Source organism: Pseudomonas sp. HMSC066A08 (assembly GCF_001813025.1).
Taxonomy (GTDB): Bacteria; Pseudomonadota; Gammaproteobacteria; order Pseudomonadales; family Pseudomonadaceae; genus Pseudomonas; species Pseudomonas aeruginosa.
This window is the reverse complement of the sequence record NZ_KV811295.1, coordinates 144,884-185,520: the sequence shown is the minus strand read 5'-3', so window position 1 is coordinate 185,520 and position 40,637 is coordinate 144,884. Positions and strand designations below refer to the sequence as shown.

43 protein-coding genes and 1 pseudogene are annotated in these 40,637 nt (G+C 67.7%); 27 read left to right on the top strand and 17 right to left on the bottom strand.

Features of this window, described 5'->3' with window-relative positions:
* Window positions 1–60 precede the first annotated feature (60 nt).
* Complete coding sequence (locus HMPREF2886_RS12925; protein ID WP_003099939.1) at window positions 61–948, bottom strand: acyltransferase; 888 nt, start codon at window positions 946–948, stop codon at window positions 61–63.
* Between the two features lie 142 nt (window positions 949–1,090).
* Here HMPREF2886_RS12925 and HMPREF2886_RS12920 point away from each other — a divergent pair, with 142 nt between their 5' ends.
* From HMPREF2886_RS12920 to HMPREF2886_RS12895, 6 genes are all read left to right on the top strand, one after another.
* Window positions 1,091–1,600 carry a retropepsin-like aspartic peptidase RloA2 gene (locus tag HMPREF2886_RS12920; protein ID WP_024915677.1) on the top strand — a complete coding sequence of 170 codons (510 nt, stop codon included), beginning with the start codon at window positions 1,091–1,093 and terminating at the stop codon, window positions 1,598–1,600.
* An 84-nt stretch (window positions 1,601–1,684) separates the two neighbouring features.
* Entirely contained in the window at window positions 1,685–2,374 is a 690-nt protein-coding gene (creB, locus tag HMPREF2886_RS12915; RefSeq protein ID WP_033971394.1) for a two-component system response regulator CreB, read from the top strand.
* Window positions 2,374–3,798, top strand: a complete 1,425-nt coding sequence (gene creC / locus HMPREF2886_RS12910; protein WP_070747510.1) for a two-component system sensor histidine kinase CreC — start codon at window positions 2,374–2,376, stop codon at window positions 3,796–3,798. Before creB ends, creC begins: the two co-directional genes overlap by 1 nt.
* Before the next feature lie 102 nt (window positions 3,799–3,900).
* On the top strand, window positions 3,901–5,259 hold the full coding sequence (gene creD, locus HMPREF2886_RS12905) for a cell envelope integrity protein CreD (protein WP_070747507.1): 1,359 nt from the start codon (window positions 3,901–3,903) through the stop codon (window positions 5,257–5,259).
* Between the two features lie 49 nt (window positions 5,260–5,308).
* The gene (locus HMPREF2886_RS12900) at window positions 5,309–5,611 is read left to right on the top strand and encodes a hypothetical protein (RefSeq protein ID WP_070747504.1); all 303 of its coding nucleotides are present in this window, start codon (window positions 5,309–5,311) and stop codon (window positions 5,609–5,611) included.
* Window positions 5,608–5,793, top strand: coding sequence for a hypothetical protein (locus HMPREF2886_RS12895; protein WP_003084739.1), 186 nt, complete (start codon window positions 5,608–5,610; stop codon window positions 5,791–5,793). The genes HMPREF2886_RS12900 and HMPREF2886_RS12895 overlap by 4 nt, the downstream gene beginning before the upstream one ends.
* Here the strand turns inward: HMPREF2886_RS12895 and HMPREF2886_RS12890 are convergent.
* Window positions 5,756–6,376 carry a glutathione S-transferase gene (locus tag HMPREF2886_RS12890; protein WP_033978053.1) on the bottom strand — a complete coding sequence of 207 codons (621 nt, stop codon included), beginning with the start codon at window positions 6,374–6,376 and terminating at the stop codon, window positions 5,756–5,758. The two genes, HMPREF2886_RS12895 and HMPREF2886_RS12890, sit on opposite strands and share 38 nt — an antisense overlap.
* Before the next feature lie 18 nt (window positions 6,377–6,394).
* Window positions 6,395–7,345: a Vgb family protein gene (locus HMPREF2886_RS12885; RefSeq protein WP_033978050.1), complete on the bottom strand. Its 951-nt coding sequence runs from the start codon at window positions 7,343–7,345 to the stop codon at window positions 6,395–6,397.
* A gap of 85 nt (window positions 7,346–7,430) precedes the next feature.
* Here HMPREF2886_RS12885 and HMPREF2886_RS12880 point away from each other — a divergent pair, with 85 nt between their 5' ends.
* Window positions 7,431–8,288 carry a PP2C family serine/threonine-protein phosphatase gene (locus HMPREF2886_RS12880; RefSeq protein ID WP_003099950.1) on the top strand — a complete coding sequence of 286 codons (858 nt, stop codon included), beginning with the start codon at window positions 7,431–7,433 and terminating at the stop codon, window positions 8,286–8,288.
* A 172-nt stretch (window positions 8,289–8,460) separates the two neighbouring features.
* Here the strand turns inward: HMPREF2886_RS12880 and fiuA are convergent, their stop codons facing one another.
* The 3 genes from fiuA to HMPREF2886_RS12865 all read right to left on the bottom strand — a co-directional run bounded on the left by fiuA (window position 8,461) and on the right by HMPREF2886_RS12865 (window position 12,458).
* The gene (gene fiuA, locus HMPREF2886_RS12875) at window positions 8,461–10,869 is read right to left on the bottom strand and encodes a TonB-dependent ferrichrome receptor FiuA (protein ID WP_070747501.1); all 2,409 of its coding nucleotides are present in this window, start codon (window positions 10,867–10,869) and stop codon (window positions 8,461–8,463) included.
* Window positions 10,870–10,971: 102 nt separating this feature from the next.
* Complete coding sequence (locus HMPREF2886_RS12870) at window positions 10,972–11,943, bottom strand: FecR domain-containing protein (protein WP_070747498.1); 972 nt, start codon at window positions 11,941–11,943, stop codon at window positions 10,972–10,974.
* Window positions 11,940–12,458 carry an RNA polymerase sigma factor gene (locus HMPREF2886_RS12865; protein ID WP_003084762.1) on the bottom strand — a complete coding sequence of 173 codons (519 nt, stop codon included), beginning with the start codon at window positions 12,456–12,458 and terminating at the stop codon, window positions 11,940–11,942. The genes HMPREF2886_RS12870 and HMPREF2886_RS12865 overlap by 4 nt, the downstream gene beginning before the upstream one ends.
* A gap of 168 nt (window positions 12,459–12,626) precedes the next feature.
* Here HMPREF2886_RS12865 and HMPREF2886_RS12860 point away from each other — a divergent pair, with 168 nt between their 5' ends.
* The 3 genes from HMPREF2886_RS12860 to HMPREF2886_RS12850 all read left to right on the top strand — a co-directional run bounded on the left by HMPREF2886_RS12860 (window position 12,627) and on the right by HMPREF2886_RS12850 (window position 14,538).
* Window positions 12,627–13,376: a glutathione S-transferase family protein gene (locus HMPREF2886_RS12860; RefSeq protein ID WP_070747496.1), complete on the top strand. Its 750-nt coding sequence runs from the start codon at window positions 12,627–12,629 to the stop codon at window positions 13,374–13,376.
* 138 nt (window positions 13,377–13,514) lie between these two features.
* Window positions 13,515–13,919, top strand: coding sequence for a PaaI family thioesterase (locus HMPREF2886_RS12855; RefSeq protein WP_073649021.1), 405 nt, complete (start codon window positions 13,515–13,517; stop codon window positions 13,917–13,919).
* A gap of 49 nt (window positions 13,920–13,968) precedes the next feature.
* Window positions 13,969–14,538, top strand: a complete 570-nt coding sequence (locus HMPREF2886_RS12850; protein ID WP_033978042.1) for a TetR/AcrR family transcriptional regulator — start codon at window positions 13,969–13,971, stop codon at window positions 14,536–14,538.
* Between the two features lie 33 nt (window positions 14,539–14,571).
* Here the strand turns inward: HMPREF2886_RS12850 and HMPREF2886_RS12845 are convergent, their stop codons facing one another.
* Together HMPREF2886_RS12845 and HMPREF2886_RS12840 are read right to left on the bottom strand one after the other, a co-directional pair.
* Window positions 14,572–16,299: an NCS1 family nucleobase:cation symporter-1 gene (locus HMPREF2886_RS12845; protein ID WP_073649020.1), complete on the bottom strand. Its 1,728-nt coding sequence runs from the start codon at window positions 16,297–16,299 to the stop codon at window positions 14,572–14,574.
* A 347-nt stretch (window positions 16,300–16,646) separates the two neighbouring features.
* Window positions 16,647–17,573 carry a LysR substrate-binding domain-containing protein gene (locus tag HMPREF2886_RS12840; RefSeq protein ID WP_070747491.1) on the bottom strand — a complete coding sequence of 309 codons (927 nt, stop codon included), beginning with the start codon at window positions 17,571–17,573 and terminating at the stop codon, window positions 16,647–16,649.
* Window positions 17,574–17,660: 87 nt separating this feature from the next.
* On the opposite strand from HMPREF2886_RS12840, the gene HMPREF2886_RS12835 reads away from it, so the two are divergent.
* The gene (locus tag HMPREF2886_RS12835) at window positions 17,661–18,137 is read left to right on the top strand and encodes a GNAT family N-acetyltransferase (protein WP_070747488.1); all 477 of its coding nucleotides are present in this window, start codon (window positions 17,661–17,663) and stop codon (window positions 18,135–18,137) included.
* Window positions 18,138–18,220: 83 nt separating this feature from the next.
* On the opposite strand, the gene HMPREF2886_RS12830 is transcribed toward HMPREF2886_RS12835, so the two are convergent.
* A complete protein-coding gene (locus HMPREF2886_RS12830; RefSeq protein ID WP_070747485.1) occupies window positions 18,221–19,171 on the bottom strand; it encodes a LysR family transcriptional regulator in 951 nt (316 codons plus the stop codon).
* A gap of 103 nt (window positions 19,172–19,274) precedes the next feature.
* On the opposite strand from HMPREF2886_RS12830, the gene pcaD reads away from it, so the two are divergent.
* Complete coding sequence (gene pcaD, locus HMPREF2886_RS12825; RefSeq protein WP_058173551.1) at window positions 19,275–20,072, top strand: 3-oxoadipate enol-lactonase; 798 nt, start codon at window positions 19,275–19,277, stop codon at window positions 20,070–20,072.
* A gap of 42 nt (window positions 20,073–20,114) precedes the next feature.
* Window positions 20,115–20,558, top strand: a complete 444-nt coding sequence (locus HMPREF2886_RS12820; protein ID WP_070747483.1) for a hypothetical protein — start codon at window positions 20,115–20,117, stop codon at window positions 20,556–20,558.
* 47 nt (window positions 20,559–20,605) lie between these two features.
* Here the strand turns inward: HMPREF2886_RS12820 and HMPREF2886_RS12815 are convergent, their stop codons facing one another.
* A complete protein-coding gene (locus HMPREF2886_RS12815) occupies window positions 20,606–22,783 on the bottom strand; it encodes a malate synthase G (protein WP_070747480.1) in 2,178 nt (725 codons plus the stop codon).
* A gap of 306 nt (window positions 22,784–23,089) precedes the next feature.
* Between HMPREF2886_RS12815 and HMPREF2886_RS12810 the strand changes: the two genes are divergently transcribed.
* Both HMPREF2886_RS12810 and HMPREF2886_RS12805 read left to right on the top strand, forming a co-directional pair.
* Window positions 23,090–23,533: a GNAT family N-acetyltransferase gene (locus HMPREF2886_RS12810; protein ID WP_003084786.1), complete on the top strand. Its 444-nt coding sequence runs from the start codon at window positions 23,090–23,092 to the stop codon at window positions 23,531–23,533.
* A gap of 31 nt (window positions 23,534–23,564) precedes the next feature.
* Entirely contained in the window at window positions 23,565–24,080 is a 516-nt protein-coding gene (locus HMPREF2886_RS12805) for a glycine cleavage system transcriptional repressor (protein ID WP_003084789.1), read from the top strand.
* Between the two features lie 689 nt (window positions 24,081–24,769).
* Here HMPREF2886_RS12805 and rarD read toward each other — a convergent pair.
* The 7 genes from rarD to HMPREF2886_RS12770 all read right to left on the bottom strand — a co-directional run bounded on the left by rarD (window position 24,770) and on the right by HMPREF2886_RS12770 (window position 30,234).
* Window positions 24,770–25,666, bottom strand: a complete 897-nt coding sequence (gene rarD / locus HMPREF2886_RS12800; RefSeq protein ID WP_033971423.1) for an EamA family transporter RarD — start codon at window positions 25,664–25,666, stop codon at window positions 24,770–24,772.
* A gap of 206 nt (window positions 25,667–25,872) precedes the next feature.
* Window positions 25,873–26,847 carry a serine/threonine protein kinase gene (locus HMPREF2886_RS12795; protein WP_070747477.1) on the bottom strand — a complete coding sequence of 325 codons (975 nt, stop codon included), beginning with the start codon at window positions 26,845–26,847 and terminating at the stop codon, window positions 25,873–25,875.
* 61 nt (window positions 26,848–26,908) lie between these two features.
* Window positions 26,909–27,667, bottom strand: coding sequence for a TOBE domain-containing protein (locus HMPREF2886_RS12790; RefSeq protein ID WP_033971425.1), 759 nt, complete (start codon window positions 27,665–27,667; stop codon window positions 26,909–26,911).
* 67 nt (window positions 27,668–27,734) lie between these two features.
* A complete protein-coding gene (locus HMPREF2886_RS12785) occupies window positions 27,735–28,055 on the bottom strand; it encodes a YfiM family lipoprotein (protein ID WP_058018282.1) in 321 nt (106 codons plus the stop codon).
* Between the two features lie 41 nt (window positions 28,056–28,096).
* Complete coding sequence (locus HMPREF2886_RS12780) at window positions 28,097–28,822, bottom strand: ComF family protein (RefSeq protein WP_070747472.1); 726 nt, start codon at window positions 28,820–28,822, stop codon at window positions 28,097–28,099.
* A 138-nt stretch (window positions 28,823–28,960) separates the two neighbouring features.
* Entirely contained in the window at window positions 28,961–29,254 is a 294-nt protein-coding gene (locus tag HMPREF2886_RS12775) for a hypothetical protein (RefSeq protein WP_033971433.1), read from the bottom strand.
* A gap of 53 nt (window positions 29,255–29,307) precedes the next feature.
* A complete protein-coding gene (locus HMPREF2886_RS12770) occupies window positions 29,308–30,234 on the bottom strand; it encodes a LysR family transcriptional regulator (RefSeq protein WP_003118849.1) in 927 nt (308 codons plus the stop codon).
* 117 nt (window positions 30,235–30,351) lie between these two features.
* On the opposite strand from HMPREF2886_RS12770, the gene HMPREF2886_RS12765 reads away from it, so the two are divergent.
* The 12 genes and pseudogenes from HMPREF2886_RS12765 to HMPREF2886_RS12710 all read left to right on the top strand — a co-directional run.
* A complete protein-coding gene (locus HMPREF2886_RS12765; protein WP_033971435.1) occupies window positions 30,352–31,110 on the top strand; it encodes a 5-oxoprolinase subunit PxpA in 759 nt (252 codons plus the stop codon).
* A 76-nt stretch (window positions 31,111–31,186) separates the two neighbouring features.
* Window positions 31,187–31,435 carry an acetyl-CoA carboxylase gene (locus tag HMPREF2886_RS12760; RefSeq protein WP_003084813.1) on the top strand — a complete coding sequence of 83 codons (249 nt, stop codon included), beginning with the start codon at window positions 31,187–31,189 and terminating at the stop codon, window positions 31,433–31,435.
* A 10-nt stretch (window positions 31,436–31,445) separates the two neighbouring features.
* Window positions 31,446–32,822: an acetyl-CoA carboxylase biotin carboxylase subunit gene (locus tag HMPREF2886_RS12755; RefSeq protein WP_033971437.1), complete on the top strand. Its 1,377-nt coding sequence runs from the start codon at window positions 31,446–31,448 to the stop codon at window positions 32,820–32,822.
* Window position 32,823: 1 nt separating this feature from the next.
* On the top strand, window positions 32,824–33,702 hold the full coding sequence (locus HMPREF2886_RS12750; protein WP_033971439.1) for a 5-oxoprolinase subunit B family protein: 879 nt from the start codon (window positions 32,824–32,826) through the stop codon (window positions 33,700–33,702).
* Entirely contained in the window at window positions 33,692–34,669 is a 978-nt protein-coding gene (locus HMPREF2886_RS12745; RefSeq protein WP_033978027.1) for a 5-oxoprolinase subunit C family protein, read from the top strand. Before HMPREF2886_RS12750 ends, HMPREF2886_RS12745 begins: the two co-directional genes overlap by 11 nt.
* 190 nt (window positions 34,670–34,859) lie before the next feature.
* Entirely contained in the window at window positions 34,860–35,918 is a 1,059-nt protein-coding gene (gene bioB, locus HMPREF2886_RS12740; protein ID WP_033971443.1) for a biotin synthase BioB, read from the top strand.
* Window positions 35,919–36,023: 105 nt separating this feature from the next.
* The gene (gene bioF, locus HMPREF2886_RS12735) at window positions 36,024–37,229 is read left to right on the top strand and encodes an 8-amino-7-oxononanoate synthase (RefSeq protein WP_033978026.1); all 1,206 of its coding nucleotides are present in this window, start codon (window positions 36,024–36,026) and stop codon (window positions 37,227–37,229) included.
* Window positions 37,222–37,944: an alpha/beta fold hydrolase gene (locus HMPREF2886_RS12730; RefSeq protein ID WP_003111239.1), complete on the top strand. Its 723-nt coding sequence runs from the start codon at window positions 37,222–37,224 to the stop codon at window positions 37,942–37,944. The genes bioF and HMPREF2886_RS12730 overlap by 8 nt, the downstream gene beginning before the upstream one ends.
* A complete protein-coding gene (gene bioC, locus HMPREF2886_RS12725; protein ID WP_033971449.1) occupies window positions 37,937–38,761 on the top strand; it encodes a malonyl-ACP O-methyltransferase BioC in 825 nt (274 codons plus the stop codon). Before HMPREF2886_RS12730 ends, bioC begins: the two co-directional genes overlap by 8 nt.
* Before the next feature lie 3 nt (window positions 38,762–38,764).
* Window positions 38,765–39,451, top strand: coding sequence for a dethiobiotin synthase (gene bioD / locus HMPREF2886_RS12720; RefSeq protein ID WP_033971451.1), 687 nt, complete (start codon window positions 38,765–38,767; stop codon window positions 39,449–39,451).
* 108 nt (window positions 39,452–39,559) lie between these two features.
* Window positions 39,560–39,790, top strand: coding sequence for a hypothetical protein (locus tag HMPREF2886_RS12715; protein WP_003103338.1), 231 nt, complete (start codon window positions 39,560–39,562; stop codon window positions 39,788–39,790).
* Between the two features lie 339 nt (window positions 39,791–40,129).
* Window positions 40,130–40,637: pseudogene (locus HMPREF2886_RS12710) on the top strand (phenylacyl-CoA dehydrogenase); the annotation flags it as partial.

Below are 40,637 nucleotides of genomic sequence, written 5' to 3'. Positions count from 1 at the left end.
CGGCGGATAACCGCGTTGCGGTTATTCGCCCTACGAGATGGGTGTGCTTCGGCCGGTGCTTCAGCGCAGTTGGCGCAAGCGGGCGATGCGTTCGTCCTTTTCCTCCCACATGCGCGAGACCCATTCCTGCACGTACTGGCGGAACACCGGGTCGTTCTCGTAGTCGCCCTGCCACAGGGCGGGATCGATCGGCCGGGTCTGGATGTCGACGATCACCTTCGGCACCCGTCCGCAGAGCAGGTCCCAGAATCCCGGCACCTTGTCGCTCGGGTAGACCACGGTGACGTCGAGCAGGGCGTCCAGTTGCTCGCCCAGCGCGGCGAGGACGAAGGCGACCCCGCCGGCCTTGGGCTTGAGCAGGTGGCGATAGGGCGACTGTTGCCGGGCCTTCTTCTGTTCGCTGAAACGCGTGCCTTCCAGGTAGTTCACCACGGTCACCGGGATGCGCTTGAACTTCTCGCAGGCGGCCTTGGTGATCTCCAGGTCCTTGCCCTTGAGTTCCGGGTGCTTCTCCAGGAAGGCCTTGGAGTAGCGCTTCATGAACGGATACTCCAGTGCCCACCAGGCCAGGCCGAGGAAGGGCACCCAGATCAGCTCCTTCTTGAGGAAGAACTTGAAGTACGGGGTGCGCCGGTTGAACACCTGGATCAACGCGGGGATGTCGACCCAGGACTGGTGGTTGCTCACCACCAGGTACGAGGTGTCCTGGCGCAGGTCGCCGGCGCCGCGCACGTCCCAGACCGTCGGCGTGCAGGTGGCGAAGATCCACTTGTCGATCTCCGCCCAGGTCTCGGCGATCCACATCACGCCCCTGGAGCAGAGGTCCTTCAGGCGCTGGCCGGGGAGCACCAGCTTGAGCAGCGCGATCAGCATCATCGGGCCGATCAGGATCAGCGTGTTGAGAAGCAGCAGAAGGCTGCTGGTCAGGCCGGTCAACAGTTCCCGCATGGTTGGTTTCCCTGTCCTGGGTGTGGGTCGACGCGGCCCATCATACGCATCCGCGCCGCGCCGCCCAAGCCGCTGGCGTGGCGAACGAAACCGCGCCGTGCTAGTCCTATGTGGACCTCGTATCACTTCAGGAGATGCCCGCGTGAAGCGTGCCCTTGCCTTGCTCTCGCTGTTCGCCCTGCCGGTCCTCGCCGCCGAGCCCAACCTCTACGGCCGCTACGAATGGGTCTCCCTGCCGGAGCTGGACCGCACCCTGCAGGCGAAGATGGATACCGGCGCCTATACCTCCTCGCTGTCGGCCAAGGACATCGAGCTGTTCCAGCGCGACGGCGAGGAGTGGGTGCGCTTCCGCCTGGCCACCAAGGAGGCCGACGGCTCGGTGTTCGAGCACAAGCTGGCGCGCATCGGCAAGATCAAGAACCGCGCCGACAACCGCAACGGCGAGGACGAGGAAGAGGACCGCCTGAGCGAACGCCCGGTGATCGACCTGCAGGTCTGCCTGGGCGGAGCGATGAAGACCATCGAGGTCAACCTCACCGACCGCAGCGCCTTCAACTATCCGTTCCTGATGGGCACCAAGGGCTTGCGCAAATTCCACGTCGCGGTCGATCCCTCCGAGCGCTTCGTCGCCGACAAGCCCACCTGCAAGTAAGCGTCCTACGCCACCGGCGGCGCGATTGACGCGCGCGCCGGCTTGCGGCACCGTTCCGGCATTCCCGTCAGCCGCCGTCACGCCATGCCGCATATCCTGATCGTCGAAGATGAAGCCGCGATTGCCGACACCCTGCTCTACGCCCTGCAGGCCGAAGGCTTCGCCACCACCTGGGTGACCCTCGCCGGCGAGGCGCTGGCGTTGCAGGAGCGCCAGCCGGCGGATCTGCTGATCCTCGACGTCGGTCTGCCGGACATCAGCGGTTTCGAGGCCTGCAAGCGCCTGCGGCGGTTCTCCGAGGTGCCGGTGATCTTCCTCACCGCGCGCGATGCCGAGATCGACCGCGTGGTCGGCCTGGAAATCGGCGCCGACGACTATGTGGTCAAGCCGTTCAGTCCGCGCGAGGTGGCGGCGCGGGTCAAGGCCATCCTCAAGCGCATGGCGCCGCGCCTGGCGGCGCTGGAAGAGGCCACGCCGAGCGGGCCGTTCCAGGTCGACGAGGAGCGCGTGCGGATCCACTACCGCGACACCCCGCTCAACCTCACCCGCCACGAGTTCCGCCTGCTGCAGACGCTGCTCGGGCAGCCCGAGCGGGTATTCAGTCGCGAGCAGTTGCTCGATGCCCTCGGCGTCGCCAGCGAGGCCGGCTACGAGCGCAACATCGACAGCCACATCAAGAGCCTGCGCGCCAAGCTGCGCCAGGTGAACGAACGCGGCGAAGCGATCCAGACCCATCGCGGCCTGGGCTACAGCTACAGCCCGGACCACGCCTGATGCCGCTCGGCGTTCGGATCTTCCTGGTCTACTTCCTGTTCGTCGGTCTCACCGGCTACTTCGTGCTGAGCACGGTGATGGACGAAGTGCGCCCCGGCGTGCGCCAGTCCACCGAGGAAACCCTGGTGGACACCGCCAACCTGCTCGCCGAGATCCTCCGCCAGGACGTGAAGAACGGCACCCTGGCACAGAGCGACCTGCCGGAGATGCTCGAGGACTACGGCAAGCGGGTGCCGCAGGCGGACATCTGGGGCTTGCGCAAGGAGGCCGTGAACCACCGCATCTACGTCACCGACGCCCGCGGCAAGGTGCTGCTGGACTCCACCGGCGTGGCCGTCGGCCAGGACTATTCGCGCTGGAACGACGTCTACCTGACTCTCCGGGGCCAGTACGGCGCGCGCTCCAGCCGCGAAGACCCGGACGACCCGGACTCCTCGGTGATGTACGTGGCGGCGCCGATCAAGGATGCCGGGAAGATCATCGGGGTGGTTTCGGTGGCCAAGCCGAACAGCAGCCTGCAACCCTACATCGATCGCTCGCAGCGGCGCCTGGCCTGGCTCGGCGCCGGGCTGATCGCCCTTGGCCTGCTGGTCGGCGGCCTGCTCTCCTGGTGGCTCAGCGGCGCGCTGCGGCGCCTTACCCAGTATGCCCAGGCGGTCAGCGAGGGGCGCCGCGCCGAGCTGCCGCGCTATCGCGGCGGCGAGATGGCGCAACTGGCCGACGCGGTGGAGCGCATGCGCACGCAACTGGAGGGCAAGGACTACGTCGAGCGCTACGTGCATACCCTGACCCACGAATTGAAGAGCCCGCTGGCGGCGATCCGTGGCGCCGCCGAGTTGCTCGACGGCGAGATGCCGGCCGAACAGCGGGCGCGCTTCGTCGGCAACATCGCCGGCGAGAGCGAGCGCCTGCAACAACTGATCGAGCGCCTGCTGAGCCTGGCCCAGGTGGAGCAGCGGCAAGGCCTGGAGGAGGTCGGCAAGGTCGACCTGCGGGAGATCGCCGCGTCCCTGCTGGAAGGCCAGGCGGCGCGTATCCAACGCCAGCGATTGCGGGTGGAGAACTGCCTGGAAGGTCCCTGCGAGGTACGCGGCGAGCAGTTCCTGCTGCGCCAGGCGCTGGCCAACCTGCTCGACAACGCCCTCGACTTCACCCCGCCCGGCGGCATCCTTCGCCTGCTCGCCGAGGCCGACAGCGAGGGTATCGCCTTGCGCCTGTTCAACCAGGGGCCGGCGATTCCCGACTATGCCCTGGCGCGCCTCACCGAACGCTTCTACTCGCTGCCGCGCCCGGCCAGCGGGCGCAAGAGCACCGGGCTGGGACTGAACTTCGTCGCCGAGGTGGCGCAACTGCATGGCGGCCGGTTGCAGGTCGGCAACCGCGACGACGGCGTCGAGGCGCTGCTCTGGCTGCCGCGCGGCTGAGGCGTCTCCACGGAAACTCCATCGACTCTCCACACGGCGACCCGAAGCCCGCCATCGCGGCACCGCAGACTTTCCGCCATCACCCCGACGGAGAGTCCCCCCATGAACCGCACGCTAGCCTACAAGCTCGGCGCCATCGCCCTACTCATCCTGCTATTGCTGATTCCCCTGTTGATGATCGACGGCCTGATCCGCGATCGCCAGGAGGTTCGTGACGGCGTGCTGCAGGATATCGCCCGCAGCTCCAGCTACAGCCAGCGCCTCACCGGCCCGCTGCTGGTGGTGCCGTACCGCAGGACGGTGCGCGAGTGGGTCACCGAGGAGAAGACCGAGAAGCGCGTGTTGCAGGAGCGCGAGCAGCGCGGCGAGCTGTACTTCCTGCCCGACCGCTTCGCCCTCGACGGGCAGATGCGCACCGAGCTGCGCTACCGCGGCATCTACCAGGCGCGCCTGTACCACGTCGACAACAAGGTTGCCGGTTACTTCCAGGTGCCTGCGCACTATGGCATCGAAGAAGACCTGGAGGACTACCAGTTCGAAACGCCGTTCCTGGCGATGGGTATCAGCGACATCCGCGGCATCGAGAATGCCCTGCGCCTGTCCCTCGACGGTGCCAGCGTCGACTTCGAGCCGGGTAGCCGGGTCGGCCTGCTCGGCAGCGGCGTGCACGCACCGCTGCAAGGCGTCGACGGGCGCCAGGCGCAGCGCCTGGAGTACGCCTTCGACCTGTCGTTGCTCGGCAGCGAGCGGCTGGACATCGTGCCGGTGGGCCGCGACAGCCAGGTCATCCTGAAGGCCGACTGGCCGCACCCGAGCTTCGGCGGCGAGTTCCTGCCCAGCGAGCGGGAGATCACCGCCGAGGGCTTCACCGCGCGCTGGCAGACCAGCTTCTTCGCCACCAACATGGAAGAGGCGCTGCGCAGTTGCGTGGAGGATCAGCGCTGCGACGGCTTCCAGGCGCGCGCCTTCGGCGTCGGCCTGGTCGATCCGGTGGACCAGTACCTGAAGGCCGACCGCGCGATCAAGTACGCGCTGCTGTTCATCACCCTGACCTTCGCCGGCTTCTTCCTCTTCGAGGTGCTCAAGCGCCTGGCGGTACACCCGATCCAGTACGCGCTGGTCGGCCTGGCGCTGGCGTTCTTCTACCTGCTGCTGCTGTCGTTGGCCGAGCACGTCGGCTTCGAGCTGGCCTACCTGGTCTCCGCCGGAGCCTGCGTCGGCCTGATCGGCTTCTACCTGTGCTTCGTCCTGCGCAGCGTGGCCCGAGGGCTGGGCTTCAGCGCCGGCCTGGCAGGGCTGTACGGCCTGCTCTACGGCTTGCTGAGCGCGGAGGACTACGCCTTGCTGATGGGCTCGCTGCTGCTGTTCGCGGTGCTTGCCGCGGTGATGGTGCTGACCCGCCGCCTGGACTGGTACGGGGTTGGCCGCAAGGACCTCCCGGCCGTACCCGCCAAGGCCTGACGACGAGGGCGGCGGCGCCGGCCGCCGCCGATTTCCAAGGAGGAAAAGCATGCGCCTGTTCTTCGAGTTCACTCTCTGTGCCGCCCTCGGCCTGCTGGTCAGCGGCGTGATCCTGATCTTCCTGCTGTTCTTCGGCAAGTTCGGCCTGATCGAGTACTGGATCGCCAGCGGCAAGCCCCTGGCCCACACCATGCTGGTGCTGATGCCGGACGGATTCTGGGAAGGCCTCAGCGGCATCGAGGGCGCCGCCGGCAATCCGCACGTGCGCTCCTTCCTGGAGCTTTGCATGGGGCTCGGACAGAGCGCGCTGTTGCTGGGCCTGCTGCTGTTCCGCCTGGTGTGCTGGAAATGAACGGCTATGTCGGCCTGCGCGACGACCGTCGCGATGGCGAGCGCCTGGCGGCGCGGATCGGCCTGCTGTTCCCCGGCCCCTCGGCGGCCTGGCTGCAACGCGCCGAGCGCCTGCGGCGGCAGCAGGCGTCGGCGGGCCTCGGGGTCAGGCGCGGGTGGCCTGCATCGACGGGCGCTGGCTGACTTCGGCGAACCAGGTGGCGAGTCGCGGGTAGCGGCCGCGCCAGTCCCACTCCGGCTGGCGCAGGTCGAGATAGCCCAGGGCGCAGGCGACGCCGATGGCGGCGATGTCGAAGCGCGCCTGCAGTTCGGCGATACAGTCGCCCTCCAGCCACGCCAGGGACCGCGCGATCTTTTCCCGCTGTGCTTCGAGCCAGGCGTCCCAGCGCTTCTCCTCGGGGCGGACGAAGGTTTCGTAGCGAGTCAGCACCGCGGCGTCGAGGACGGCGTCCGCCAGCGAGGCGATGGTCAGGCGTCGCCAGCGGGCGCTGCCTTCGCGAGGGATCAGCGGTTCGCCGACGTGCTGCTGGTCGAAGTAGTCGCAGATCACCCGGCTGTCGTGCAGCACCTGGCCGTCCGGCAGGCGCAGGGCGGGAATCTTGCCGGCCGGGTTGCTGGCGTTGAGCTGCCGGATGGGCGCGACCGGCGTCGGCGTGACTTCCTCGAGCGCCACGCGCTCGCGTTGGCCGGTTTCGTGGAGCAGGACCAGGACCTTGCGCACGAAGGGCGAGGCGGCGGCGTAGAACAGCGTATGGGTAGCGCTCATGCGGGCTCCTTGGAAGGATCAGTCGCGGACGACGCGCAGACGATCGGCGGCAGGCTCGGCGCTCCAGGTTTCTCCGGGGCGACCGCCGAGCAGGGCGTTGCCGGGCGCCGGCCGGTCGCTGGGCAGGACGCGGAATGTCGCCTGCCCACTGTCGAAACGCAAGAGCGCCCCGCTGGCGGCGTCGTGCAGCCAGACACGGTCCATGGCGTCGACCCGCAGGCTGTCCGGGCGGGCCTGGCTGTCCGGCAGCGGCCAGCTCTGCCACGAGGCATCGCTGGGATCGTAGCGGTACAGCCGGGCGCCACCGCTGTCGCTGGCCCAGAGCCTGCCGATGGAGTCGGCGCCGATCCCGCGCAAGGCCTTCGTGCCTTCAGGCGCGGGCAACCGCTCGGCGCTGCCGTCGAGCGGATCGACATGCACCAGCGCGTCGTCCTGCGCGTACCAGACCTCGCCGTCCGGGGTGACGCAGATGCCGTTCGCCGCCTTGCCCTGGGGCGAGGGCCAGACCTCCACCAGGCGCCTGGCTGGGTCGAGGCGACCGTGGAAGCCGCGGCTGCCGGTGAACCAGAGGCGCCCGTCGTCGTCGAATACCGCGGACTCGAGCCCGGCCGGCGCGGCCTTGGCCGGTAGCGGGAAACGTTCGCTGCCCAGGCGCTCGCCGCCGATGCGAAGGATGGCGTTGAGGCCGCTGTCGAGCACCCAGGCGTTGCCGCTCTCGTCGCTGACGATGGCTCGCGGCCGCGCGCCTTCGCCGAGCGGCACCTGCACGCTCTCGCCGCTGGTCGGGTCGAGACGCCCCAGCGAATGCCCGCCGTCCGCGCCGTACCAGACCGCACCCTGTGCACTGGGCGCGACCGCGTAGGGCGCGGAGCCCTTGTCCAGCGGGTAGTACTGTTCGCCGGCCAGGGCGGCGCCGGTCGACGACAGGGCCAGGAGCAGGCCCAGCAGCGGGTGGGACAGGTGACGCATACGGTTCTCCCGGAACGACGAGCGGAACGTGGAAAGGCTCTGTCTTGCTATTCTGGCAGCGCATTGAGCTTAGGAGGAACTGCGAATGGCCACAGTGGAAATACTCGGGGCGGAATGCCGCGCGGGGGGCGCGGTGAACGACGATGCGCTGGGCTGTACGGCGCAGGCCGCCTGGGTGATCGACGGTGCTACCAGCATCGGTCGCAGCGTGCTGGGCGTGGAAAGCGACGCGCGCTGGCTGGCCCAGGCGGTGGACCGGCACCTGCGGTTGCTGCTGGAAGTCGAGCCCGAGCAATCCAGCGAGACCCTGCTGCGGCGCCTGCTCAACGATATCCAGGGCGACTTCCGCGCCCAGAGCGGCCGCGACTGGCACGACCTCGAAGACATGCCGGCGGCCTGCCTGAGCCTGCTGCGGATTCGCGGCGGAGAAATCGAACTGCTCAACATCGGCGACAGCCGGATCCTCGTCGAAGGCGCCGACGGCCAGGTGCGCAGCTTCGGCGATTCGGCCCTGCACGAACTGGATCGGCAATCCCTGGCGCATTTCTGCCGGATGCGCGAGGAACATCCGCAGTGGGACCACGCCGAACTGTTCAAGGCCAGCCGCCCGCGCGTGCGGCAGAACCGCCTGCTGATGAACAAGCCCGAGGGCTACTGGGCGCTGGACATCAGCGACCGCTGGCTCGGCCAGGTGCAGCGCGAGACCTTGCCGCTCGCCGCGTTGCGTTCCTTCGTGCTGATGACCGACGGCTTCGACCGGCTGGTCGAGCCTTTCCGCCGCTATACCGACGAACAGTTGCTGCGGCGCCTCGAGGACGTCGGAGTGAGCGCCATGCTCGACGAGTTGCGCGAGATCGAACAGGGCGACGACCAGGCCCTGGCTTTCCCGCGTTTCAAGATCCACGACGACGCCAGCGCGCTGTGGGGGCGGATCGCGGGGTGAACGACGATCTCCGGCGCCCGGAATACAGGTCCTCCCCATTGCGCCGGCTGCCGATATCCCGGTCCTCTCCCTCAGGCGGGAGGAGGGCATCCGGTGCCCGGAAGGTACGTTCTGCGGTAGGGCGAATAACCGCGAAGCGGTTATCCGCCGTTGCGCACCTGTGACGCGTCGCTTACCACTTGTAGCTGACGCTGCCCACCACGCTGCGCTGGTCGCCGTAGTAGCAGTAGTAGCCGTCGCAGGACGCCAGGTAGTCCTTGTTGAACAGATTGTTGGCATTGACCGCCACGCTGACGCCTTTCAGGCTGCCGTTCAATTGGCCCAGGTCGTAGCGCACGGCGGCGTCGTACAGGGTGTACGAGCCGGCGTAGCCGTCGTAGGTGTTGGCCTGGTCGCCGTAGGTCGAGCCTACGTAGCGGGCGCCGGCACCCACGCTGAAACCGTTCAGCGTACCCTCGTGCCAGGTGTAGTCGGCCCATAGCGAGGCCTGGTTGCGCGGCGCCTGTTGCAGGCGGTTGCCTGCGTACTGGCCTTTTTTCACTTCGGTGTCGGTGTAGCTATAGGCGCCGATCATCTTCAGGTTGTCGGTGACGTTGCTGGTGGCTTCCAGTTCTATCCCGGAGACCTTCACTTCGCCCGTCTGCGAAGTGACCGGCGTGCCGCCTATGTTCTGCGACACGCTGACGTTCTCCTGACGCAGATCGTAGACCGCGGCGGTGAACAGCGAGTCGGAGCCCACCGGCTGGTACTTCACGCCGATTTCCCATTGCTTGCCTTCGGTCGGCTTCAGCGAACTGGTGCTGTTCATATCGGCGCCGGTGGTGGGCTGGAACGACTCGGCATAGGAAATGTACGGCGCCACGCCATTGTCGAAGATGTAGCTGAGCGCCGCGTTGCCGCTGAACTTCTTGTCGCGGCTGGTATTGGTGGCGTCGCCCTTGTTGTAGAAGGTGGCGCCTGTGTGTACCCAGTCCTCGCGTCCGCCGAGGGTCAGGCGCCAGTTGTCGAGGGCGACCTGGTCCTGGACGTAGAGGCCGGTCTGGTAGGTCTTCTGTTTGTAGTCGTAGAGGGCATCGGAACGCGGCGGCTTGGGAATCGGCTGGCCGTAGATCGGATTGTTGATGTTGGTCGGCGGTACGCTGAAGCCGAAGATCGAGGTGTATTCGTTGCTGGTCCGGTTGTGGTCCAGGCCCAGCAGCAGAGTGTGGCGCAGCGCCCCGGTGTCGAAGTCGGCCTGGAAGTTGTTGTCCACCACGAACTGGCTGATGTCCTCGTCCACTGACGTGCTGATGCGCTGCAGGGTGCCGTCGTCGCTGGCGGCCGCGTAATAGCCGGCTGGAGTCAGCCCCTGGAACGACAGGTCGTTGCGCAGGTAGCGCAGGTTCTGGCGGAACTGCCAGACATCGTTGATCCGCCGCTCGAAGGCGTAGCCCAGCCAGTAGTAGGTGCGGTCGTAGTATTCCCAGTCCGGATCGCCGAGGTTCTTGTGATGGGAAACCTTGCCGAACGGCGCGTCGTACTTGGTTCCGCGCAGCGGCAGGAACTGGCTGGTGATGCCGGTATCGTCGCGGTTGAACTGGCCGAGGAAGGTCAGCCGGGTATCGTCGTCGATGTTCCAGGTCAGGCTCGGGGCGATGTTGTAGCGCTTGTCGTCGATATGGTCGACCTGGGTGTTGCTGTCGCGCACCACGCCGGAAAGGCGATAGAGAAAGCGCCCCTCGTCGTCGAGCGGGCCGGTGCTGTCGAAGCTGACCTGCTTGTGGTTGTAGTTGCCGACCTCGGCCTTCACCTCGTGACTGGCGACGTTCTGCGGACGCAGGCTGACCATGTCGAGCATGCCGCCGGGCGGGGTCTGGCCGTAGACCGAGGAGGCCGGGCCACGGAGCAGGGCGACACGCTCCAGGTTCCAGGTTTCCAGCTTCGGGTTGTTGTAGACGCCGACCGCCATCGGCAGGCCGTCGAGGAACTGGGTCGGCTTGAAGCCGCGCACCTTCAACCAGTCGGAGCGGGTGTCGCTGCCGAAGCTGCTGGCGACGACGCCGGGCATGTAGCGCACCGCGTCGTCGAGGTTGTGCACGGCGCGGTCGGTCATCTGCTGGCGGGTCGCCACCGAGATCGAGCGCGGGGTCTCGAGGATCGGCGTATCGGTCTTGGTCCCGGTCATGCTGCGCTTGGCCACGTAGCCGCTGGTCGGCCCCAATGGGTCTTCCTCGGCGCCGCTGACCGTCATCGCCTGCAACGACAGGGTGTCTTCCGGCACCTTGCGCAGGCTGTAGGTGCCGCCGGCATTTTCCACCAGCTCCAGGCCGCTGCCCTTGAGCGCTTCGCGCAATGCGCCGGGCGCGTCGAAGCGACCTTGCACGGCGTGGGCGCTGCGTCCTTCGGCGAGCGCCGGTTCCAGGGTGAGGACCAGGCCGGCCTGGGCCGCGATGCGGTTCAGGGTGCCCGCCAGCGGCCCGGCGGCGATGCGGTAGTCGCGCACGCTGGCCTGTTCGGCCGGGGCGGCGTGGAGGAACGGTGCGGGAACGGCGAGGGCGATGGCTAGGGCGAGCAGGCCGGGACGGAACGTCGGGCGGGGCATGTGCGGGGCTCCTGGGTGGAAACGAGTCTCAATGCCTCCTTGCCGGACGAGTCGGAAAAAGTGATAGGGCCGGCGGAAAAATTTTTCGCCGGCCCGTTCGGTTCAGCGCGGCACCACGTCGAACCACCAGGCGTTGTGCCTCAGGCTGCGCACCGGCAGGCTCGGCTCCAAAGCCTGAAGGGCGAGGCGGGTGTCCTTCAGCGGGAAACTGCCGGTGACGCGCAGGTCGGCGATGCTCGGGTCGACCCGCAGCAGCGCCGGCGAATAGCGCCCCAGTTCCGCCACCAGGTCGGCCAGCCGGGCGTTCTCCACCACCAGCATGCCTTGTGCCCAGGCGCCGGCCAGGACCGGGGCCGCTTCGCTGGCCTGCAGGCCTTGCGGCAGGATCAGCACCTGCTGGCCTTCCTTGATCACACGCTCTTCGCTGAGCGTTTCCGCGCGCGCGGCCACCGCCGACTGCAACACGGTGAGGCGCGTGCCGGGTTCCTCGCGGCGCACCAGGAAGCGCGTGCCGAGGGCGCGCATGTCGCCATCGGCGCTGCTGACCACGAAGGGGCGCGGGTCGCCATGGGCGGTTTCCACCAGGATCTCGCCGGCCAGTAGCACGACCTGGCGGCGTTCGCCGTCGAAGCGGACGTCGATGGCGCTGCGGCTGTTCAGGCGTACATGAGTGGCATCCGGGAGGGTCAGCTCGCGCTGCTCGCCGGTGGCGCTGTAGGCATCGGCCAGCAGGTAGCGGACCGGGACGTAGCGGTTGGCCACGCCGAGCCCCACGCCCAGCGCCAGTACTAGCCCCAGGGCGCTGCCGCCGAGCCGGCGCAGGCGGCGCTTGAAGCGTGCGTTGCCGGACAGCAGGGCGTTGCGTGCCGGCCCGTTGGCGGCTCTCGCCAGGTACCGGTCGAGGCCGCCGAGCTGTTCCCAGGCGCGTTCGTGTTCGGGATGCGCCGCGTACCAGCGGTGGAAGGCGCGGTGATCGTCGGGATGGGCTTCGCCGGAGTCGAGCAGCAATTGCCAGGCGATGGCTTCGTCGAGCACCCGCGCGCGTACCGGAGAATGATGATCGGCGGTGCTCACCGGGGCTCTCCGTAGAGGGCGATGTAGCACTGGCGCAGGCCCTGGGCCAGGTATTGGCGCACGCGCGGCACCGAGACCCCGAGACGCTCGGCGATCTCCGCGTGGGGCATGCCGTCCAGGCGGCTGTAGAGAAACGCGCTGCGCGCCTTCAGCGACAGCGTGCCAAGCAGGCGATCGATCTCGCGGAGGTCCTCGAGAATCAGGTACTGCTCTTCGGCCGAAGGCTGCTCCGCTTCCGGAACCAGCGCCAGTTCGGCGAGATAGGCCTGCTCAAGGGCGGCGCGGCGGAAGTGGTCGATCATCAGGCCGCGCGCCACCTTCGCCAGGAACGCGCGCGGTTCGCGCAGGCCGGGCAGCTCCGGGCGGCCGAGGAGGCGAACGAAGGTGTCCTGGCTGAGGTCTTCGGCGCGCTGGCGGCAGCCGAGGTTGCGGTTCAGCCAGGCAAGCAGCCAGCCGCGGTGGTCCCGGTACAGGCTACCCACGAATTCGCTGTTGCTGACGTCACCCGCCGACACGGCCGCTCCCCATCCCGAAACGGGATTGAATGGAAAAACGAGAATTATTCGCAAATGATCGCAAAGTGCGACTATCCCTGCAATTGGCGTCCGTCGGGAAGCCACTTGAGTCGCCCCGGTGGTTTGCCGGAGGATCGGCGTTCCCATAACAAGAACAGGAGTCTCGCCGTGGCCGAACCTTTGCTGATCATCGGTTCCTATCTGTCCCCCTATGTGCGCAAGGTGCTGGTGCTGCTGGAGCTGAAAGGCATCGCCTACCGCATCGACCCCATCGTGCCGTTCTTCGGCGACGAGGCCTTCGAGCGCCTCAGTCCGTTGCGCCAGATTCCGGTGCTGGTGGAGGGTGACTTCGTCCTTAACGATTCCAGCGTGATTTGCCAGTACGTGGAGGAGCGCTACCCGCAGCCGAGCCTGTATCCCGCCGACATCGGCCAGCGCGCCCAGGCCCGCTGGCTGGAGGAGTACGCCGATTCGCGGCTGGGCCAGGTGATCATCTGGCAGTTGTTCCACCAGTTGGTGATCAACCGTGGCATCTGGCAGCGCGAACCCGACCAGGCGATCCTGCAACGCACCTACGACGAAGACCTGCCATCGATCTGCAACTACCTGGAAGGGCGGGTCCCGCCAAGCGGCTGGCTGTTCGGCGAGCTGTCCATCGCCGATGTCGCCATTGCCTGCCTGTTCCGCAATGCCCAGCTGGCGCGCTACCAGGTCGACGGCGAGCGCTGGCCGCGCCTGGCGCGCCTGTTGGCTGATGCTTTCGCCCTGCCGGCTTTCCAGCATCTGGCGCGTTTCGAGAAGGCCACCGCGCAGACCCCGGTCGCCGAACAGCGCCAGGTGCTGCGCGAGGCCGGCGCGCCGCTCAGCGAGACCAGCCACGCCCGCGAGCGGCCGGTGCGCGGTCCGATGAGCCGCTGAGAGGGAGAGTGGGCGGCGCCTTGGCGCCGTCCTGATGAAGCGCTATTCAGCGCCTCGATAAGACCTTCGCGGCGCTGGTGGATTCAGCGTCCGAGCATGTTCTATATAGACCAGTCTATATAAAACGGAGGCCGCACCGTGATGAACGTCCCCGAAGGGTTCCAGCCGCTGTTCCGCAGCAGTCCGTTGCTCGACCTGCTCGGTCCTTTCTTCTGCCGGCACGACGCCCAGCGCCAGTTGGTGGTGGCGCTGCGCATCGACGAAAAGCACTGCAACCACGGTGGCACCGCCCACGGCGGCCTGCTCTCGACCCTGGCCGACGTTGGCCTCGGCTACGCCATGGCGTTCTCCCGTGAACCGCCGCAGCCGATGGTCACCGTCGGCCTGCGCCTGGACTTCTGCGGGGTCGCGCGGGTCGGCGACTGGCTGGAGGTGCATACCCGGGTCGACAAGCTCGGCCAGCGCATGGCCTTCGCCTCGGCCCGGCTGCACAGCGACGAGCGCCTGGTGGCCAGCGCCAGCGGCGTGTTTCATCTGCCCTGAGGCTCGGGCATGCTTGCCCGGTCGTCTGCCGTGAGTTGGGGAGTCAGGTTTGCCGAAGAAGTCCAATGCCGCCGAACGGATCGTCCATGCCACCGCCTCGCTGCTGGCCAGCCGCGGGTATTTCGGCACCGGGCTGAGCGACATCATCGTTCGCGCCGAGGCGCCGAAAGGCTCGCTCTATCACTATTTCCCCGAGGGCAAGCCGCAGATCGCCAGCGCCGCGATCGGCTTCGTCGCCGCCGAGGTGGCGTCCTTCCTCGACCGCGCCGGGACCCAGGCCCCCCATGCGCGCAACGTCCTCCGCCAGTTCACCACGACCCTGCGTGGCTGGCTGGAACGTTCGCGTTTCGAAGAGGCCTGCCCGGTGTTTTCCACCAGCCTGAGCATCGACGCCGAACTGGCCCCGGTGCACGCCGAATGCCGCCGGGCGCTCCGCGCCTGGCACGCCAGCATCGAGCGTGCGTTGCGCGCCGACGGGCTGGCGGAAAAGCTCGCCGCCTCGCGCGCCTGGCTGATCCTCGCGGCGCTGGAGGGGGCGGTCGCGGTGGCCCGCGTCGAGCGGTCGTTCCAGGCGCTGGACGCGATCGAGGAAGAATTGCAGGCGCTGCTGCCGGCCTAGGCGGGTGTCGCGCCCAGGCCGGCCAGGTATCCGTCAGTGTTGCACGCTGTCCACCGCGATCGCTTCGCCGGAGACTTCGCGGTACGCCGCGCGGCGCTTGGCCAGGGCGTAGTGGATCAGGCCGGCCAGGCCGGCGCCGAAGAACCAGGAGAACGGCGATAGCTCGGCGAATGCCGGCAACAACGCCAGCAGGGTGGAGATGATCGCCGCCGGGACGAACGCGGCGATGGCCCGCGGGTTCACCCCTCGCGCGTAGTGATAGGCGCCGGCGCGGCTTTCGGTGTACAGCTCCGGCAGGTTCACCCGGCCTTTCCGCACCAGGTAGTAGTCGACCATGATGATCCCGTACAGCGGGCCGAGCAGCGCGCCGAGGCCGCCGAGGAAGTAGAGGATCACCCCGGGGCTGTTGTACAGGTGCCAGGGCAGGATCAGCACCGCGATGGTCGCGCTGATCAGCCCGGCGCGGCGGAAGTTCAGCAGGTTCGGCGCCAGGTTGGTGAGTACGTAGGCCGGGGCGACGAAGTTGGCCATGATGTTCACCGCCACGGTGACGATCAGCAGCGCCAGGCTGGCCAGCACCAGGAAGAGGGTGTCGGGGATCGCGGCGACGATGTCGGTGGGGCTCTGGATGAGCTGGCCGTCGATCCTGAACTGGGCGCCGGCGAGGACCACCGCGAACAGGCCGAACAGCAGGATGTTCACCGGCAGCCCCCAGAAGTTGCCGACGCTGATGGTGCGGCGGTCCGGGCAGCCGCGGGCGAAGTCGCAGAAATTCAGGATCATGGTGCCGTACAGGGTGACCCAGAACGCCGCGCCGCCGAAGATCTTCAACCCCATCTGCGAACCGCTCATGGGTTCGCCGCTGGACCAGGCGATGGAGGCGCCGGCGCGCAGGTACATCCAGGCGGCGAGGGCGGCGACGGTGAGCAGGATCACCGGTCCGGCGAAGGATTCGTAGCGACGCACCATCTCCATGCCGTAGGCGAAGATCAGCAGTTGTACGCACCAGATGGCGACGAAGGTCGCCCAGCCCAGGCTCGACAGGCCGAGGATGGCGTCCTGGTCGTAGGCTGCGAGCCCCGGCCAGATCGCCGTCAGCAGCACGCGCAGGACGATGGAGGCGAGATAGGTCTGAATGCCGAACCAGGCGATGGCGATCACCGCGCGGATCAGCGCGGGGAGTTGCGCGCCGTGAATACCGAAGGCGATGCGACACATCACCGGGTAGGGCAGCCCGGTCTTCTGGCCCATGTAGCCGGACAGGTTCATCAGCCCGTAGACCATCAGCGCGCCGAGGGCCAGCGCGGCGAGGATCTGCGCGCCGCTCATGCCGAGGGCGAAGAGGCCGATGGCGAAGGAGTAGTTGGCGATGTTGTGCACGTCGTTGGTCCACAGCGCGAACAGGCTGTAGCGTCCCCAGCGGCGCCCTTCGGCCTTGGTCGGGGCGAGATCGGCGCTGTACAGGCGCGGGCTCAGCGGCGGCAGTTCGGTGCCGGCGTGATGGCTGGCGCGGGGCAGGCAATCGAGACTGGCGGGAGTACCCAGGTCCAGGCGCGCCGCCGAGAACTCCGCTGCGCGCAGCCCGGCGCGGGGCAGGCAGTCGAGACTGGCCGGAGTGCCCAGGTCGAGCAGCGAGGCGGAGAACTCGGCGCTCCGCTGACCGGCGCGCGGCAGGCTGTCGAGGCTTTCCAGGGTGCCGAGGTCGAGCAGCGAGGGAGAAAACTCGCGGGGCGAGGCGGGCGGCTTCGGGGTGCTGGACATGGCGGTCTCCTCCGGCAGTCGGAAGAACTCGGCGCGAGGTCGGGTTCGTCTGTTGTTTTTGTATACAAGAATTTCGAAGATTTAAGCCAGTTATGTGCCAACCGATCCTCGACCGACTTTTCCGTGTTCCGCGGAAACCGGCCTTTCGGCGGCAAGCCCCTGAAACCGCTTGGGAAAAGGCTGTCGCTTCGATCAGGTAAGAATTTCGAACCGATTCATAGGCTTATGCGGACGGACGAGGGAGAGCGGAAAAAAGCGGGGCGCCCGGAGAGCGTATTGGGAAAATTGTGCACAATAATTGTGCCCAGTGTTACCGCCGTGCCCGTCGACGGTGCGCGTCGCGAAGCTCAGCCCGTCCGGGAAATATCCAGGCTCGTCAACTGCCCGATCATCCACGCATGGGCGTCACGCCCGACATGCTGGACGTGGCTGTAGAGCCGCAGCACGTAGGGCGGGATGTCGAACGGCGCGGGATACAGGGCGAGGCCGGCGGCTTCCGCCAGTGCCTGTGCGGCATGGCGCGGAGCGGTGAGCAGGAAATCGGTGGAGCCCGCCAGGAACAGCGCCGCCAGCACCGTCGGCAGTTGTACCGCCACTTCGCGACGCAGGCCGGAGCGGGCCAGCAGCCGGTCGATCACCCCGCTGTCCTCGTTCCACGGCGTCACCACCGCATGCCGTTCGGCCAGGTAGCCCTCCAGCGTCGGCGCCCCGGCGAGGCGCGGGTGGTCGCGCCGCGCCACCACCACGTAGCGGTCGGCGAACCAGTCATGGGCCTGGATGCCTTCGGGCAGGCGCTCGTGTTCCTCGTCGTAGCCGAGGGCGAAATCGATCCGCCCGCTGGCCAGGGCCTCCACCGACAGCTTGCGTTCCGCGTTGACCAGGCGCAGGCGCACTCCGGGCGCGCTGTGCTGCAGGCGGTTCATCAGCGGCGGAAGCAGGGCGAAAGCGGTGTAGTCGGTGGCGGCGAAGACGAAGGTGCGCTGGCTCTGTCCCGGTACGAACGGCCGCCACTCTTCCAGCCCCTCGCCGAGGGCGCGCAGGGCGGCGGCCACCGCAGCGGCCAGGTGCTCGGCACGCTGGGTCGGCTGCATGCGGTTGCCCTGGCGCAGGAACAGCTCGTCGTCCAGCCCCTGGCGCAGGCGCCCCAGCGCATGGCTGAAGGCCGAGGCGCTGATCGCCAGTTCGCCGGCGGCGGTGCCGACGTTGCGGTGGCGGTACAGGGCGTCGAACACCCGCAGCAGGTTGAGATCGAGACGGCGCAGCAGCGGATGCATGTTATTCAGTTGCCGATGAGAAGAATGCACTTCATGCATCTTAGCAGTCGCACTAGGATGGCCGGATCCCCCACCGGAAGATTGCCCATGACTCTCGAAATCCGTCCCGCCGTAGCGGCCGACGCCGAACAGATCCTTGCCTTCATCATCGAACTGGCCGACTACGAGCGCGCCCGCCACGAGGTGGTCACCGATGTCGAAGGTATCCGCCGCAGCCTGTTCGCCGAAGGCTCGCCGACCCGCGCGCTGATGTGCCTGAGCGAGGGCCGGCCGATCGGCTATGCGGTGTATTTCTACAGCTACTCGACCTGGCTGGGGCGCAACGGCATCTACCTCGAAGACCTCTACGTCACCCCGGAATACCGTGGCGTCGGCGCCGGTCGCCGGCTGCTCCGCGAGCTGGCCCGCGAGGCCGTGGCCAACGACTGCGGACGCCTGGAGTGGAGCGTGCTGGACTGGAACCAGCCGGCCATCGACTTCTACCGCTCCATCGGCGCGCTGCCGCAGGACGAGTGGGTCCGCTATCGCCTGGATGGCGAGGCGTTGCGCAAGATGGCGGAGTAGCTGGCCTGGCGGCAAGCTGGCGTCGATGCCGGGGGAGTGTGTGGGGGGAGGGCGAATAGCGCCTGGCGATATCCGCCAGTTTCTCACCGAGGACGCCTGGCGCCTGCCGAGTCATCGCCACCGGTATCCATGCCGCTCTCCCGTAGCGCTGTAGCGTTGTCCCGCAGGAACGCCCACAGACGTTCCGCTACCGGGCCCTGCGCGCGATCGCACCGGCGCGCCGCCACCACCTCTTCGCTGTGTCCTGGCAGATGCGGCCCGGCCAGGGCGAGCAGGCGACCGTCGGCCAGTTCCTCGTCGACCAGGAAGTCCGGCAGGTGCCCCCAGCCGAGGCCCTGGAGGATCACCTCTTTCTTCGTTCGCTGGTCCGGCACGCTGCACTGTCGCGCGCCGGCGAGCATGAAATAGTCCGTCGGCGGAGAATGGCGGGCGCTGTCGCGCATCACGCACTGGGCGAAGGGGCGCAGTTGTTCCGGGCGCACCGGTCGCGGCGGAGGATCGCCGAGCAGGCCCGGGGCGATGACCGGGACCAGCCCGACCCTGCACAGGTCGAGCCATTCCAGGCGTGGGTCGGACTTGTCCACGCGATGCAGGATCAGGTCGGCCTCGCCGTCCAGCAGGCGCTCCAGCGGGCCACTGACGGTTTCGAACAGCAGTTGCAGGCGGGTCTGCGGCTGGCTGCCGAAGAACCCTGCGAGCAGCGCCAGGGCCGGGCGCGGCGGGCAGAGGTCGCCCAGTACCACGCGCAGCTCGCTTTCCTCGCCCTGGGCCAGGTGCGCGGCGTGGCCACGCAGCCCTTCCAGTTCGTAGAGCAGGGCCTGGGCACGTTGATGGAAGGAGCGACCGGCGGCGGTCAGGCCGACCCGGTAGCCGCCCCGTTCCAGCAGCGCCAGGCCGAGCTGGCGTTCCAGCCGGGCAACGGCGGCGAACACCGCCGGATGGGAGCGGTGCAGGCGCTGTGCGGCGGCCTGGAAGCCGCCGGCGTCGACCACCGCGTCGAAGCATTGGAGGTCGTGGAGGGTGAAGTCGTGCATGTCAGCTTCCCTGACAGAGTCGTTCCATTCTTTGTAGTTTTTCCCAGGGGCCGTCGCAACTAGCCTGGCGTGCATGGCAATCACCCTGACCCCGGAGGCTCCCATGGGCAACCTGTCTTTTCTCGCTACCAGCGATGGCGCCAGCCTCGCCTATCGCCTGGACGGTGCGGCGGAGAAACCGCTGCTGGCGCTCTCCAACTCCATCGGCACCACCCTGCACATGTGGGATGCGCAGCTCCCGGCACTGACCCGACACTTCCGCGTCCTGCGCTACGACGCCCGTGGCCATGGCGCCTCCAGCGTGCCGCCGGGGCCCTACACCCTGGCCCGGCTGGGCGAGGACGTACTGGAGCTGCTCGACGTGCTGGAGGTGCGGCGTGCGCATTTCCTCGGCCTGTCCCTGGGCGGGATCGTCGGCCAGTGGCTGGCGCTGCATGCGCCGCAGCGGATCGAGCGGCTGGTGCTGGCCAACACCTCGGCCTGGCTCGGCCCCGCGGCGCAGTGGGACGAGCGCATCGCCGCGGTGCTGCAGGCCGAGGACATGAGCGAGACCGCCGCGGGCTTCCTCGGCAACTGGTTTCCGCCGACGCTGCTGGAGCGCGCCGAACCCGTCGTCGAGCGCTTCCGGGCGATGCTCATGGCCACCAACCGGCACGGCCTGGCCGGCTCCTTCGCGGCGGTGCGCGATACCGACCTGCGCGCGCAACTGGCGCGGATCGAGCGGCCGACCCTGGTGATCGCAGGGGCGTACGACACGGTCACCGCCGCCAGCCACGGTGAGCTGATCGCCACGTCGATTGCCGGGGCCAGGCTGGTTACGCTGCCGGCAGTGCACCTGTCGAACGTCGAGTGTCCATGGGCGTTCGAGGAAGCGGTGCTGAGCTTTCTCCGCGCAGACTGATTACGCTATCGTCGCGCCTTTTCCCGCGGCGCAGGAGCCGACATGAACGAGCCGGGCAGTTTCATCTGGGCTTGGTACGGGCAGGATGAGCATCGATGGGTCCTGCTCAGCGCAGAGGCGTTCCTGGCGCTCGATTTCCTGGCCCTTGACGGTGCCATGCAGAGAGAGACCATCGGCAGTTGCCCGGGCTGCTCTACCTGGTCGGAGAAGGTCGTGCCGTTGCACGAGTGGCTCGAAGGCTGTCCGGGTCACCAGGCCGGGAATTTTCGCGATGCCTTGAGGCGTGTCTGGGCGCTGTGCAACGAGCTGCCCGAGGAAGCGCTGGGCTGCTTCGACTTCGACATCTATGCCCACCCCGGATGGCAGGCGGTACGTCGAGAGGCCCGGGAGGCGCTGCGGCAGAACGGTTGGGTCAGCATCCGTAGCCACGCCGAGGAGCTGCGCGACGACTGTTGGGAGCGCGTGCATGGCTACCCGAAGAAATGAAAAAGCCGCCCCTCGGGGCGGCTTTTCGTTGCGCTGCGGCGAACGGCCTACAGCCCGTTCTTCGCCTTGAACTCGCGGCGGCGGCGATGCAGGACCGGCTCGGTATAGCCGTTCGGCTGCCGGGTGCCTTCCACCACCAGCTCCAGGGCGGCCTGGAACGCGACGTTGTCGTCGAAGTTCGGCGCCATCGGCCGGTAGGATGGGTCACTGGCGTTCTGCCGGTCGACCACCACGGCCATACGCTTGAGGCTCTCGACCACCTGCTCCTGGCTGATCACGCCGTGACGCAGCCAGTTGGCCAGCAGTTGGCTGGAGATGCGCAGGGTGGCACGGTCTTCCATCAGGCCGACGTCGTTGATGTCCGGCACCTTGGAGCAGCCGACGCCCTGGTCGATCCAGCGGACGACATAGCCGAGGATGCCCTGGGCGTTGTTGTCCACCTCGTTCTTGATCTCTTCCGCGGTCCAGTTGGTGTTCGGCGCCAGCGGAATGGTCAGGATGTCGTCCACCGAGGCCGGGGTGCGCTTGGCCAGCTCGGCCTGGCGGGCGAACACGTCGACCTTGTGGTAATGCAGGGCGTGCAGGGTCGCGGCGGTCGGCGACGGGACCCAGGCGGTGTTGGCGCCGGCCAGCGGGTGGCCGATCTTCTGCTCGAGCATGGCGGCCATCAGGTCGGGCATGGCCCACATGCCCTTGCCGATCTGCGCCTTGCCTTGCAGGCCGGTGGCCAGGCCGACGTCGACGTTGTTGTTCTCGTAGGCGCCGATCCACTTCTCCGACTTCATGGCGCCCTTGCGCACCACGGCGCCGGCTTCCATGGAGGTGTGGATCTCGTCGCCGGTGCGGTCGAGGAAGCCGGTGTTGATGAACACCACGCGATCCTTGGCCGCCTTGATGCAGGCCTTCAGGTTCACGGTGGTGCGGCGCTCCTCGTCCATGATGCCGACCTTCAGGGTGTTGCGCGGCAGGCCGAGGACGTCCTCGACGCGGCCGAACAGCTCATTGGTGAAGGCGGCTTCTTGCGGACCGTGCATCTTCGGCTTGACGATATACACGCTGCCGGTGCGGCTGTTCTTGCGGCTGGTGTTGCCGTTCAGGTCATGAATGGCGATCAGGCTGGTGAACAGACCGTCCTGGATGCCTTCCGGCACTTCGTTGCCGTCCTTGTCGAGGATCGCATCGTTGGTCATCAGGTGGCCGACGTTGCGCACGAACAGCAGCGAGCGGCCGTGCAGGGTCAGTTCGGAACCGTCGGCCCTGATGTAGACGCGGTCCGGGTTCATGGTGCGGGTGAAGGTGCTGCCGCCCTTGCTGACTTCCTCGGCCAGGTCGCCTTTCATCAGGCCCAGCCAGTTGCGGTAGATCACTACCTTGTCGTCGGCGTCGACCGCGGCGACCGAGTCCTCGCAGTCCATGATGGTGGTGAGGGCGGCTTCCATCAGCACGTCCTTCACGCCTGCGGCATCGGTCTGGCCGACCGGGCTGCTGGGGTCGATCTGGATTTCGAAGTGCAGGCCGTTGTGCTTGAGCAGTACCGCTTGCGGCTTGGCGGCGTCGCCTTGGAAGGCAAGGAACTGGCCAGCGTTCTTCAGGCCGGTTTCGCTGCCGTTCTTCAGCGCGACGACCAGCGCGCCGTTCTTCACGCTGTAGGAAGTGGCGTCGACATGGGAGCCGGACTCCAGCGGCGCGGCCTCGTCGAGGAAGGCACGAGCGAAGGCGATGACCTTGTCGCCGCGAACCTTGTTGTAGCCCTTGCCTTTCTCGGCGCCGCCTTCTTCGCCGATCACGTCGGTGCCGTAGAGTGCGTCGTACAGCGAGCCCCAGCGGGCGTTGGAGGCGTTCAGGGCGAAGCGCGCATTCATCACCGGCACCACCAGCTGCGGGCCGGCCATGCGGGCGATCTCGTCGTCGACGTTCTGGGTGCCGGCCTGGAAGTCTTCCGCCTCGGGCAGCAGGTAGCCGATTTCCTCGAGGAAGGCCTTGTAGGCAGCGGCGTCGTGGGCCTGGCCGGCGCGAGCCTGGTGCCAGCCGTCGATCTTGGCCTGGAGTTCGTCGCGCTTGGCGAGCAGGGCTTTATTCTTCGGCGCCAGGTCGTTGATCACGGCCTCCGCACCGGTCCAGAACGTGTCGGCAGAGACGCCGGTTCCGGGGATGGCTTCGTTGTTCACGAAGTCGAACAGGACTTTGGCGACCTGCAGGCCACCGACTTGAACGCGTTCAGTCATTGTTTGCCTCACTCTGCTCTAGACCAGCTCTGGACCCGGGCCGCACGGCCTTGTAGTCCGAGCCGCGGCATACTACATGATGCCGCGGGAAAAATCAGTGGTTACGCGTCGCGTTACGACTGGATGACGCTTCACGGTCACGTTGGCCAGGCTCAATGTTCGCAAAAAAACTGTACTTTGTTCCAGATAAATCTAAAAACAGTACACGATTTATCGCGAGCCCAACTGCGGCGCGGCGTCGCAGGATGTTTCACTGCGCTGCGAGCGCCTTGCCTATACTCCCGGAATCGCCCCAGGAGCCTCGCCATGCCCGTCCATGCCGCATCCCTCGCCGATCTCGCCGACCTGGTTCCGCTGTTTTCCGCCTACCTCGACTTCTACGAAGTGCCGGCGCCGGAAGAGCAGGTCCGCGCATTTCTCGCCGAGCGCCTGCGCCAGGGCGATTCGACCCTGTTCCTGGCCAGGGATGCCGAGGCGCGGGCGCTGGGCTTCGTCCAACTCTATCCGCTGTTCGCCTCCCTGGCGCTACGACCTTCGTGGTTGCTCAGCGACCTCTACGTCCGCCCGGAGGCGCGCCGCCAGGGCGTCGGCGAGGCCCTGATGAACCAGGCCCGGGGTTTCGCCGAAAGCATGGGCGCCTGCGGCCTGCAACTGGAGACGGCGAAGACCAACCACGCCGGGCAGTCGCTCTACGAGCGCCTCGGCTATGTCCGTGACGAACAGTTCTACACTTACTGGCTGCAGCTCTGAACTCCCATTCGTCCCAGCAGGAGGCAAGCTCATGGATCACCTGGTCCTGACCGTGATCGCCACCGACCATCCCGGCCTGGTCGAGCGCATCGCCCAATGCATCGCCTCCCACGGCGGCAACTGGCTGGAAAGCCGCATGTCGCGGATGGCCGGGCAGTTCGCCGGGATACTGCGGGTGGCCGTGCCGGCGGAAGGCTACGACGAACTGGTGGAAGGGCTACAGGGCCTGTCCAGCCATGGCATCCGCGTACTCCTGGCGGAAAGCGGGATCGAGCCGGTATGCAACTGGAAGCCTATCCACCTCGACCTGGTGGGCAACGACCGCCCCGGTATCGTGCGCGACATCACCCGGCTGCTGGCCGAGCACGGAGTGAACCTGGAGAGCCTGTCCACCGAAGTGCGCCCGGCGCCGATGAGCAGCGAACCGCTGTTCCATGCCGATGCGCTGCTGGCGGTGCCGCTGACCCTGTCGCTGGACACCCTGCGCGAGCGACTGGAAGACCTAGCCGACGACCTGATGGTGGAATTGGTGCTGGACGCGTCCTGAAGTTGTTCAGGAAAGCCGGGGACGGGCCTGTGGAAAAGCCTTGGGTGAAACCCTGAAGCCCAGGCGCCGCGAGGCTTGGAGGTCGTAGCGCGTTTTTTGACCAGCTGCGTTGCGGTTATTCCCAAACCAGGTGGACCAGCCTGTGGGTATTCTGTGTGGATAAGCTTGCAGGCCTCTAGCCATGGGCGATACAAGGGCTTGATCGTTTTCTGAGCAGCCTCTCTTGTGCTTTTGCTTGTGGATTAACCTTCACCGCTATCTTTGGCCCTGTGCACAAATAACGTGGAGCAGTCTGTGGGTAAGCCGGGGAAGAATTCATGCAGGCCTTTATCCATCGGTAGTCCAGGTGTCCGTACGTTTTTTGATCGATGCCTTTTCCGGTTCATCCACAGTTGCTCACAAAAGCCTTGGGCAGCTTTGTGGATAAGCCTTGTGTATATCGCTGTAACCATTGGTAAGACTGGCGCGCAGCGGTATGCTCAAAGTCTGATCAAGCGCTTTGCGGGGCCACTTCCGAAGAGTTATCCACGTGCCTGCGGAGAGGAGAAGGCAGGTCTATGCACAAAGTGCGTGCATGATCCTGTGGAAAAGCCTGGGGTGGAACGCTGAGCGTCAGTATTGGCGGGGGATAGGAAGGAGTGCGTGTTTTTTCGCCAGGCTTGCGGCGTTCCGCAAGCCTGGGGATAACGTCAGCCCGGCGGCGGGAGGCGGCGCAGGCTGCGCCAGGCGTCGAAGCTGTAGACGGCCAGGGCGAGCCAGATGAAAGCGAACGCGGTCAGGCGGCTGGAGTCCAGGTGCTCGCCGAACAGCAGGATCGCCTGTAGCAGGACCAGCGTCGGCGCCAGGTATTGCAGGAAGCCCAGGGTGGCGTAGGGCAGGTGCCTTGCCGCAGCGTTGAAGCAGACCAGCGGAACCAGCGTCACCGGGCCCGCGGCGACCACCCACAGGGCTTCCGGGGTGCTCCAGAAAGCCGTTTCGCTGGTCGGCCCGTCGGCGAACAACAGCAACCAGACCAGCGCCAGTGGCAGCAGCAGCCAGGTTTCCACCACCAGTCCGGGCAGCGCGGCGACCGGCGCCTTTTTGCGGATCAGGCCGTAGAAGCCGAAGGTCAGGGCCAGCACCAGCGACACCCAGGGCAGGCTGCCGAGTTGCCAGACCTGCTGCGCCACGCCCAGCGAAGCCAGGGCCACCGCCAGCCATTGCAGGGGACGCAGGCGTTCCTTGAGGAGCAACATGCCGAGCATCACGTTGATCAGCGGATTGATGTAGTAGCCCAGGCTGGCTTCCAGCATGTGGCCGTTGTTCACCGCCCAGACATAGGTCATCCAGTTGCTGGCGATCAGCAGTCCGCTGGCGGCCAGCACGACGAAGCGCTGCGGATTCTGGCGCAGCTCGCGCCACCAGCCCGGGTGTTTCCAGAACAGCAGCAGGACGGCGCCGAACAGGGCCGACCAGACCGCGCGCTGGACGATGATTTCCACCGCGGGGATGCGTTCGAGCAGTTTGAAGTAGAGCGGGAACAGTCCCCAGATCACATAAGCCGTCAGGCCGAGGACATAGCCCCGACGGAGGTTGGCGGTCGCCATGGAGAATCCTTGAAACGTCAGGCAGGTAAGAATGGCCGTGCACGGTATGCACGCGCGGATGACCTGTGAATTCTAGTAGGGGGGTGGCGGGCTTGTCTGCGCACAGTTCCCGCGGAAAAGCACCGGCACACTTGCCTTTCGTTCGACTGCCCCTGGTAAGCCAGGGCGGACAGCGCTGCGCGCCATTCGCCCTGTCCGCAGGAGGCTCAGAACAGCCGCAGCGGTTCCTCGTCCAGCGCCGCCAGTTGTTCGCGCAGCACCAGCACCTGCTCGCCCCAGTAACGTTCGCTGCCGAACCAGGGGAAGCTCGGCGGGAACGCCGGGTCGTCCCAGCGCCGCGCGAGCCAGGCGCTGTAATGCATCAGGCGGAGGCTGCGCAGGCCTTCGAGCAGCGGTAGCTGGCGCGGGTCGAAGTCGTGGAACTCGTTGTAGCCGTCGACCAGTTCGGCAATCTGCGCCAGGCGTTCGTGGCGCTCGCCGGCGAGCATCATCCACAGGTCCTGGAGGGCCGGGCCCATGCGGCAGTCGTCGAGGTCGACCATGTGGTAGACCTCGTCGCGGCACAGCAGGTTGCCCGGATGGCAGTCGCCGTGCAGGCGGATCGGTTGGTAGGGCACCTCGGCGAACAGGGCGTCGAGGCGTTTCAGCAGGTCGCGGGCGACCGACTCGTAGGCCGGCAGCAGGCTCCTGGGGATGAAATTGCCTGCCAGCAGGGTTGTCAGCGAGGCGTGGCCGAAGTTATCCACAGCGAGCGCCTCGCGGTGCTCGAACGGCCGCGTGGCGCCGACCGCGTGCAGGCGGCCGAGCAACTGGCCGAGGCGGTAGAGCTGGTCGAGATTGCCCGGCTCGGGCGCGCGCCCGCCGCGCCGGGGGAACAGGGCGAAGCGGAAGCCGGAGAATGCGAACAGGCTTTCGCCGTCGCGCGATAGCGGCGCCACCACCGGCACCTCGCATTCCGCCAGCTCGGCGGCGAAGGCGTGCTCCTCGCGGATCGCCGCGTCGCTCCAGCGGCCTGGTCGGTAGAACTTGGCGATCAGCGGCTCGCCATCCTCGATGCCGACCTGGTACACGCGGTTTTCGTAGCTGTTGAGCGCCAGCACCCGTGCGTCGCTGAGATAGCCGAGGCTTTCCACGGCATCCAGGACGAGGTCGGGGGTCAGTTGGTCGAAGGGATGGGACATGACGGGGCATCCAAGGCTCGAAAGACCCCTAGTGTACGCAAGCCGGCGCGGGCCGGCAGGTTCACAGCGGCGTGCCGAGCAGGACCTGGGCCGGATCGAAGGAGGCGATCACCTTCTGGCCCTTCTTCAGCCCCAGGCTGGCCAGGCGTTCGCCGGACAACAGCGCGCAGAGGGTAAGACCGCTGCCCAGGGCGATGCGCACCTCGCTGGGACCGGCCTTGGCCGCGAGGATTTCCTCCAGGGTGCCTTGCAACTGGTTCGGCTGGTCCTCGCGCGTTTCCAGCCCGACGTCCAGCCAGCCGGCCTTGATCAGCGCCAGTACCGGGCGGCCGCGACCGAGTTCGAGTTGCTCGGTGCTGGCGCGGGTAATCAGCGCCTCGATGCGTTGCTGGCCTGGCAGCTCGATGGCGATGCGGTCGTGGAAGCCTTCGCCGTGGATCGACAGGACCCGTCCGTGCAATTGGTTGCGTGCGCTGGTGCGGAGCATCAGGCGGCCGATCAGGTTTAGGTCCTCGGCGTCTTCCGCGGCCTGCAACACCTGCGTTTGCAAGGCTTCCAGGCGCCGGTAGAGAGCCAGCAGGCGTTCGCCCTCGGCGGTCAGCCGGGCGCCGCCGCCGCCCTTGCCGCCGACGCTACGCTCGACCAGCGGGCGGTCGGCCAGGTTGTTCAGTTCGTCGATGGCGTCCCAGGCGCCCTTGTAGCTGATGCCCACGGCCTTCGCCGCACGGGTGATGGAGCCCAGTTCGGCGATCTGCGCGAGCAGGGCGATGCGTTGTGGGCGACGGGTGACGTGCTGGGCGAGAGTGGAGAGTGCGGACATGGAGGCTTCGCTATGAGCGGACGTATACGGCGAAGGCTCCAACAGCCATGGGCAAAACGCAAGGGCGTCACTCGGCGGCCTGGTAGAGACCGTAGCCGGCGGCGGCGCCGGCCAGGTCCCAGGCGAGGTCCTTCCAGCTCCAGCCGCTGCCGGCGGAGCGGCTGTCGCAGAGCTCCTTGCCGATGCCGAAGGCGAGCGAGAAGCTCAGGCCGAAGCGTGCCTGGCGAGCGCCGCGCAGGCCTCGGTCGTGGGCCATCTGCATGCCCGCCGCGGCAAGGGCCGCGGAACTGGCGAAATGCAGGGCCTTGTCTTCGCCCAGCCAGTCGTCTTCGGCGAAATGGCTGCAACCGCCGAGCGACAGGCAGGCCGCGACCAGCAGTGCACGCATGGATCCTCTCCCGTATCGGTTGCGCGGCAGTTTAGCCCAGCTCAGCCGGGCTTCGGCGTGCGCGCCAGGCAGTAGACGTCGACCCGCGCGGCGCCCGCCCGGCACAACAGGCGGGAAAGGCGCTCGGCGGTGGCTCCGGTGGTGAGCACATCGTCCACCAGTGCCAGGTGCAGCCCGCGAACATCGCGGGCGGGCGCCAGGGCGAAGGCGTGGCGCAGGTTGCGCCGCCGCACCGTCGCGTCCAGCCCCTGCTGGGCCGGAGTATCCAGCACTCGCCGCAGGCTGTGCGGATCGCAGCGCAGGTCCAGCTCGCCAGCCAGTCGCTCGGCGAGCTGTTGCGCCTGGTTGAAGCCGCGACGACGTTCGCGCCGTGGCGCCAGCGGGACCGGCAGCAGGCGTGCCGGGCGTGGCAGGCCTTCGGCGTAGCGTTGCCGCAGGTATTCCGCCAGCAGCTCGCCGAGCAGCCGCCCCAACGGCCAGGCCGTCTGGTGCTTGAAGCGGTTGATCAGGCTGTCGAGCGGAAAGGCGTAGCGCCAGGGCGCTATCGCCTGTTCATAGGCCGGCGGGCGGCGCAGGCACTCGCCGCACACCTGGCCGTCCAGCGGCAGGGGCAGGGCGCAGCGCCGGCACTGCTGGCGCGACCATGGCAGGTCGGCGGCACAGGCGCGGCACAGCGGGCGGGGCGGCTGGTCGCTGCGGGCGGCGCAGAGCAGGCAGGCCGGCGGCGGCAAAAGCCAGTGTGTGAGAGGACGAAGCGGGAACGACATGGCGGGATTTCCTGGCGGATGTCGCACCATGCAACCGCAGGCGCGCGGCGCCGACCAGCGGTTGCCAGCGGGTTCGGAACTCGCCTGTGGATAACCGAAACGATCCTTCGCTCCTTGCGGAAACGGCCGACGCGTGGATCAGTGGATGAGCCAGCTCATGACGATCAGGCCGAGCACCGTCCAGACCACCCCGCCGACTATCGAGCGGCGCATGAAGGCGCGTATGCCGCTGTAGAGCAGCAACAGGCCGAGCACCAGGAAGACGAAGCTGAACAGCGATGCGTCCATGCCGATGGCCCTGGCCAGGCCGTGGAGGAAGTCGTCCATGGCGCCCCAGATGCCGCCCAGCAGGCCGGAGAGCAGGTCCACCACGAAGCGGATCGCCCTGCCCAGCATCTCGCCCAGTCCGTCGAAAAAGCCTTCTGTACCCATGAGTGTCCTGTCCTGAGTGTTCCCAGCGTTGGATCAGAGATTAGCCGCCGGGTTCAGCGCCGGCTGCTGCTTTGCTGCGGAGCGAGGAACGACTGGCGGAAGTATTCGCGGAACGCGCGCATCCCGGCGCTCGCCTCGGTGTCGCGGCGCCAGGCCAGGCCGACGCTCATCGACGGCACCGGGTCGACCAGCGATAGCGTCTCGATGCGTTTGCCTTCCAGCGACCAGGGCCGGTACACCAGGTCGGAGAGGATGGCCACGCCGGAGCCGTTGGCGACCATGCTGCGCACCGCTTCCACCGAACTGGTATGGAGGATCACCTGTGGCCGGTGTCCGCTCTGTTGCCAGTAGCGCAGCGCGCTCTGCCCGGCCTCGTCGACGGTGAGCATGATGTAGGGCTCGCCGGCCACGTCGGCAAGGCCCAGGTCGGCCTTCTCGCCCAGCGGATGGCGGCTGGGCAGCCACAACCGGCGCTCGGAGTTGAACAGGGTTTCGGCGGCGATCCCGGGCTCGGTGAGATTGCCGGTGAGCAGCACGGCGATGTCGTAGCGACCATCGAGGAGGCCGCGCTCGATGCTGGCGCGCTCGTCCTCGAACAGTTGCAGCTCCAGTTCCGGGTACCACTGCGCCAGGCGTTGCAGGTGGTGGGGGAGGAAATAGCCCATCACGGTATAGCTGGCGGCGACCTTGAGGGTGCCTTCGACCCGGGTGTCCGGTTGCGGGCTGTTGAGCGCGTCGTCGACGCTGCGCTGGATCGAATAGGCATGGTTGAGGAAGTGCCGGCCGCTGTCGGTCAGGTTCATGCCCTGGGCCGTGCGGGTGAACAGGGCGACGCCGAGCATGCCCTCCAGTTCCTGGATCGCGCTGGTCACCGCCGACTGCGAGATGTTCAGGTGGATGGCGGCCTGGGATATCTGGCCGAACTCGGCGGTGGCGATGAAGTAGCGAACCTGGCGGAGGGTCAGGGCCATGGGGAGCATCCGGAGGAGGTATCTGTTTTTCAGAAACCAGTCTATCGAATAATAAATCTACCCAATACCTTTTCCGGCTTTTACCGTGGCTCCATCCAACAACAAGACAGATGAGGCCAGCGGGCAATGACTGAAGTCGACCTCAATTCCGACATGGGCGAAGGCTTCGGCCCATGGACCATCGGCGATGGCGTGGACGCGGCGATCATGCCGCTGATCAGCAGCGCCAACATCGCCACCGGTTTCCACGCCGGCGACCCGAGCAGCATGCGCCGCACCGTGGAGATGGCCGCCGAGTATGGCGTGGCCATCGGCGCCCATCCGGGCTTCCGCGACCTGGTCGGCTTCGGTCGCCGGCACATTGCCGCGCCGGCCATCGAACTGGTCAACGACATGCTCTACCAGCTTGGCGCACTGCGCGAATTCGCCCGGCTGCAGGGCCTGTCGCTGCAACACGTCAAGCCCCACGGCGCGCTCTACATGCACCTGGCGCGGGACGAGGTCGCCGCGCGCCTGTTCGTCGAGACCCTGCAACGCCTGGAACCGGAACTGCTGCTCTATTGCATGCCCGGTTCGGCCACCTGGCGCATCGGCCGGGAACTGGGCCAGCCGCTGGTGCGCGAGTTCTACGCCGACCGCGACTACGACCGCAGCGGCTCCATCGTCTTCACCCGGCGGGTCGCCGCCCTCGATCCGCAGCAGGTCGCCGACAAGGTCCTGCGCGCCTGCCGCGAGGGCAAGGTGCGCACTGTCGAGGGCGAGGACCTCGACATCGCCTTCGACTCGGTGTGCATCCACAGCGATACCCCCGGTGCCCTGGAGCTGGTCGCCAGCACCCGTGCGCGCCTGGAGGGTGCCGGCATCCGCATCAAGGCGCCGCGTTGAGCGCCGCTCGCCTCGGCGAGCCTCGCGACAAGCTTTTCTGCCATTTCCTACAACGTTCGAATAATGAGGATTCGTCATGGCCGAACATAACGTGCAGTCCCCCCTGCCCGGCACCTTCTATCGCAAGGCCAGCCCCGACGCGCCGCCCTACGCGGAGGTCGGGCAGGCGGTCGAGGCCGGCAGCGTGATCGGGCTGATCGAGGTGATGAAGCAGTTTTCCGAAGTGCAGGCCGGGCAGGCCGGCATACTCCAGGCGTTCCACGTGGAAGATGGCGAGGCCATCGAGCCGGGCCAGGTGCTGGCGGTGATCGCCAGCGCTACCTGAGGAGGACGCCATGCACAAGCGACTGAACAAGCTGCTGGTGGCCAATCGCGGCGAGATCGCCGTGCGCATCATCCGCGCCGCGCAGGCGCTGGGCATTCCCACGGTAGCGGTGTGCAGCGAGGCGGATCGCGATTCGCTGGCCGCGCGGCTGGCCGATGAGGTACGCCTGATCGGCCCTGCGCGGGCCGACCGGAGCTACCTGGATAGCGAGGCGATTCTCGTGGCGGCGCGGGAAACCGGTGCCGACTCGATCCATCCCGGCTACGGTTTCCTCTCCGAGAACCCCGCCTTCGCCGAAGCGGTGCAGGCGGCCGGCCTGGTCTTCGTCGGTCCGGATGCGCAAACCATCCGCCGCATGGGCGACAAGGCCGAGGCGCGGCGTACCGCGATGGCCGCCGGGGTGCCGGTGGTGCCGGGCTCGCCCGGCGAGCTGGACGACCTCGACGCGGCGCTGGCCTGCGCCGAAGAGGTCGGCTATCCGCTGCTGGTCAAGGCCTCCGCCGGCGGCGGCGGACGTGGCATCCGTATCGCCCACGACGCCGACGAACTGCGTCGGGAATTCCCCATCGCCCAGCGCGAGGCGCAGGCCGCCTTCGGTTCTCCGGCGGTGTACCTGGAGCGCTTCATCCGCCAGGCGCGGCACATCGAGGTGCAGATCCTCGGCGATGGCGAGCGCGCGGTGCATCTGTTCGAGCGCGAATGCTCGCTGCAGCGGCGGCGCCAGAAGGTCTTCGAGGAGGCTCCTTCGGCGGCTCTGGACGGCGCGCAGCGCCAGGCCCTCTGCGAGAGCGCGGTGCGCCTGGCGCAGAGTCTCGGCTATCGTGGCGCGGGCACTCTGGAATACCTGTTCGACGCGCACAGCGGCGAGTTCTTCTTCATCGAGATGAACACCCGTATCCAGGTCGAGCATCCGGTCAGCGAGATGGTCACCGGCATCGACCTGGTCCAGGCCATGCTGCGCATCGCCGCCGGCGAGGCGCTGCCCTGGCTCCAGGAGGAGATTCGCCTGAACGGCGCGGCGCTGGAGATGCGGATCAACGCCGAAGACCCGGCGCGCAATTTCTTCCCCAGCCCCGGCACCGTGGAGCGCCTGGAATGGCCGCAGGGCGAGGGCGTGCGAGTGGACAGTCACCTGTATCCCGGCTACCGGGTGCCGCCGTACTACGATTCGTTGCTGGCCAAGCTGATCGTCCATGGTCGCGACCGCGACGAAGCGTTCGCCCGCGCGCGCCAGGCACTGGAGCGCACCGTGCTGGCCGGCATGGCCACCACCCTGCCGCTGCACCGCTGGCTGCTCGCCGATGCGCGGGTACAGGCCGCGCAGTTCGATACCGGTACCCTGGAAACCTGGCTCGCCGAGCGGGCCGCCGCCGCGCAGGAGGTTTGAGATGCACGCCAACATCCGCTACAGCTTCGGCGGCGATGAGCACCTGTTCGCCGAGGTCGCCGAGTCCATGTCGCTGGAAGCCTTCTTCCGTGGCATGGCGATCACTCGCGCCATCGAGGCCCTGCAATTGCCCGGGGTGCTCGACGTATGCCTGGCCAACGCCTCGTTCCAGGTCCGCTTCGACCCTGACCGGCTGGCCCCGCAGGCGCTGCTGGAGACGGTGCGCGGTCTGGAAGCCGAGGCGGTCGCCGCGCGCAGCATCGAGACGCGTATCGTCGAAGTGCCGGTGTTGTACAACGATCCCTGGACCCACGAGACCCTGATGCGATTCCGCGACCGTCACCAGGACCCGGACTCCACCGACCTCGAGTACGCCGCGCGGATCAACGGCTACGCCGACGTGCAGGCGTTCATCCGGGCGCACAGCGGCACGCCGTGGTTCGTCTCGATGGTCGGTTTCGTCGCCGGCCTGCCGTTCATGTACCAGATGGTCGAGCGCGAGCGGCAGTTGCAGGTGCCCAAGTACCTGCGTCCGCGCATCGACACGCCGAAGCTGACCCTCGGCCACGGCGGTTGCTTCGGCTGCATCTATTCGGTGCGCGGTGCCGGCGGCTACCAGATGTTCGGCGTGACTCCGGCGCCGATCTTCGATCCCCGCCAGGGCCTGGCCTATCTCGAGGAGTCGATGGTGTTCTTCCGCGCTGGCGACATCGTCCAGTTCCGCCCCATCGAGCGGACCGAATACGAACGCATGGCGGCCGAAGTCGAAGCGGGCACATTCGACCTGCGCATCCGCCCGGTGAGTTTCGATCTCGACGCGTTCCTCGCCGATCCGCGAGGCTGCACGCAACGTCTGCAGGAGGTGCTGTATGTCGATTAAGGTGCTCAAGCCCGGCCTCGCCAGCTCGGTGCAGGATGGTGGGCGGGAAGGTTATTACCACCTGGGCATCCCGCCCTCCGGCGCGCTCGACCAGTACGCGCTGCGCGTGGCCAACCGCCTGGTGGGCAATCCCGCCGAGGCGGCGGTGCTGGAGTTCGCCCTGATGGGGCCGCAGCTGGAATTCCAGCACGATGCCCTGGTGGCGATCAGCGGCGCGCGCATGCAGCCGCGCCTGGATGGCCAGGAGATGCCGCTGGACGCCTCGTTCCGCGTGTGTGCCGGCCAGGTCCTGGAGTTCGGCTATCCGTTGGCCGGCGCGCGTGGCTACCTGGCGGTGGCGGGTGGCATCGACGTGCCGCCGGTGCTCGGCAGCCGTTCCACCTACGGCCTGGGCGGCATTGGCGGTTGCCAGGGACGGCGCCTGCAAGCCGGCGACCTACTGCCGCTGGGCACGCCGTCGGCGCAGGCGCGCGAAGGCCTGGCGCTACCGCCGTCGCTGGGGATGGCGCTGGAGAAGGAGGTGACCCTGCGCGTGGTCCCGGGCCTGTATCACCATCGGCTCAGTGCCGAGGCCGCCGAGCGCTTCTTTGCCGACACCTGGACGGTGGGCTCGGAGGCCGACCGTACCGGCTATCGCTTCAAGGGCGGCCAGCCGCTGGTCTTCGCGCCGCGCGAGCAGCCGTTCGGCGCCGGTTCGGACCCATCGAACATCGTCGACGCCTGCTATCCGATCGGCTCGATCCAGGTGCCGGGCGGGCTGGAACCCATCGTCCTGCACCGCGACGCGGTGTCCGGCGGCGGCTACGCGATGATCGGCACGGTGATCAGCGCCGACCTCGACCTGATCGGCCAGTTGCAGCCGAACAACAAGGCGCGTTTCGTCGCCATCACCCTGGAGCAGGCGCTGCAGGCGCGCGCGCAATATCGCCAGCGCCTGCGGCGGCTGGAGCTGCTGGGGCAGGGCTAGGAGGAAGGCCCGGCGGAAACGCCGGGCCTTTTTGATTGTATTGATAATGATCAGTTGTCGACCTGTGACTTTGTCACGGTTGACAGCGACTCATGCTTACTTATCATGCCTCGAAAGCCTGAATCGCCATGCCCGTGCCATGGCGTCACCGAATAACGAGGCGCCACCAAGCGTCGAAGGAATCTCCCCCATGAGCGCATCCGCAGCCGTCGCCACCCGTCACGACTGGTCCCTCGCCGAAGTCCGTGCCCTGTTCGAGCAGCCGTTCAACGACCTGCTGTTCCAGGCGCAGACGGTGCATCGTGCGTACTTCGACCCGAACCGCGTGCAGGTCTCGACGCTGCTGTCGATCAAGACCGGCGCCTGTCCCGAGGACTGCAAGTACTGCCCGCAGTCCGGCCACTACAACACCGGCCTGGACAAGGAAAAGCTGATGGAGGTACAGAAGGTCCTCGAGGCGGCGGCCGAGGCCAAGGCCATCGGTTCGACCCGCTTCTGCATGGGCGCTGCCTGGAAGCACCCGTCGGCCAAGGACATGCCCTACGTCCTGGAGATGGTCAAGGGCGTGAAGAAGCTCGGCCTGGAGACCTGCATGACCCTCGGCCGCCTGACCCAGGAACAGACCCAGGCGCTGGCGGACGCCGGCCTCGACTACTACAACCACAACCTGGATACCTCGCCGGAGTTCTACGGCAACATCATCACCACCCGGACCTACAGCGAGCGCCTGCAGACCCTGGCCTACGTGCGCGAGGCGGGGATGAAGATCTGCTCCGGCGGCATCCTCGGCATGGGCGAGTCGGTGGACGACCGCGCCGGCCTGCTGATCCAGCTGGCCAACCTGCCGGAGCACCCCGAGTCGGTGCCGATCAACATGCTGGTGAAGGTCAAGGGCACGCCGCTGGCGGAAGAGAAGGACGTCGATCCCTTCGACTTCATCCGCACCCTGGCGGTGGCCCGGATCATGATGCCGAAGTCCCACGTGCGCCTGTCCGCCGGCCGCGAGCAGATGAACGAGCAGATGCAGGCGCTGGCCTTCATGGCCGGGGCCAACTCGATCTTCTACGGCGAAAAGCTGCTGACCACGAAGAACCCGCAGGCCGAAAAGGACATGCGGTTGTTCGCCCGTCTCGGCATCAAGCCGGAAGAGCGCGAAGAGCACGCCGACGAAGTGCACCAGGCCGCCATCGAGCAGGCGTTGGTGGAACAACGCGAATCGAAGCTGTTCTATAACGCCGCTTCCGCCTGACCATACGGGAAGGGAGGGCGCCGCCGTCCCTTCGTTGCAGCCGCTGATGTCGGCCCTGCGTGGACGGGTGCGCCTGCGTCCGTCCAGCAACACGAGCGACCTGCCATGTCCTTCGATCTCGCTTCCCGCCTCGCCAGCCGGCGCGCGGACGACCTCTACCGCCAGCGGCCGCTGCTGGAGTCGGCCCAAGGCCCGGACGTCGTGGTCGACGGCCAGCCGCTGCTGGCCTTCTGTTCCAACGACTACCTCGGCCTGGCCAACCATCCCGAGGTGATCGCCGCGCTGCGCGCCGGCGCCGAGCGCTGGGGGGTGGGCGGTGGCGCCTCGCACCTGGTGGTCGGCCACAGCGGTCCGCACCACGAACTGGAGCTGGCTCTCGCCGAATTCACCGGGCGGCCGCGCGCGCTGCTGTTCTCCACCGGCTACATGGCCAACCTCGGCGCGGTGACCGCGCTGGTCGGCAAGGGCGACACGGTGCTGGAGGACCGCCTCAACCACGCTTCGCTGCTGGATGCCGGATTGCTCTCCGGCGCGCGTTTCTCGCGTTACCTGCACAACGACCCGGCAAGCCTCGCCGCGCGCCTGGACAAGGCCGAGGGCAATACCCTGGTGGTCACCGACGGGGTTTTCAGCATGGACGGCAATCTCGCCGACCTGCCGGCCCTGGCCGCCGTCGCGCAGGCCCGCGGCGCCTGGCTGATGGTCGACGACGCGCATGGCTTCGGCCCGCTGGGCGCCAGCGGCGGCGGGATCGTCGAACACTTCGGCCTCGGCCAGGAGCAGGTGCCGGTGCTGATCGGCACCCTCGGCAAGGGGTTCGGTACCGCCGGCGCCTTCGTAGCCGGCAGCGAGGAACTGATCGAGACCCTGATCCAGTACGCCCGGCCCTACATCTACACCACCAGCCAACCGCCAGCGGTGGCCTGCGCTACCCTGAAGAGCCTCGAGCTGCTGCGCCGTGAAAGCTGGCGGCGGCAGCACCTGGCGGCGCTGATCGCCCGTTTCCGCCATGGCGCCGAGGCGCTCGGCCTGACCCTGATGGACAGCTTCACGCCGATCCAGCCGATCCTGGTCGGCGGCAGCCGCCAGGCCGTGGCCCTGGCCGGCATGCTTCGAGCCCGTGGCATCATGGTCGGCGCGATCCGCCCGCCAACCGTGCCGGCCAACAGCGCGCGGCTGCGCGTCACGCTGTCCGCCTCGCACAGCGAAGCGCAGGTCGACCGCTTGCTCGAAGCCCTGGGCGAAAGCTGGCATCAGCTGTCGTCTAGCCTTCTGGCAGAGATCGAAGCCGAGGAGGGAGACGATGCGTGACCACCTGATCCTGTTGCCGGGCTGGGGCCTGGGCAGCGCGCCGCTGGAACCGCTGCGCGACGCGCTGCACGAACGCGAGCCGCACCTGAACGTGTTGATCGAGCCGCTGCCGTCGCTGGACGACGCCGCCGACTGGCTCGACGAACTCGACGACAACCTGCCGCGCGATAGCTGGCTGGCCGGCTGGTCGCTGGGAGGCATGCTCGCCGGCGAACTGGCGGCGCGCCGCGGCGACGATTGCCGGGGACTGCTGACCCTGGCCAGCAATCCGTGCTTCCGTGTGCGCGAGGACTGGCCGAACGCGATGCCGGCGGAAACCTTCGAGGACTTCTTCGAGGCTTTCCTGCTCGAGCCGCACCTGACCCGCAAGCGTTTCACCCTGCTGGTCAGCCAGGGTGCGCGCGACCCTCGGACCCTGGCGCGGCAACTGCAGGTGGCGCTGCCGCAGCTGGAGCGCGAGGCGCTGGTCGCCGGCCTGCAGTTGCTCGGCCAACTGGATACCCGGGCCGCCCTGGAAAACTTCCGCGGGCCGCAATTGCACCTGTTCGCCGAAGCCGATGCGCTGGTGCCGGTGGCCGCCGCCGAGGCCCTGCTCGAGTGGCTGCCGGACGTCGAGGTCTCGACCCTGGCGGCCAGCCACGGCCTGCCGCTGGAATGCCCGGACGAGGTGGCCGGCGCAATCCTGAGATTCCTTCGCGAGGGTGACGATGCCTGACGATTCCGCGCCGCTGCTGGCGCCCCATGGCGTTGCCGCGCTGCCCGACAAGCGCCAGGTCGCCGCGTCGTTTTCCCGCGCGGCGGCCAGCTACGACGCGGTCGCCGAACTCCAGCGCGGCGTCGGCGAGAGCCTGCTGTCGGCATTGCCGGAAGGCTTCTCGCCGCGCCGCTGGGTCGATCTCGGCTGCGGCACCGGTCATTTCAGCCGGGCCCTGGAACGACGCTTCGGTGCGGCCGAGGGCCTGGCCGTGGACATCGCCGAAGGCATGCTGCGGCATGCCCGCGCGCGCGGCGGCGCCAGCCATTTCATCGGCGGCGACGCCGAGAGGCTGCCGTTGCGCGACGGCAGTTGCGACCTGCTGTTCTCCAGCCTGGCCATCCAGTGGTGCGCCGACCTCCCGGCGGTCCTGGCCGAGGCGCGGCGGGTCCTGCGGCCGGGCGGCGTGCTGGCGTTCAGCAGCCTGTGCCTCGGTACCCTGGGCGAGTTGCGTGACAGTTGGCGGGTGGTGGACGGTTTCGTCCACGTCAATCGCTTCCGCGCCTTCGCCGACTACCTGCAACACGCGGCCGGCAGCGGCCTGCTGCCGCTGACCCTGCGCCACGAGGACCGGCTCCTGCATTTCCCCGACCTGCGCAGCCTGACCCACGAACTCAAGGCGCTGGGCGCGCACAACCTCAACCCCGGGCGGCCCGACGGCCTGACCGGGCGCCAGCGCATCCGCGCGCTGGTCGCCGCCTACGAGCGTTTCCGCCAGCCCGAGGGGCTGCCCGCTACCTACCGCGTCGTCTTCGGCGTGCTGCGCAAGGATTCCTGAACCATGCCGGCGTTCTTCGTCACCGGTACCGACACCGAGATCGGCAAGACCACCATCGCCGCCGGCCTGCTCCACGCGGCCCGGAGTGCCGGCCTGAGCACCGCCGCGGCGAAGCCGGTGGCCTCCGGCTGCGAGCCTACGGCGCAAGGCCTGCGCAATGGCGACGCGCTGGCGTTGCTCGGTCAGTGCTCGTTGGCGCTGGCCTACGAGCAGGTCAACCCGCTGGCCTTCGCGCCGGCCATCGCCCCGCACCTGGCGGCGCGCGAGGCTGGCGTCGAACTGAGCGCCGCACGCTTGCACGAGGCGGTGCGCGAGGTGCTGGCGCTACAGGCCGATTTCACCCTGGTGGAGGGCGCCGGCGGTTGGCGCGTGCCGTTGCAGGGCCGCGAGAACCTGTCCGACCTGGCGCGCCTGCTGGCGCTGCCGGTGGTGCTGGTGGTCGGCGTGCGCCTGGGCTGTATCAACCATGCGCTGCTCAGCGCCGAGGCGATCCTGGGCGACGGCCTGGCGCTGGCCGGCTGGGTGGCCAACCTCGTCGACCCGGCTACCTCGCGCCTGGAGGAGAACCTGGCGACCCTCGCCGAACGCCTGCCGGCGCCCTGCCTGGGTCGGGTACCGCGCCTGGAGGAAGCCACTCCCGCGGCCGTGGCCGCGCACCTCGACCTGCGGCCCCTGGGCATCGGGCTATAAACAGCGGGCCGTCGATAACCAACGGGCGGTACCCAGCGCCGGCCAAGTCTGCTTGAATAGAAGCCACTTGCTATCGCAGTGACGCGTGCGCGTCCCCAGGAGTAGAGGGTGGAAATTTCCGGCAACGCTTTCGTCAGTGGCCTCAACGCAGTGCAGTCGGGCAGCGCCCGCGTCGCCCAGGCCGGCAGCGAGATCGCCCGCAACACCGTGGAGGCCCGTTCGCCCCAGGCCGAGCAGATGGTCGAGCTGACCCGCGGCAAGCTCGAGGCGCAGAGCGGCGCCCGGGTCATCGAGGTAGCCGACGAGACCCTCGGTACCCTGATCGATACCCACGCCTGACTCCCTGGCGGCCGGCAGCGGTCGCCCCCAACTCTTTCTTTCCGACTGTCACCCGGCGGCCCCTGAAGCCTGCCGGGCGCTTCGCCATGGGCTTTACTGAGAGAGACGAAAGCGCTTTGGATGGTCGTTGCAGCCAGTGATTTCGGGCATGACCGACCGGTCGGTTCGGATGCTTGACAAGGGGTTGGCGTAAACGTATGTTTCAAACGCCTGTTTGAGAGTCGGGACGCATGAGTGCGTCCGGCAAGGCGACCGGGAGCGATCCCGCACTGCGACCGCAGACTCTGGACATCCGTCCGGTCGCCGATTAACCAGAACCCTTCGTAGAGGTTGACTGCTATGCCTGATTACAAGGCCCCCTTGCGTGATATCCGTTTCGTTCGCGACGAGCTGCTGGGCTACGAAGCGCACTACCAGAGCCTGCCGGGCGCCGAAGACGCGACTCCCGACATGGTCAACGCCATCCTCGAGGAAGGTGCGAAGTTCTGCGAACAGGTGATCGCTCCGCTGAACCGCGTCGGCGACCTGGAAGGCTGCACCTGGAGCGCCGACGGCGTGAAGACGCCGACCGGCTTCAAGGAGGCCTACCAGCAGTTCGTCGAAGGCGGCTGGCCGAGCCTGGCCCATGACGTCGAGCACGGCGGCCAGGGGCTGCCGGAATCCCTCGGCCTGGCCATCAGCGAGATGGTCGGCCAGGCCAACTGGTCCTGGGGCATGTACCCGGGCCTGTCCCACGGCGCCATGAACACCCTGCATGCCCACGGCACCGCCGAGCAGCAGGCGACCTACCTGACCAAGCTGGTCTCCGGCGAGTGGACCGGCACCATGTGCCTGACCGAGCCGCACT

What these genes read in the sequence shown, in the direction of transcription:
- HMPREF2886_RS12925 (WP_003099939.1), bottom strand. Translation starts at nt 948, where the DNA reads ATGCGGGAACTGTTGACCGGCCTGACCAGCAGCCTTCTGCTGCTTCTC.
- creB (WP_033971394.1), top strand. Translation starts at nt 1,685, where the DNA reads ATGCCGCATATCCTGATCGTCGAAGATGAAGCCGCGATTGCCGACACC.
- creC (WP_070747510.1), top strand. Translation starts at nt 2,374, where the DNA reads ATGCCGCTCGGCGTTCGGATCTTCCTGGTCTACTTCCTGTTCGTCGGT.
- creD (WP_070747507.1), top strand. Translation starts at nt 3,901, where the DNA reads ATGAACCGCACGCTAGCCTACAAGCTCGGCGCCATCGCCCTACTCATC.
- HMPREF2886_RS12900 (WP_070747504.1), top strand. Translation starts at nt 5,309, where the DNA reads ATGCGCCTGTTCTTCGAGTTCACTCTCTGTGCCGCCCTCGGCCTGCTG.
- HMPREF2886_RS12895 (WP_003084739.1), top strand. Translation starts at nt 5,608, where the DNA reads ATGAACGGCTATGTCGGCCTGCGCGACGACCGTCGCGATGGCGAGCGC.
- HMPREF2886_RS12890 (WP_033978053.1), bottom strand. Translation starts at nt 6,376, where the DNA reads ATGAGCGCTACCCATACGCTGTTCTACGCCGCCGCCTCGCCCTTCGTG.
- HMPREF2886_RS12885 (WP_033978050.1), bottom strand. Translation starts at nt 7,345, where the DNA reads ATGCGTCACCTGTCCCACCCGCTGCTGGGCCTGCTCCTGGCCCTGTCG.
- HMPREF2886_RS12880 (WP_003099950.1), top strand. Translation starts at nt 7,431, where the DNA reads ATGGCCACAGTGGAAATACTCGGGGCGGAATGCCGCGCGGGGGGCGCG.
- fiuA (WP_070747501.1), bottom strand. Translation starts at nt 10,869, where the DNA reads ATGCCCCGCCCGACGTTCCGTCCCGGCCTGCTCGCCCTAGCCATCGCC.
- HMPREF2886_RS12845 (WP_073649020.1), bottom strand. Translation starts at nt 16,299, where the DNA reads ATGTCCAGCACCCCGAAGCCGCCCGCCTCGCCCCGCGAGTTTTCTCCC.
- HMPREF2886_RS12840 (WP_070747491.1), bottom strand. Translation starts at nt 17,573, where the DNA reads ATGCATCCGCTGCTGCGCCGTCTCGATCTCAACCTGCTGCGGGTGTTC.
- HMPREF2886_RS12835 (WP_070747488.1), top strand. Translation starts at nt 17,661, where the DNA reads ATGACTCTCGAAATCCGTCCCGCCGTAGCGGCCGACGCCGAACAGATC.
- HMPREF2886_RS12830 (WP_070747485.1), bottom strand. Translation starts at nt 19,171, where the DNA reads ATGCACGACTTCACCCTCCACGACCTCCAATGCTTCGACGCGGTGGTC.
- pcaD (WP_058173551.1), top strand. Translation starts at nt 19,275, where the DNA reads ATGGGCAACCTGTCTTTTCTCGCTACCAGCGATGGCGCCAGCCTCGCC.
- HMPREF2886_RS12820 (WP_070747483.1), top strand. Translation starts at nt 20,115, where the DNA reads ATGAACGAGCCGGGCAGTTTCATCTGGGCTTGGTACGGGCAGGATGAG.
- HMPREF2886_RS12815 (WP_070747480.1), bottom strand. Translation starts at nt 22,783, where the DNA reads ATGACTGAACGCGTTCAAGTCGGTGGCCTGCAGGTCGCCAAAGTCCTG.
- HMPREF2886_RS12810 (WP_003084786.1), top strand. Translation starts at nt 23,090, where the DNA reads ATGCCCGTCCATGCCGCATCCCTCGCCGATCTCGCCGACCTGGTTCCG.
- HMPREF2886_RS12805 (WP_003084789.1), top strand. Translation starts at nt 23,565, where the DNA reads ATGGATCACCTGGTCCTGACCGTGATCGCCACCGACCATCCCGGCCTG.
- rarD (WP_033971423.1), bottom strand. Translation starts at nt 25,666, where the DNA reads ATGGCGACCGCCAACCTCCGTCGGGGCTATGTCCTCGGCCTGACGGCT.
- HMPREF2886_RS12795 (WP_070747477.1), bottom strand. Translation starts at nt 26,847, where the DNA reads ATGTCCCATCCCTTCGACCAACTGACCCCCGACCTCGTCCTGGATGCC.
- HMPREF2886_RS12790 (WP_033971425.1), bottom strand. Translation starts at nt 27,667, where the DNA reads ATGTCCGCACTCTCCACTCTCGCCCAGCACGTCACCCGTCGCCCACAA.
- HMPREF2886_RS12785 (WP_058018282.1), bottom strand. Translation starts at nt 28,055, where the DNA reads ATGCGTGCACTGCTGGTCGCGGCCTGCCTGTCGCTCGGCGGTTGCAGC.
- HMPREF2886_RS12780 (WP_070747472.1), bottom strand. Translation starts at nt 28,822, where the DNA reads ATGTCGTTCCCGCTTCGTCCTCTCACACACTGGCTTTTGCCGCCGCCG.
- HMPREF2886_RS12775 (WP_033971433.1), bottom strand. Translation starts at nt 29,254, where the DNA reads ATGGGTACAGAAGGCTTTTTCGACGGACTGGGCGAGATGCTGGGCAGG.
- HMPREF2886_RS12770 (WP_003118849.1), bottom strand. Translation starts at nt 30,234, where the DNA reads ATGCTCCCCATGGCCCTGACCCTCCGCCAGGTTCGCTACTTCATCGCC.
- HMPREF2886_RS12765 (WP_033971435.1), top strand. Translation starts at nt 30,352, where the DNA reads ATGACTGAAGTCGACCTCAATTCCGACATGGGCGAAGGCTTCGGCCCA.
- HMPREF2886_RS12760 (WP_003084813.1), top strand. Translation starts at nt 31,187, where the DNA reads ATGGCCGAACATAACGTGCAGTCCCCCCTGCCCGGCACCTTCTATCGC.
- HMPREF2886_RS12755 (WP_033971437.1), top strand. Translation starts at nt 31,446, where the DNA reads ATGCACAAGCGACTGAACAAGCTGCTGGTGGCCAATCGCGGCGAGATC.
- HMPREF2886_RS12750 (WP_033971439.1), top strand. Translation starts at nt 32,824, where the DNA reads ATGCACGCCAACATCCGCTACAGCTTCGGCGGCGATGAGCACCTGTTC.
- HMPREF2886_RS12745 (WP_033978027.1), top strand. Translation starts at nt 33,692, where the DNA reads ATGTCGATTAAGGTGCTCAAGCCCGGCCTCGCCAGCTCGGTGCAGGAT.
- bioB (WP_033971443.1), top strand. Translation starts at nt 34,860, where the DNA reads ATGAGCGCATCCGCAGCCGTCGCCACCCGTCACGACTGGTCCCTCGCC.
- bioF (WP_033978026.1), top strand. Translation starts at nt 36,024, where the DNA reads ATGTCCTTCGATCTCGCTTCCCGCCTCGCCAGCCGGCGCGCGGACGAC.
- HMPREF2886_RS12730 (WP_003111239.1), top strand. Translation starts at nt 37,222, where the DNA reads ATGCGTGACCACCTGATCCTGTTGCCGGGCTGGGGCCTGGGCAGCGCG.
- bioC (WP_033971449.1), top strand. Translation starts at nt 37,937, where the DNA reads ATGCCTGACGATTCCGCGCCGCTGCTGGCGCCCCATGGCGTTGCCGCG.
- bioD (WP_033971451.1), top strand. Translation starts at nt 38,765, where the DNA reads ATGCCGGCGTTCTTCGTCACCGGTACCGACACCGAGATCGGCAAGACC.